Genomic DNA, 57,140 nt, shown 5'->3' with positions numbered 1-57,140 from the left:
GCCGACCGCGCCGATCGGTGGGTCGGACCGCGACTCCTTGAGGAAGAACGCGCCGAGCAGCGCCACCATCCAGACCGTCCCGGCCGCCGTCGCGCGGCGCAACGGCCAGCGGGCGGCGGCGTTGCCGAGAACGACCGGCGCGGTGAGGATGATCGGCCCGTACGGATAACCGGCCGCGGGATAGGCGGCCGGCGCGACCCCGGTGACCGCGAGGCTCCAACCCGGCCGACGGCGCAGCGCCACCCCGGTCACGGCGGCGAGCACCAGCAGGTAGGCCAGCGCGTCCGGGGCGCGGGTGGTCGCCGGCTGGTTGTGGCCGGCCGGGCCGGTGCCACCGAGCCCGACCACAAGCAGCGGCAGGACGATCGCAAGGTCGACCCATCGGCGCCGGTTCACCCACCACCGTAGGACGCGCCGGGACATCCGGCGTCCCGGTGCGCGCGTACGTCGCGTACGCGAATCCGCGTAGGCGAAAGGCCGCCGTGCCGCGGACGCGGCGGAAGCCGCCCGGCGGCAGCCTGGGCACCATGACGACTTCAGTAGTCGAAACGCACGATCTGAGCCGGCGGTACGGCGACCGGGTCGCCGTCGACCGGGTCAACCTGACCGTCCGGCGCGGCGAGGTCTACGGCTTCCTCGGCCCGAACGGCGCCGGCAAGACCACCACCCTGCGGATGCTGCTCGGACTGGTGAAACCGACCGGTGGCCGCGCCACGGTGCTCGGCGGCGAGCCGGGCCGCCCCGAGGTCGCCCGGCGGGTGGGCGCCCTCGTCGAGGGCCCGGGCTTCTTCCCCTACCTCAGCGGACGCGACAACCTGCGGGTGCTGACCCGCTATCGAGGGCTGCCCGACGCGGCCGCCGACGCGGTGCTCGATCGGGTCGATCTTCGGGACCGGGCGCGCGACCGGTTCAGGTCCTATTCGCTCGGCATGAAGCAGCGGCTCGGCGTGGCGGCCGCCCTGCTCGGCGACCCGGACCTGCTGATACTCGACGAGCCGACCAACGGGCTCGACCCGGCGGGGGTGGCCGAGATGCGTACGCTCGTCGCCGCGCTCGCCGCGGCCGGCCAGACCGTGCTGCTTTCCAGCCATCTGCTCGGCGAGGTGCAGGAGATCTGCCATCGGGTCGCCGTGATCAGTGCCGGCCGGCTGGTCACCGAGGCACCGGTGGCGGAACTGCTCGGTGCCGGTGGCGGGCTGCTGGTGCGGGCCGAGCCCATCGACGTGGTGCTCGCGGTCGGCATGCGGATGGCCGGCGACGACGCGGTCACCGTCGCCGACGACCGGGTGCATCTGCGCCTGGATACCGCCCGCGCCCCGGACCTGGTCCGCGAACTGGTGCTGGCGGGCGCCGGCGTGTTGGAGATCCGTCCGGCGGAACGCTCGCTGGAAGAGGCCTTTCTCGAGCTCACGGAGGCAGCATGAGGGCCGACCTGCTGCGCCTGAGCAGGTGGCCGGCCGCCTGGGCCATGCTCGGGGTCTGGCTGCTGCTCAACGGGCTCTTCAGCTTTCTGTTCCCCTACCTGTCCTATCGCAGCGGCGCGAGCGGCTTCTCCACCGAGGGCGTGAGCCGGGCCCAGCTGCTGTCGTCCATGCTGCCGGCTCAGCTCCCGGTCACGCTGGTCAGCGGTACGCCGATGTTCGGCGGCGCGATCCTGCTGATCCTGGGCGCGCTGGCCGCCGGGTCGGGCTACTCCTGGGGCACCTGGAAGACCGTGCTCACCCAGGGCCGCACCCGCCTGCAGGTGGTCCGCGGCCTGTTCCAGGCCCTGGCCGTCGCGGTGGTCGCCTTCGTGGTGCTGACCGTCGTCTTCGATCTCGCGCTGTCCCTGGTCGTGGCGTGGTCGGAGGGCCAGGCGGCGACGCTGCCGGGCGGCCGGGCGCTGCTCGAGGCGTTCGGCGCGACGCTGCTCATCTGTGCGGTGTGGACCTCGGGCGGCGTCTTCATCGGGCTGCTCGCCCGAGGACCCGCCCTGGCCGTCGGCCTCGGGCTGGTCTGGGCGCTGGCGGTGGAGAACCTGCTGCGCGGCGTCGCCGGCCCGCTCGACTGGCTGCGCCCGGTCACCGACCACCTGCCGGGCAGCGCGGCCGGTTCGCTGGCCGCCGCGGTGGGTGCCGCGCCGGCCGGTGGCCCGGACGGCACGCCCGGCGTGGTGACGTCGCTGACCGGCTCGGCCGCCGTGCTCACCGCCGCGCTCTATCTGGTCGCCTTCGTCGCCCTCGCGGCGACCCTGCTACGCCGCCGCGACGTGACCTAGAGGCGCGGTGGGCCGTCGGGCCAGGTGGGGCGGCGCCGGGTTGATCGTCCGCTCGATCTCGATCGCGTGCCACAGGCAGAACATCGCGACCGCCCACACCTTCCGGGAGTGGTCGGCCAAGCCCGCCCGGTGGTCGGCCAGCAGCCGCTGGACGTAGTTGAGGTCGAGCAGATGCCCGGCCCCCGAGTCGGCGAACAGGCCGCCGATCCAGTCGCCAATCGCGCCCTTCAGCCACACCCGGGTCGGGGTGGGGAAACCCAGCTTGGGCCGGTCGCGGATCGACTCGGGAACGATGCCGCGCATCGCCTCGCGCAGGGCCGCCTTGGTCGTACGCTGGTGGGCCGGCAGCTTCATCCCGGTCGGCAGCCCGGCCGCGGCCGCATAGACGGCCGGGTCGAGGAACGGCACCCGCAGCTCCAGCGAGTGGGCCATCGACATGCGGTCGGCCTTGGTGAGGATGTCGCCGGGCAGCCACGTGTGCAGGTCGACGTACTGCATCGACGCCGAGTCGTCGACGTCGGCGGTCTCGGCGTACAGATGGGCCGTGACCGCCGTGTGCGGCTCGGCGGTGAATCGCATGATCTGGGCCTTCTCGGCCGGGGAGAAGATGCGCGCGTTGCCGTAGTAGCGCTCCTCGATCGGCGTCGTGCCGCGTTCGAGGAAACTGCGGCCGCGCATGCCCTCCGGCATGACGTGGGACAGGCCGCGCAGGCCCCGTTTCATGCCGGTCGGCAGCCGGTTGATGCCGGCCAGCGACATCGGCTCGCGATAGATCGTGTAGCCGCCGAACAGCTCGTCCGACCCCTCGCCGGACAGCGCCACCGTGACGTAGCGGGCGGCGGTCTGCGCCACGAAGTAGAGCGGGATCAGCGACGGGTCGCCCATCGGGTCGTCGAGCAGGTGCACGATGCGCGGCAGCTGGAGGATGACGTCGTCCTCGGTGATCGGCGCCGGGACGAGTTCGACACCGAGCTGGTTGGCCGTGTCCTGGGCGATGTCCAGCTCGGAGTAGCCGTCCTCCGCGAACGCGGCGGTGAACACCCGCAGGTTGGGCACCTCCTGGCGGGCGATCGCCACGATCGCGGTCGAGTCGATGCCGCTCGACAGGAACGCGCCGACCGGCACGTCGGCCTGCAGGTGGGCCCGCACGCTGTCGCGCAGCGCCCACCGGATGTGCTCGTGGGCCTCGTCGGCGGGCCGGTGCAGCGGCCGCAGCGACGGGCGGAAGTAGCGCTCCTGCCGCACGCCGCCGCCCGGGGTCCAGGTCAGCCGGTGCCCGGGTGGCAGCCGCTTCACCTGCTGGTGCAGCGTCAGCGGGTCGGGCACGAACTGGAAGCTGAGATAGTGGGCCAGCGCATCGGTGTCGAGCGCGGCCGCCGCGTTGCCGCTGAACGCCTCCAGCGCCTTCCGCTCGCTGGCCAGGAAGATCCCGTCCATGGTCTCGAGCAGATAGAGCGGCTTGATCCCGAACGGGTCGCGGGCGGCGTGCAGGGTGCCGGTCCAGTGGTCGTAGGCGACGAACGCGAACATCCCGCGCAGCCGGGGCAGCGCGGCCGCACCCCAGTGGTGCAGGGCCGCCGCCAGCACCTCGGCGTCGCCGTCGGTCGAGAACACGGCGCCGTGCTCGCGGATCAGCTCGGCCCGCAGCTGCCGGTAGTTGTAGATCTCGCCGTTGCAGACGACGGTCCACCGGCCGGAATCGGCGGGATAGTGCACCGGCTGGGCGCTGCCCGCGCGGTCGATGATGGCGAGCCGCTTGAAGCCGAAGGCGATCCCGCCGGCGTACTCGACGACGGTGTCGTCCGGGCCGCGGTGGTGCATCGTCTCCAGCGCCGACGAGAACGCCGCGATCGTGCCGGGGTCCGGCGCACCGGCCTGGGGGCGGCTGCTGACGAAAACACTGAGACCACACATGCGGCGGAACGTACGACCGGGCTTGTGAGGAACCTGTGCGGAAGTCGTCGAGATCCGGGCGCCCATCGAAATCCGAGCGGTTCTTCACCGGATCCCAACAATGTTTGACCAGCTGAGCCAGAATCGCGACGTGACTGCACGTATTCTCGTGGCCGACGATGATCCCAAGCACGCGCAGCTCATCAAGCTTTATCTCGAGCGTGAGGGGCACCAGGTTCTCACCGTCGGTGACGGTCGGGCCGCTCTGGAGCAGGCCCGCGCGCGCCGGCCCGATCTGATCCTGCTCGACGTGATGATGCCGATCGTCGACGGCCTGGACGTCTGCCGCATCTTGCGCGCCGAGTCGAACGTGGCAATTCTGCTGGTCACGGCCCGTTCCTCGGAGAACGACATGCTGCTCGGGCTCGACATCGGGGCCGACGACTACCTGAGCAAGCCGGTGAGCCCGCGGGAGCTGACTGCACGCGTACGGGCTCTGCTGCGCCGGACCGGCGCATCCGAGGGACCCACCGCGGTGGTGAAGGTCGGCGACCTCGAGGTCGACCCGGGCCGGTTCGAGGCGCGGATCCGCGGCGTCGCGGTCAACCTGACCGCCAAGGAGTTCGGCATCATCGAACTGCTGGCCGGCGAGCCGGGCCGGGTGTTCACCCGCGGCCAGATCATCGACAAGACGTTCGGCTTCGAACACGACGTCTCCGAGCGGACGGTCGACGCGCACGTGGTCAACCTCCGCCGCAAGATCGAGGACAATCCGGCCGAGCCGCGCTACGTGCAGACGGTGTACGGCCGGGGCTACCGGATGGCCGAGCATTGAGTTTCCGCCTGCGGATCTTCGTGCTGGTCATGGTCGTGGCGGTGACCGCGATCGGCGCCACCGCGTGGCTCACCCTCCGGCTCACCCAGCGGGAGTTGACGCAGGCCGCCCGGGCGGCCGCCGACCACCAGAACGACATCGTCGGCGCGGTGCAGGACTACGGCCTGCGGCACGGCTACTGGCCCGGGGTCGACCGGGTGGTGGCCGCGCAGTCCGACCGGACCCGGCTGCACATCCAGTTGCGTTCGGCGGACAGCGAGATAGTGGCCGACTCGGACAACATCGACCACAAGGCCTCCGGTCCGGTGCGAGGCGCGCTCGGCATCGACCCCCGGCCCACCCTCGACCCGTCGATTCTCAAGGCGCCGTTCCGGCCCGGATCCGCGGAGGAGAAACTCCTCCCCGGCAACATGGGCCGGCTGCTGAACGGCCTGTTCGGACCGGCGCCGAAAGACCCCGTCCTGAGTGGACCGGGCGCGCTGATGATCCGGCAGGTCGCCCAATATCGGGCGGCGCTGACCGCGGCCCGCTGCATCGGCCGGCAGACCAACACCGACACCGGGCTGCAGACAACCGCAGCGCCCTACCTGACCCCGGCCCAGATCTCCGGCCATTCGGCCTGCGTCGCGCAGGCGGTCACCTCGGTACGCGACGACCAGGGCTGGTTCTCCTACATCCTGTTCAACTACCGGGCGTGCGTACCGCCCGGTTCCGTCGGCGAGCGGAAACCCGGCTGCCTGCAAGCCGCCTTCACCAACGCGGTGACCAGCATCTCGGCGGTGCCGCTGCAGCTCTTCCTGGGCACCCGCAACGAACTGAACCTCTCCGAACTGGGCCGGCCGGCCGCGTTCGGGGCGGCCGGGCTGATCGTGGTGGCGGTGCTCGGCACGGCCCTGATCGCCCGCCGGTTCAGCCGCCCGGTGCGCCGCCTCACCATGGCGTCGGTGCTGCTGGCGGGCGGCCATTTCAACATCCGGGTGCCGGTGCGCGGGCGCAGCGAACTGGACCGGCTCACCGAGTCGTTCAACAGCATGGCCGAGGCGGTGCAGCGCAGCGAGGAAAGACAGCGCCGGCTCATCGCCGACGTCGCGCACGAGATGCGTACGCCGTTGTCGAACCTCCGCGGCTACCTGGAAGGGCTGTCCGACGGTGTGGTCGAGCCAAGCCGCGAACTGTTCGCCTCGCTGCACGAGGAAACGCTGCTGCAGAACCGCATCCTGGACGACCTGCAGGTGCTCGCGCAGGCCGAGGCGGGCCACCTCAACTACGCCCGGTCGGCCACCGACCTGGCCGACCTGGTCTCGACCGGTGCGACCGCCCACCGCGCGGTCGCCGCCGAGGCCGGCATCGCCCTGACCGTCGACGCACCCCACCCGGTCTGGGTCCAGGCCGACTCCGACCGCATCCGCCAGGTGCTGGGCAACCTGCTCAGCAACGCGATCCGCTACACCGACGAGGGCGGCCACGTGCTGCTCAAGGTGCGGGCGGAGAACGGCGAGGCCGCGCTGACCGTACAGGACACCGGGGTCGGCATCGCCCCGGGCGACCTGCCCCACGTCTTCGACCGCTTCTGGCGCGCCGACCCGGCCCGCCAGCGCGCCACCGGCGGCACCGGCCTGGGCCTGACGATCGCCCACCGCATAGTCACCGACCACGGCGGCCGCATCGACGCGACCAGCCGCCCCCACATCGGCACCGCCTTCATCGTCCGCCTGCCCCTGACCGCTCCCGGGCTGGATCCTGGTATGACATCTGGGACGATCTGATCGAGGACCTTGCCGACCCCGAATTCCTGCGCGCCTACGTGGTGGAATCGGTGCGCATCGCCACGGTCGACCGCATCATGAACCAGCTTGACGACGCCCGCGTCGCGGCCGGCCTCTCCAAGGCGGCTCTGTGCGCACCAATTCGTCGGACGATCTCCGCTGCGCCTGAGCCGCGTCAGACGACGGGCCTTCGTCCCCCAAAGCCCTGGACCGCTTGATAGTCGGCGTCCGAGAAGGCAGTGCGCCACGGCTTGCTGAGCCCGGTGACGACTACCAGCCAAGGTCGGCGGGCACCCGCCGCATCCAGGTCTACAGGCGATGCTGATTCGCCGGTGGCCGAGGTGGCGCCGGTGCCGCGTCGAGGTCGGAGAGCCGGTCGCTTGCTGCCGTGGTCGTGACGAAGGGTCGTGCATGCCGGCTAGTAGCGGAAGGCGGCGACCATCGTGTCGAGGCGGGTGGCGATGTCGGCCAGGTCGCCGGCCGTGCGTTCGGTGGCCTGGGCGGCGTCGCGGGTGGTGGCGGTTACCGCGACGACGTCGGCCAGTTCGCGGCTGATCTGGGAGGTGCCGCCGGCCGCCCGGTTGAGGTCGCCGGTCATGTTGCTGGTGGTGGCACTCTGCTCCTCGACCGCCGAGGCAATGGTGTTCTGGTAGTCGTTGATGCGTTCGATGACGTCGCCGATGCCGGCGATCGCGTCGACCGCGACCCGGGTGTCGGCCTGGATCGCCTCGGTGCGGCGGCTGATCTCCTCGGTCGCCTTGGCGGTTTCCTGGGCCAGGTCCTTGACCTCGCCGGCGACCACCGCGAAGCCCTTGCCGGTCTCGCCGGCGCGCGCCGCCTCGATGGTCGCGTTCAGGGCGAGCAGGTTGGTCTGCTCGGCGATCGCGGTGATCGCCCGGACCACGCTGTCGATCTGGGCGGATGACTCGTCCAGTTTGACCATCAGTTCCTTGGCCTGGGCGGCCGCGCCGACCGCGTTGGCCGCGACCTGTGCCGCCTCGGTGGCGCTGATCGAGATCTCGCGGATCGCCGCGCCCATCTCCTCGGCGCCGCTGGCGACCGCCTGCACGCCGGCGCTGACCTCGCCCGCCGCCGCGTCGATCGAGCCGATGCGGCCGGACGCCTGGTCGGTGTCGCCGGCCAGGCTGCGGCTGGCCTGCTGAAGTTCGGACGAGCCGGTGGACAGGCCGGTGCTGATCTGGGCCACTTCGCGGACCGTCTCGCGCATCCGGGACGCCGCCCGGTGCACCGAGCGGGACATCGCGCCGATCTCGTGGCCGGCGGTGTCCGGGTGCTGCTCGGTCAGGTCGCCGTCGGCCATCTCGGACAGCACCTGTTGCAGGGCGGTCAGCCGCCGGCTGATGGCCTGCGCGGTGGCCAGGGCGAGGGCGCCCGCGATCAGCAGGCCGGCGACCAGCACCACGATGATCGTGGTGCGGGCGCTGCGGGCCGAGCTGCGGGCGCTCGCGGCCGAGGCCGCGGCCCGCTTGAGCGACGTGTTGACCAGGGTGTCGATCTGCTGGACGGCCTCGGCGATGGTCGGGTTGAGGCCGTTGGCGCGCAGGTTCTCCCATTCGGCCATTCGACCGGCCGCCTTCAGCTGCACGGCCTGCACCCGGAGCTGGTTGTACTTCGCCCAGGACGTCTCGAAGGAGCTCAGCGCGGCCAGCTCGGCGGCCGAGACGTGGTAGGTGCGGAACTGTTTGATCTGCACCGGGACCTGGTCGAAGATCACTTTCGCCTGGTCGTTGTACGTCTTGGCGGCGGTCGGGTTGCTCGCCGTGGTGCCCGAGAGGCTGGCCCATCGACCGTGCCAGACCAGTTGCTGGAGGTCTTTGGCGACGTTCAACGGCTGGAGGGACTCGGCGTACATGGCGTCGGTGCGGTCGGCGATGGAACCCGCCCGCACGATGCCGATGACACCGACTACCGCGGCGACGACCAGGGCGATCGCCGCGACGACCAGCAGACTTCCGCGAATGCTCAGGGAACGCACGTCCCGAGCATGGCGCATCCGAATGCTGCTCGGAGGTGTTTCGAAAAGGTGCGGGCGGTACGCGTGGCGGTTCAGTTGATGGGGGCGATCATGCCGCCGTTGACGTACACGGTCTGCGCGGTCACCCAGCGGGTCTCGGGGGCGACCAGGAAACGCATGACCGGCACCACGTCGATCGGGTCACCGATGTCGCCGCTGATCGTCAGGCCGGACAGCCACGCGATGGTCTCCGGGGTTTCCGCGTTGTAGAAGAATTCGGTCTTCTGCGGGCCGGGTGCGATGCAGTTGACGGTCACACCGCGCACCCCGATCTCCTTGGAGAACGCCTTGGTGAAGTGCTCGACCGGTGCTTTGCTGCCCGCGTACGCGGAGTAGGTCGGCGCCGTGAACGCGACCTGCGTGGTCACCATGTTGACGATCCGGCCGTCGTCGGCCATCTTGGTCGCCGCCTCCTTCATCAGGAAGTACGGCACCTTGGCGTTGATCGCCATCGAACGGTCGTACTCGTCCTCGGTGGTGTCGGCCACCGCCTTACGAATGATCAGACCGGCGGTGTTGACCAGGATGTCCCACCGGCCGAACTGTGTGATCACCGCGTCGACCAGCTTGGTGATCTCGCCGTCGGCGGTCAGGTCGCCCTGGTGGGCGAACGCTCGTACGCCGCGCGACTCGAGGTCCTTGACCACCACGGCGGCCTCGTCGGCCCGCCGCGCCGAGTTGTAGTGCACGAGGACGTCGGCACCGTCGTCGGCGAGCGCCTCGGCGAACAGTTTGCCCAGGTTGGCGCTGCCGCCGGTGACGATCGCGACCTTGCCGCTCAGTTTTCCAGTCATCACAAATCCCCTTGGGTGAAGCCGATCGGAGAGACCGAGATGGGTGAACGTTAGGAAAGGTCACCGGCAAACAGCTTCGGTCAAACGACGGGGTCAGCCGGGGATCAGGTCGAACGATTCCCAGCCGCCGATTGCGGCCCGGTTCGCGATCAGGGCCGCGGCACCGGCGTTCTCGGCGCAGACGTACTGCCCGTCGGAAGCGGCCAGGCTGACGCTGCCGTCCGGGTTGTGGACCAGCCGGAAGGTCTGCCGGCTGCCGATCGTGGTGGCGTCCGCGATCAGCGAGGCTCCGGGCGCCGCGGTCACGAAGAGGGAGTTCGCGTGGGCGCGCAACGCGATCGCCCCGCCACCGGCGTCGATCTCGTCGAACTGTTCCCACGGGCCGATCGCGTCGCGGTTGGCGATCAGGGCGGCCGCTCCCGCGTTCTCGGCGGTCACGATCTTGCCGTTCGCGTGCGCTCGTAACGAGATCACGGGCGTACCGGAGCCGGGCGTACCGGAACCAAGGGTGACCGATCCGGTCAGCCTGATGTCTCTCGACGAGGAACCCACGCTGACCGTGTGCGTGCCCCCAGTGGTCGAGAAGTTGCCGCCGGCCCAGGTCTGGAAGCTGCGGGCGTCGAGGCTGAGGCTGACGTGCGTGGTCTGGCCCGGGTTGAGCTGGACCCGGCGGAAACCGCGCAGGCTGCCGGGCGGTTCGCCGGCGCTCGCCGGTTGTCCGACGTAGACCTGGGCGATCTCGGCTCCGGCCCGTGTGCCGGTGTTGGTGACGTCGAAGCCGACCGGCACGCTGCCGTCGGCCGCCGGGGCGCCGACGGTCAGGCCGGCGTAGCCGAAGGTCGTGTACGACAGCCCGAAGCCGAACGGGTACATCGGCGTCTTGTTCTGCGCGTCGTACCACCGGTAGCCGACCTGCAGTCCCTCGCTGTACTGGACGTGACCGTCCTGTCCCGGCCACTGCGCGGTCGTGTGCGCGGGCACGTCGGCAAGCGACTGCGGGAACGTGACCGGCAGCTTCCCCGAGAAGTTGACGTCGCCGTAGAGCAACTGGGCCAGCGCGGTTCCGTACTCCTGGCCCGGGTACCACGACTCGACGATGCCGCGCACGTTCCCGGCCCACGGCATCGTCACCGCGGAGCCGGTGTTCACCACCACGACCGTGTTCGGTTGGGCCGCCGCAACGGAGCTGACCAGCTGGTTCTGCACGCCGGAGAGGTCGATGTCGCTGAGGTCGGCGCCCTCGCCCGCACCCTTGTCCACCACGACCACCGCGAGGTTCGCCGCGCGGGCCGCGTTGACCGCCGGGGTCAGCAGGTCCTGATCGGGCACCTGCCAGCTGAGTGCGACCTGGCTGCCGCCGCCGTCCTGGAAGTAGTCGACCTCGATGCTCACCGGCTGCCCGGCGGTCAGCGGGATCGTGCCGGTGCGGGTCGTGGGCGGCTGGTCGAACCAGTTGTTCACGACGGTCTGCCCGTTGATGATCAGCCGGCTGCCGTCGTCGCTGTTCAGCGCGAACGTGTACGTACCGGTGGTCGGCGGGGTCAGCGTGCCGGTCCACTTCGCCGACCAGTTGGCGGCGGGCACGCCGACGGCCGGCGAACCTCCGCCCCAGAGGAAGTTCACGGTCGGGTCGGTGCGGGTCAGGATCGGGGCGCCGGACATGCCGGTGCCGTTGTAGAACTGGCCGGTCAGGCCGCCACCGAAGTAGCCCGGGTCGATCAGGTCACCGTTCGGGTCGGCCACGCCCTGCGCGTAGGTCACGGTCGCTGCCGTCCCGGCCCGGGCTTTCAGACCCGCGTACGGCGTGACCAGGCGCGACGGGTTCACGTGTGCGCTTCCGCCCCCGGCGGTCATCGCGTTCGGGCCGGCCCCGTCGCCGATCACCGCGATCGAGTGCACCGACGACGAGACCGGCAGCACGTTGCCGGTCTTCTTGAGCAGCACACTGCCCTGCTGCGCGACCTGGGCCGCGATCGCGGTGTGCGCGTCGGTCGTGACGACGCTGGTGATGTCGCCGGTCGGGGGACGGTCGAACAGGCCGGCGGCGAACATCGCGGTGAGGATGCGGCGTACGTGGGTGTTCAGCGTGTCGATCGAGACCTGGCCGTTGGCGACCGCGGTGCTCAGCGCGGTGCCGTAGAAGTCGCTGCCGTTCATCTCCTGGTCGAGCCCGTTGTTCGCACTCGCGATCGTGGAATGGGTTCCGCCCCAGTCGCTGGTGACGAAGCCGGTGAAGCCCAGTTCGCCGCGTAGGATGTCGTCGAGCAGGTGGCCGCTCTCGCAGGCGAACGTGCCGCCGACCGAGGCGTACGAGCACATCACCGAGTAGGCGTGGGCCTGCTGCACGGCCGCCTGGAACGCCGGCAGATAGATCTCGTGCTGGACCCGGTCCGACATCACCACGTCGTCCTGCGGGTTGTTGCGGTTCGTCTCCTGGTTGTAGTCGGCGTAGTGCTTGACCTGGGCCATCGGCCCCTGCGACTGGATGCCGGTGATGTCGGCCGCGCCCATCTGGGCGGCCAGGTAGGGGTCCTCGCCGAGTGACTCGAAGGCCCGGCCCCAACGCGGATCGCGGACGATGTTGACCGTCGGGCCGAGCACGACGGTGGCGCCCTTGCCCCATTCCTCGGCGCCGATCGTCTGGCCGTACCGGCCCATCAGGTCGGTGTCCCAGGTCGCCGCGGCGGCGACCGGGGCCGGCAGCTGGGTGACGCCGCCGGCGCCGTCGGCCACGCCGGCCGGGCCGTCCTGCAGCCGCAGCGAGGGGATGCCGAGGCGGGGGATCGCGTCGGTGCAGGCACCCCACGAGCACTGGGCGCCGCCGTGCATCAGGGTGATCTTCTCGGCGGTGGTCATCTGGGCGAGCAGTGCGTCGGCGCGCTGCCCGGGGGTGTCGGCGGCATGGGCCGGCGCGGCATTCAGGAGCAATGCCGTCACGGCGGCCAGAGACAGCAGGGAACGTCTCACGGGGGACTCCGTCCGGGATGTGTGACATCGAGGAGTGTCACTACCTTCCCCCGGGAGATTGCGTTTTTCCAGAGCTTTGCCGATTTCTTTCAACGAGTGATCGCAACGATCCAGGTCAGCAGCGGGCCGGCGATCAGCGCGGGCAGCATGTTCGCCACCGGGACCGGCCGCACGTTCAGGATGCGCAGGCCGACACCGAGCAGCAGCACGCCGCCGACCGCCGAGATCGTGGCGATCTCGGCGTCCGGCAGGAACGTGCCCAGCGTCGCCCCGACCGCGGTGAACGACCCCTGCACGGCAATCACCGACAGGGCGGCGGCGGCCACGCCCCAGCCCAGCGAGGCGCCGAACGCGATGCAGATGACGCCGTCCATCACGCTCTTGATCACCAACTGGTCGATGCCGCGCCCCAGCCCGTCCGAGAGCGCACCCAGGATCGCCAGCGGGCCGACCGCGACGACCAGCGAGGCGGTGACGAAACCCTCGCTGAACGAACCGGCCTCCTCGTCGCGGGACAGCCGCCGCTGCATCCAGTCGCCGAGGAGTTCGAGGCGGCGCTGAAGGTGCACGGCCGCGCCGACCGCCGAGCCGAGCACCAGCGCGCCCAGCATGATCAGCAGCGGCGCGCGGCTGCCGACCGCGCGGGTCAGCGACGGGTCGACCAGCGAGGCCACGTCCAGGCCGCCGATCACCAGGGTGATCAGGCCGAGCACGTCGGTCACGGTGTCCCGTACGCGGTCCGGCAGCCGATGGCCGGCCATCGTGCCCAGCCCGGCGCCGCCGACGATCGCGGCCGCGTTGATCAGAGTGCCGAGTCCGGGTACCGCCACGGTTCTTCCCCCTGAAAATCAGCTGCGACCGGCCCGAAGATCGTGACATGGTCCCGGTTGAGCTACGAGCAGGGGACACGTCATGGAACCGATCAGCGAGGCCGGGATCCGGCGCTCGTTCCTCAACTGCAGCAAGGGCGAGGCGACCCGGGTCAAGTTTCCGGCCGACTTCGCCGGGACGCCCTGGGCCGACCTCGACTTCTACGGCTGGATCGACCCGGGCGCACCGCTGCGGGCTGCGATCGCCGTGCCCGGCCCCACCGGTCTGCGCTCGCTGCTGCTGCGCCGGGCCGACCGCGGTGGTGCGTCGGGGGGTGCCGCCCGGTCGAGCATGTGCCAGGTCTGCCTGACCAGCCACGCGTCGGGCGGGGTGAGCCTGTTCACGGCGGCCCGCGCCGGGGCGTCCGGCCGCAAGGGCAACTCGCTCGGCGAATACCTCTGCTCCGACCTGGCGTGCTCGCTCTACCTGCGGGGCAAGCGCCAGCCGCGGGCCCGCCTGGTGAAGTTCGAGGAAACGCTCAGCCTCGACGAGAAGATCGAGCGGGCGATGACAAAGCTCGACGGCTTCGTGGCGCGCGTCGCGGAGTAAGACTGTCCCGGCGTAAGAACTGTCGTAGGAGGTGCCGGCGCCCCCGCCGGGCGCCGGCACCGTTCTTCCCTTTACTGCAGCCGGAACGACTGGGCGCCGGTGCCGTTGCAGGCGTACTGCACGAGCTGGACGCCGTCAGCGACGGACGCGCCCGGGGTGTCCAGGCACTTTCCGCTGTTCCGGTTGACGAGGTGGTAGTAGCCGCCGGACTCGGCGACCGCCTGCCACTGCTGATTGTTGCCGCCGCCGTAGGTCCAGGTCTGGATCGGGGCGTTGTCGGCGGTCGAGACGTTCGTGACGTCGAGGGCTTCGGCGCTGTTGCCGCGGTTGTTGATGCGCAGGTAGCCGCCGCTGGTCGGCACGAACTGGTACTGCTGGGCGTTGCTGCTGTTGCAGGCGTACTGCTGGATCACCGTGCCGTCGGTGGTGCCTGCCGCCTTGGCGTCGACGCACTTACCGCTCGTCTTGTTGATCACCGAATACCAGGTGGTCGACGAGATCGGGCCCTGCGTCGGGGGAGTGGTAGTTGTGGTGCCGCCGCCCAGCCAGAGGATGCCCTGGGTCAGCCATTGGTTCTGCTGCGCGCTGGCGAACGTCGACGACAGCCCGGTATTGGTCGTGTAGTTCATGGCGTTGTGGCCGAAGTTGGCGTACAGCATCTTGTAGTTCTTGTTCGTCCACATGACGGGGTAGTAGCCGCTGTGCCACTGCTGGTCGGGATCGTCGCCGACCGGGAACGTGCCCTGGTCCATCGACGCCAGAATGTCGATGTCGGGGTTCTGCCGCAGGTCGTTGCTCCACGAGTACCACTCGCTGACCGACGACTGGATGGTGGCGGGCAGGCCGGCCGTCGACGGGTGGTTACCATCGTCGATCTTCAACGTCTCGGCGGTCGGTCCCCAGGTGTTGGTCTGGAAGTTCCCGGAGCCGAGGAATGTGTTGTAATACCAGCCCCACTCGCTGGCGTTGGTGGTGAACGCGCTGACGTGGAAGCCGATCCACCCGCCGCCGTTGTCCATGTAACGCTGGAATCCGGTGCGGCTGGCCGAGTCGTGCGGCGCGTCGTCGAGGAACATGACGACCTTGTAGGACGACAGGTCGCCGGCGAGCCGGCCCCAGTCGGTGGTGCTCTCGAAGGAGAAGCCGTTCTGGCTGCCGGTCTGGCTGAACCAGGGCAGGGCTTCCTTGACGTAGTTGTTGTGCGCCGGGTCGCCACTGTCGGTGTCGTAGAAGGCCAGCACCTTGAACGGCGTGGTGGCCGCCTGGGCCGGCTGCACCGCGACGCCGACCGCCGCGGCGGCCACCAGCCCAAGGCCGGCCGCGAAGGCGTTGCGCAGGATCTTTCGAGGCATGGGGGCGTCCTCGTCTTGGATCGGAGATGGGGATCGGACGGAATTGGCAACATTGTTAACGGTCGATGCCGCGTTGAACAAGAGCCTTACTCGAAGAAGATGAATTAAGTTCTGATGGAGCGCTCTCCGGGGCGACGCGAAGCTGGCTCACAGATAGGATCTTTCCAGCGATGAGAGAAGGCTGGCCCGAGGTCGATCGATCACGGCTCCTGCGCGGCTTTCCCTGCTGAGATAGGGATTCCCGCCTCGAAGCTAGGCGGGATCGCGTCTCTCCGGAACGACCGACCCTGCCAGACATCGGATGAATCCGTTAACCTGAGGATCCAACCCCATCGATCAGCAGGATCGGCGGCATCCCCATGCGAAGACTCCCCCTGCTCCTCGTCCTCCCCGTGATCGGCGTCGGGGTCGTCCTCCCCGCGACGGCCGCGAACGCCTCCCCCACCGACGCGGCCTTCAACACCGGCACCGGCGCCCTCAACGTCGACTACGCCGGCTATCTGTCCAAACACGACATTGTCTACAACCGCCCGAACACCACGCCCGGCTACGGCCTTACAGTCGGCAACGGCCGCACCGGCGCCATGGTCTGGGATCAGAACGGCATCACCGCCCAGGTCTCCGGCGTCGACCTCGCCGAGCAGTCGACCTACGCCGCCGGCAACATCAACCTCCAGACCACACCCGCGCTCTCCGCCGGTTCCACCGGCTATCAGCAGCGGCTCTCGCTCTACGACGGGTTGCTCTCCACGAGGTACGCCGATGGCCGCACCGTCACGATCCTGGGGCGGCCCGGTTCGGAGACGATGGGCGTGCACGTCGACGACAACCGCACCAACGTCACCGCGGTGAGCTTCGATCTGAGCCTGTGGGACATGTCGACCGTCGCCGACATCGCCGACGTGCCCGACCTGAATACCTGGAAGACGGTGTCGACGTTCGCCGACTCGACCGCGGCCGGGCTCAGCCGCGGGCAGGCCGATCCCAACAACTTCGGTTACACGCTGGCCGCTACCGTCGAGGGCACCGGCTTCACCACCCAGGTCGTCAACGGCACCGACGTGCGGCTGACGATCACGCCGAGTTCGTCGTACACGATCTGGTTCACGGCGGCGAGCCGCCTCAACGCGGCCAACCACGACTCGGTCTCGGCGGCGCGCGCCGCGCTTTCCGCGGTCAAGGCTTCCGGGTACGCGACGACTCTCGCCAACTACCAGAACTTCTGGCACGGCTTCTGGCAGAAGTCGTTCGTGCAGTACGCCGACTCGGCCGGGGACGCCGACTACCTGGAGAACGTCTACTACCTGGCGACGTACATGATTGCCGCCGGTGGTTACGGCAACTACCCGGTCCACTTCATCAACGGCGTCTTCCGGGCGACCGGCGACCAGTCGAAGTGGAGCAACGGTTACTGGTATTGGAATCAGCGCGACGTCTACAACTCGTTCCTGGCGTCCAACCATCCCGACCTGCTGAAGACGTTCAACAACCTCTACAGCCGCAATTCGGCCGCGCTGAAGGCGTTCACCCAGTCCTATCAGGGCATCGACGGGTTGTGGGTGCCGGAGACGATGGGCTGGGACGGCAACGCGCGCGGGACCACCGGCAGCGACTACACCAAAGGCATCATGTCGACCGGCACCGAAGCGGCCTACAACATGTACCTGCAATACCGGTACACCAACGACACCGGTTATCTGAGCAGCACCGCCTATCCGTTCATGCGGGACGTGGTGAAGTTCTACGCCAAGAAACTGTCGTACGACAGCGCGAACAACCGCTACTACATGGCCAACTCGAACGCCCACGAGACGTACTGGAACGTGCCCGATGCCATCACCGACCTGGCGGCCGTCCGGTTGCTGTTCCCGCTGACCATCTCGGCGAGCCAGACCCTCGGGCTCGACGCCGACCAGCGGGCCGGTTGGCAGAACATCGTCGACCACCTCGCGCCCTACCAGGTGTCGAATGGTGCCTACCTGCCGCACGATCCGCCGATCGCGTCGACCCGCAACAACGAGAACGTGGCATCCGAGCTCATCTGGCCCTACGACCGGACCGGCATCGGGGCGCCCGACCAGTCGACCGCGATCAACACGTGGAACGCGCGGCCCTTCCCGTACGGGAACGTGTGGTCGAACGACGCCGTGCAGGCGGCCCGCCTCGGCCTGGGCGACCAGGGGTTCTCAGGTATGAAAACGATGCTGCAGAAGTACCAGAACTATCCGAACGGGCTGACCGCCAACACCAACGGCGTCTTCGAATATCTCGGCGTGCACCTCACCGCGATGAACGAGTCGCTGCTGCAGAGCTACAACGACAAGATCGCCGTGTTCCCGGCCGCGCCGACCGATTCGACGTTCACCGGCAGGTTCACGCTGCTGGCCAAGGACGGCTTCTTGGTGTCGAGCGAGCGCGAGACCGGCGAGACGAAGTACGTCGGGGTCAAGAGCCTGTACGGCAAGCCGGCCACGGTCGTGAACCCGTGGTCGGGTCAGCAGATCCGGGTGCGCCGGGTCTCCGACAACGCGATCCTGGCCACCACGACCGCGGGCACGGTCTCGTTCGCCACCGCGGCCGGCACGGTCTACGTGGTCGAGCGGGTCGCCAAGCCGCTCACGTCGTACGCCTCGACGACCCTCACCGGCACCGCCAACCAGGGCCCGAAGTCGTTGCGCAACACCGCGTCCACGCTCGGCCTGCCCGGCGGCAGCTCGACCGCCGGCACCTTCAACGACACGGCCGCGACCTACGACGCCAACTGGTACCCGACCACCAACCGCGGCTACGGCGACTACAACGACGACACCCACCACACCACGACGAGCGGCGCGGCGGCCCAGTTCACGTTCACCGGCACCGGCATCCAGCTGCTGTCGGAACGCAACGGCGACATGGGCAACGCCGACATCTACCTCGACGGCGCGCTGCAGCAGAACATCAACCTGTACGTCAGCGGCGCCCGCCAGGTGCAGCAGGTGGTCTACTCGAAGTCGGGCCTGACCTCGGGCAGCCACACCATCCGGATAGTCAGCCGCTCCACTTCGGTCGTCATCGTCGACGCCTTGAAGGTGAGCTGACCGACGGGCCTCGCCGCCCGGGATCTAAATGTAGTGACCACGAGGGTTGTTGACGCGGCGGCGTGGCGACTTGAGACGTGAGAAGACCTCCGGCGAGGTGGAAGTTGCGACGCTTTCACCAAGACCGAAGGTCCTCATGGCCCACCGTAATGCCCGTCTGACTCTGCACGGCCGACGCCTGCTGATCCAGCGTGTCGTCACCGACCACCGCCTCCCTCACCAAACCAGCCCTGAGCTCGAAGCACGTGTGTGCGCGCCGCGCACCGAACTCAAACGCGGCCCGCGCCGGTTAGCGTCACTGCTGGACATGCCGGCTTCCACCGTCCACGCCGTGCTGACCCGCCACGGCCTGCACCGCCTCGCCTGGCTCGACCGGCCCACCGGCCAACTGATCCGCCGCTACGAACGCGACCGGCCCGCCGAACTGATCCACGTCGACGTCAAGAAGACCGGCCGGCTACGCGACGGCGGCGGCTGGCGTGTCCATGGCCGCGACAGCCTCGAACACCGCCAAGCCCGATACCGCACCCGGACCGGCTACGCATACGCGCACGCCGCGATCGACGACCACACCCGGCTCGCCTACGCCGAAATCCACCCCGACGAGAAGACCGGTACCTGCGCCGGGCTCCTGCACCGCGCCGCAGAACACTTCGCCCGCCTGGGCATCCCCGCCATCGAACGCGTCATCACCGACAACGCCCTGGCCTACCGCCGAGGCCACGCCTGGCGCGACGCCCTGACCGAACTCGGCGCTCAAGCCCGGTTCACCCGCCACTACCGGCCCCAAACCAACGGCAAAGCCGAACGCTTCAACCCGACCATGGCCGACGAACGGATCTACTCCCGGCCCTTCACCAACGGCCAGGACCGCGCCGACGCCCTCCCCGGCCGACTCCACCAATACAACTACCACCGAACCCACACCGCGCTCGGAGACCAGCCACCCATCAACCGCGTCAACAACGATCCTGGTCGCTACATCTAAAGCCCGAGGTCCCAGGCGGCGAGGAGCCGGTCGATCTGCGTCGTGGCGTCGTCGGGCCAGGTGTAGGCCGGTTTGTGCAGGCGCAGCGAGGTCAGCCCGTGGATGCCGCCCCACAGGTCGGCCGCGGTGACCGCCGACGCCGTCCCGGAGGCCCGGACGAGTTCCCCGATCTGGGCCAGCAGCACGTCGGCGCCGTCGGTGTGCACGTGGTCGGCGCCGAGCTGGTCGGCGCTCTCGAAGCGGAGCTGGTAGAGACCCGGGTTGGCCAGGCCCCACTCGAGATAGGCGCAGGCCAGGAGCCGCAGCCGCGCCCGCGGCGCCCGGCCGGGTTCGTCGACGTTGCTCATGGCCGCGACGAAGGACGAGTCGACGGCGAGCAGAACGGCCCGGTTGAGGGCGCTCTGCGACTCGAAGTGCCGATAGACCGCGGTCGCCGAGACGTCGCACGCCCGCGCGACCGCCCGCAGCGAGGGGATCGCGAGCGACAACCGCGACGACGCGAGCCCGATCGCCGCCGCGAGCAACTCGTCGTAGAGATGATCGCGTCGCATGACGCTGACCTTAACTCGATCTAGAGCGCCCGGCGCAGCCACTCCTCGACGCCCGCCACATGCACGGTCGCCCACGAGCGGGCCAGGTCGGGCTGCCCTGCGGCGATCGCGTCGACGATCGCCTGGTGCTGTTCGCGGGTGCGCTCGGCCGCACCCTGCTGGGTGAGGCCGCGCCAGATGCGTGCCCGGGTGGTCGGGCCGGAGATGCCGTCGAGCAGCGACGACAGCACCGGGTTGCCGGCGCCGGCGGCGATCCGGCGGTGAAACTCGAGGTCGTTGGCGACCAGCGCCTCGATCGACGGCTCGGATCCGAGTTCGTCGAGGACGGACTGGAGCTTCTCGACGTCGTCGGCGCTCATCCGCTGGGCGGCCAGCGCGGTCGCCGCCGGCTCGAGCAGCCGCCGCACCTCCAAAAAGTGCATGACCGCGTCGTCGGTGTGGAAGTCGACGACGAAGCCGAGCAGGTCGAGCAGCAGATGCGGTTCGAGGCTGGTCACGTACGTGCCGTCGCCCTGCCGCACGTCGAGCACCCGGATCATCGACAGTGCCTTGACCGCCTCGCGCAGCGAGTTGCGCGACAGCCCGAGCCGCTCGGCGAGGTCGGCCTCTTTGGGCAGCCGGTCGCCGGGCCGCAACGCCCCCGAGACGATCATCTCCTTGATCTTGCTGATCGCCTCGTCCGCCAGCGCCATCCGACCCTCCGTTCTACGCGCATTTGCGTATGGAACCGTCCCGCAGACATTCCTACCGTGTGGGCATGACGATACGAGCGGTGGTCTTCGACATCGGAGGCGTCCTCGCCGAATGTGAGCCGATGGACTTCGCGCAGCGGGCCGAGGCCGAGCACCGGCTGCGCCCGGGTTCGCTCGGCGCCGGTCTGGAGGACGTGTGGGACGCGGGCCGGATCGGTGGCGTCACCGAGGCCGACGTGACGGCGGCGCTGCTCGAGCGGTGCGGGCTGACCGCGGCCCAGGCCGACGCGGTGCTGGCCGAGATGTGGCGGCAATACCTGGGTGTCGCCAACACGCGGCTGATCGAGTGGGCCCGGGGACTGCGCCCGGCCTACCGCACCGGCATCCTCAGTAACAGCTTCGTCGGCGCGCGCGAGCGGGAGCAGGAGCTTTTCGGCTTCGAGGAGCTGGTCGACGACCTCGTCTATTCGCACGAGGTGGGCGTGAGCAAGCCCGATCCGGCGATCTGGGAGGTGACCGCTCGCCGGATGTCGGTCGAGCCGGCCGAGATCGCGTTCCTCGACGACCTGCCCCGCAACGTCGACGCGGCCCGTGAGCTGGGTGTCTCGGCCGTGCTGTTCGAGAGCACCGCCCAGGCGATCGCCGATCTCGAGGCGCTGCTGGAGCGGGCGCGGCCCGCCGGGTGAAGTCGGCCCGCCCGGCACGTCAAAATAGGGATAGAGTGGTGCGCGATGGTCTTAGCCTTCAACATTCGAGGGAACGCGGCCATCCCTCCGCCGGAGGATCCCATGGACCAGCCCCGCATCACTGACCATGCGTCGGACTATTTGCGCGTCGACTCCCAGCCGACGGGCGACGAGCGGCGCGTGCGGCTCGTCGCGCAGGGCGAACTCGACAGTCAGACCTCAGCGTTGCTGATCGCGGCGGTCAGCGATCTCGCGACCCGGCATTTGCCCGACCGGCCCCGGCCCGACAGCATTGTGCTCGACCTGGCCAAGCTGACCTTCATCGACGCGGCCGGGGTCCGCTGCCTGCTGCAGTGCGAGACGGCCGCGGGCCACAACGGCGTACGCCTGGAGCCGGGTGATGCCCACCCGGCCGTCGTGCGCATCCTCGACATCGTCGGTCTGGCCCGGCATTTCGGCTTCGCATCGTCCGGCCACGAGGCCAACCGGCTGGACGCCGACGAGGTGGACGAACTGTTGACCTGGTCGCTGCGCGCTCGCCGGCAGGCCCACGACATCTGCTTACGCGCGTGGCAGGCCCGGCAGCGAAGTACGCTGCTGCGCGACATCATTCCAGCACGCCCGACTCGGTGAGGCGCACAGCGATCTGGCCCGCCCTGGCCGGTCGCCTACTGACCGTCGTCGATCGCCTTCACCACCTCGTCGGTGGCGGCCCAGGTGTCAGTGGTCCGCCGGCCCCTGCACCTCGCTGATGCCCGCCCAGTGCGCGCCGGGCACCGTCTGCGCCGCCGCCCGGGTGATGCCCTGCAGGGGTGTCCTCGAGGTCCGTCTCGTTCTGCAGTGAGCGGGCGATTCGCTCAGCGTCCGGACGAGTTCGTTCCCCGAGCCTCCGCCGTCGTAGCTCCGTGACGGCTGCCGGCCGCCGGCGGGTCATCAACCCTCCGCACTTGACAACTCCTTCACGCCGCCAGTCTGCCCGGAAATCCCGATCCGCAAAACAGATCGGGCCCGCGGTCAACCGACCGCGGGCCCGACCCGGGCGAAAAGGAACTCAGTGCATGACCACCGGCACGGCTTCGGCCTGGTCGTCGTCGAGCAGGCGCGACTCCTCCTGCTTGCGCGGGAGGAAGAGCGCCGCGGCCACCGTCACCAGAACGAGTGCGAACGCCACCCAGTAGGTGTGTGCGAACGCGTGCGCGGCGTTGGCCAGGCCCACCTTGATGCCGGCGTCGCCGCCGATCTGCTGGGCGATCCGCGGGTCGTGCCGGGCCAGGATCGCCGCCGGTCCGAGCTTGGCGTCCTTCAGGCCGTTGGTCAGGATCACCGACATCACCGCCACGCCGATCGAGCTCGCGATCTGCTGGGTGATGTTGAGCAACGTCGACCCTCGGGCCACCTCGGCCGACCGCAACGTCTTCAGCGCCGAGGTCATGATCGGCATCATCGTGCCGCCCATGCCGAGACCCATGACGAACAGGATGCCGATCAGCACCGAGTACGACGTGGTGGACGTGATCTGGGTGAGCGCCGCCATGCCGGCCGCGATGAAGACGAGTCCGAACGGCACGATCCGGCCGACCGGGAACTTGTCGGTCAGCGCACCGGCGATCGGCATGGTCAGCATCGCGCCGATGCCCTGCGGGGCGACCAGCAGGCCGGCCTTGAGCACCGACTCGCCACGGATCTGCTGGAAGTACGTCGGCACCAGCAGCAGACCGCCGAAGAACGCGATCGCGAACAGGAACATCGTGATGATGCTGATCGCGAGGTTGCGGTTGCGGAACAACCGCAGGTCGAGCAGCGGATGCTTCGGCTTGAACGAGTAGAAGACGAACGAGACGACCAGCACCAGGCCGACGATGCCGGGAATCAGCACCTTGGGCGCGTCCAACCGGCCCTCGGCCGGGATCGAGGAGACGCCGTAGAGGAACAGTGCCAGGCCGGGCGACATCATCAGCATGCCGACGAAGTCGAACGACTCGGACGGGTGCGGCGAGTCCTTGGGCAGGGCGAAGTACGAGTAGATCAGCGCGATCGCACCGATCGGCACGTTGATCAGGAAGATCCAGTGCCAGCTCGCGGCGTCGATCAGCCAGCCGCCGAGGATCGGGCCGCCGATCGGGCCGAGCAGCATCGGCACGCCGAGGATCGCCATCAGCCGGCCCATCCGCTTGGGACCGGCCGCCCTCGTCATGATCGTCATGCCGAGTGGCATCAGCATGCCGCCGCCGAGACCCTGCAGGACCCGGAAGCTGATCAGCATGTTGATGCTGGAGGCCATCGCGCAGAGCGCGGAGCCGAGCGTGAACAGCGCGATCGCCGCCATGTAGAGCCGCTTGGTGCCGAACCGGTCGGCCGCCCAACCGGTCAGCGGGATGACCGTGGCCAGCGCCAGCGTGTACGCCGTGACGGTCCACGCCACGGTCGAGTACGCCAGTGGGTGTCCGGCCGAGCCGAACGTGGTCTCGAACGTCGGCAATGCGACGTTGACGACAGTAATGTCGAGAATCGACATGATAGCGCCGAGAACGACCACCCCGGCGACTTTGAGAATATCGCCGGTAATGCGGTCGTCGTCGCCGGCGACAGTGGCAACGTCAGTCATGAGTTCATTCCTCTTTTCTGATCCACCGGTGCCCCCACCGGGATCAGCGGCCGGCCCATCCTGGCGTGCCGTCCGTCATCGATATGTGGATGGTGCCTCATTGCGATGCCTGAAGTCAGTCCCGTACGGAGTGACGGCGCACACGGCGGACAGACCATACAACCTGATCATGGACGCGGGCGACGCCTTTTTACTAATAGTCCAGGTCACCTATGAGGAACCTGAGAAAGGCGCCCCCCGCTGAAAGGAGAGGAGACCCGCCTTCGGTCAGAAAATCACCAGTGACCACGTCGTCGCGTCCGTCCACATCGCCCGACGCCATCCGGTTACCGACGGGCCGGCCAGGTGAACTCCCGCACCGGGCCGGAGACGAACGGTGTGCTGCCGGGTGGGCGCCGGAAGTCCGTGGTCGCCCGCACCGTGACCAGGTTGGCCAGGCGCTGCTGCCGTTCGGCGTAGACCGAAGGGTTCCCCGGGTACAGCTTGGCCAGGAATTCCCGCGCCTGCGCGCCGGTGGCCCGGCCTTCCTCCAGGGCCCGGTAGAGCATCAGCTCCGAGAAGTCGTTGCCGGTCATCCCGTCGTACGCGCCGGTCTCGTCGACCAGGTAGCAGGAGGTGAATTCCCAGGTGACCGCGCAGGAGGCGAGAATCCACGGCAGGTGCGCGGCGGCCTTCGCGCTGGTGGCCTCGCCGTCCCAGGCCAGCATGGCGCCGACCGGCACCGGGCGGCCGTCGTAGTCGTCGAGGGCCAGCCAGCTCTCGTCGTGGGGCTCCTGCCGGCGCATGGCCACGTTGGCGTCGTAGAAGATGCGGGGGAGCAGTTCGTCCCAGCGGGGGGCCGGCAGATCGAAGAACCACGTCTTGTGGTGCGTGTCGGGGGACCGGCCGAACGGTCCGACCAGCCGGTAGCTCAGGTCGACCCGGTAACGGTCCGGCATCGCCCACCTCCCGCAGCGGCCGGCCTCAGCCTAACGGGGTCAGCCGGCGCTTTCGAGGCCGCTTTCGGCGCAGACGCCGGCCATGTCGGCTGCGGCGGCGCTGACCGCGGCGACCGCGTCCGGCTCCTGGGCGGTGCCCTTCGATGTCGTCGCCTTGGCGTAGGCGGCCGAGAGGCGTCGGGCGGCGTCGGCCACCGGGGCGTCGGCGGTCGACGAGGCCTTGACGATGCGGTCGACCACGCCCGGTTCCATAAGAGTGGCCTGTGTGATCGCGGTGGTCAGGTCGGCGCAGGTGCGGGTGCCGGGCAGGGCTCCCGAGGCCTCGGCGGTCGGGACGTCGGCCGGGGCGGGCGGTGCGGCCATCGCCGAGGTCGTTGCCGGTGGGGCGGCCGGGGGAGCCGGCGGTGCGGGCGTCGAGTGTCCGCAGGCGGCCAGGAACAGGGCGGCCGCGACGGGCGCGAACCGGTGGCGGTTTTGCGGCATTTGGACAGGTTACGGCGGGTTGGCTCACCACGTACGGAAAGGGGCCCGGTCGGAAACCGACCGGGCCCCACCGACGTGGTCTTTAGAGGTAGCTGCCCTTCTTGTATTCCGAGTAGCTCTCGTTCCAGTCGGTCCAGCCGTTGCCGTTCTTCAGCTTCTGCTCGGTGCCGCTGACCGTGACCACGTCGCCGACCAGGGTGCGGCCGAAGAGCCAGGCGCCCATCTTTTCCGAGACGTTGACGCAGCCGTGTGAGACGTTGACGTGGCCCTGCTTGCCCTCCGACCACGGCGCGGCGTGGATGAACGAGCCGCTCCACGTGATGCGCTGCGCGAAGTCGATCGGGGTCTTGTAGCCGTTGACCGGGTCGGTGTCGGTCGTGTCGAAGATCGTGTGGCGCTGCTTGTCGATCACGAGCATCGTGCCGCTCCACGACGGGGTGCTCGGCTTGCCCAGGCTCACCGGCAGCTTCTTGATGACCTTGCCGTTCTCGGTGACCGTCATCTGCTTGGTCCGGTTGGAGACCGTCATGATGAACGACCGGCCGACCTTGATGTCGACGGTCATGTCGGTCCTGCCGTAGTAGCCGTTGCCGAGCGGGACGCCGGCCAGCGACACCCGGTAGAAGACCTTGGAATTGGCCTTCCAGTAGACCTTGGGCCGGAAGTGGACCTCAGTCGAGCTGATCCAGTGCCAGGTGCCCTCCTGGACCGGCGACGCGGTGACCACCATGCGGCGCTCGACGTCGTCGCGGTACGCGGTCGGGATCGCCCGGTTGAACTTGACGATCAGCGGCATGCCCACGCCGACCGTCATGCCGTCGCCGAGGAAGCTCGTCGCCCGGATGACCTTGGTGGGCGCCTTCATCGTGGTGAAGGCGCTGCTGCTGGTGCCGCCCTTGCCGTCGGTCGCCGTGCCGTTGACGGTCACCGTGTATTTCGTGCCGTACGACAGCGCCTTGGCCGGGGTGAACGTCTTGGCGTCCTTGTCGACGGTGCCCTTGACCTCGTTGCCCTTGGCGTCGGTGACCTTGACGGTCGTGTTCTCCGGGTCTTCCGACGAGTATTTGATCGGCGTGACCGCCAGGACGCCGGTGGCGTCGGCCTTCGGCTCGACCACCGCGACCGTGCTCTGCTTCGGCGGGGGAGCCGCCTCGTTCTTCGAACCGGAGGGCTGCTGGGAGGCGCCGCCACCCTGCCAGGACGGCGACTTGTCACCGTGGCCACAACCGGAGGCGAGCAGCACCGCGCCCGCGATCACCGCGACCCCGGCCATCCGCCACGGTCGTCGAACCACAATGCTTTTCATCGTCCCCTCACGGCCTTTTCGGATCGGCCCGCCAATCATGCTTGATGCCTGTCTCCGCACCAATCCCGGATTCGTGCCGGGGTCCGTCTATCCGATTTGGGGTGTTTAGGTATCGCCCGGAGTGGTTACGGCTTATGCCAGGTTGGCCGGCACCGGCAGCGCGCTGCCCTTGACGAAATCGGCCCAGCTCACATTCCACGGTGTCCAGCCGTCGCCGTACTGCAGCTTGTCGCCCGTGCCCTTGACCACCACCGGGTCACCGATGAGCGTCTTGTCGAACAGCCACTTCGCGTTGGACGGAGACACATTGACGCACCCGTGCGACACGTTGGTGTGCCCCTGCGCGCCGGTCGACCACGGCGCGGAGTGAATGTATTGCCCGCTCCAGGTCAGCCGCTGCGCGAACTCGATCTGCGTGCGGTAGCCCGCCGCGCCGTCGGTGTCGGTGGTGTCGAAAACGGTCGACGCCAGCTTGTCCATCACGACCATAGTGCCGCTCGCCGACGGGGTGCTCGGCTTGCCCAGGCTCACCGGCATCGTGCGCACCACCTTGCCGTCCTGCACCACCGACATCTTCTTGCTCGCGTTGTCGACCTTCATCTCCAGGTCGCGCCCGATCTTGGCGCTGGCCGAGCGGTCGCGGTCGCCGTAACGCCCCGAGCCGGTCGGCAGGCCGCCCAGCGCGGCCCGGACCGTGAGCTTGGTGCCCGAATGCCAGAACTTCGGCGCGCGGTAATAGGCCTGGGTGCCGTTCGAGGTCCACGCCCACACGCCCGGCTGCGCCGGCGAGGTCGTGACGAACAGCCGCTTCTGCACGGCCGCGCGGTCGGCCTTCCGGATGCCCGGGCTGAACTCGACGACGACCGGCATGGCCACCCCGTAGGTGTGGTCATCGAAAAGGTAGAGCCCGGTGCCGGTCCTGTGCGCCGGGGCGCCCATGGTGGTGAACGAGGTGGTCACGGTCTTCGCATCGCCCGCCGCGCCGGTGGCGACGACCGTCACCGCGTACTTCTCATGGGTTTTCAGAGGCTTGGAGGGCACCCAGCTGGAACCGTCGTCGCGCAGCGAACCGGCGACGGCCTTGCCGTCGCCGCCCTTGACCGTCACCGAGCTGACCTTGCCGCCAGTAAGCTTGAGGCCGACCTCGGCACTCACCGGCACGTCCTTCTTGCCGGCGGCCGGGGTGATGCTCAGCGAGACCGGAACGGCCGGGGCGGTCGTGGCGTTCTCCACCCGGTCACTCGGCGCCGACGCCGGAGCGGCCGCCCCGCTCTTCTTGCTGTCGCACGCCGACAGCGCCAGCGGCGCGATCACCGCCATCGCAACGACCGCCACCAGCGAGCGACGCATGCAGACCACCCTTAGCCCGTTCTTAAGTTTGCCGGGGACATCCTGCCCCATGGATGCAAGGTCGGGAGTCGGCCAGGCGGCTGAATCCCTCTCCTGATCTTGGCGGGGGGTGGATTTCTTGGATGACCGAGGCCCGTGCTAACGTTTCCGTCGTTGCCAGCGAGCGCCGCTAGCTCAATTGGCAGAGCAGCGGACTCTTAATCCGCGGGTTGTAGGTTCAAGTCCTACGCGGCGCACCAGGTTTCACCAGGGCGTATAGCTTCCGAGCTATGCGCCCTTGATCTTTGTGAGACGTCGGCGGGCGGCCTCACCTCCCGCCCCTGCGGCGACTCGATTGCCTGTGCCGGCGGTCAGCACGATGCTGCTGCACGTTCTTAAGGGCGATGCCCGCGCAGTGGGCGAGGCACGTTGACATTGATGGATTGCCGGATGTCAGCTATGGGAGCAGTTGATTTGCGAACCGGACAGGTGCCGACCTGGAACACCTTGAGCATCGCCGAGCAGACATTGATTCGTGCCGCTGTGTCTGGGGCGCGGCTGGCCGGCACGATACAGACGTACGGGGCCGCGATGCGCTGGGCCGGCATGCCGGGCGTGCCGCCGCGCAGCTACACCGACGACGAGCAGTGCCGCTTGGTCCCTCAACTCGCGGACGTCGCGATGACGCTGGCGACCGGCGGACTGCTCTCTATCGTCCGTCGGCGGCATCTCCGCGGCGAAGGCGAAGTCCTGCTGTCGGGCGAACCGCTGCGGCACGTCCTCGCCGAGCCCGCCAACTGGATCTGGAACCCTTCCTCGGCGAATGATTACACCTTCCGCGCAGCGCAGCAGTTGCGCGACCGCTGGTCCGCCGACGTGTACCCCGTGGTCGATACGGCCGATTTTCCCGCGTGGGAGCAGCTGAGCAGAGAGCAACGTGAGGTGCTGGTATGTGCTGCGGAGTCCAGCGGCATGCTGACCGGAGCGTTCGGTATTTGGACCGACCCGCCATCCGAGCTTCAGGGCGCCGATCGGCAGGCGTGGATCGAGGAGCAGCTGGGCCCGTTGCTGTTCTTCGTCCGTGCCGGCCTGATCGAGGTACGCCACTTTCCCGACGACAGCAGTGACGCATATTCGGTCGTTCCCGTCGATGCACTCGGCCAGACGCTTGCCGATCCCGCCGTCCGCGAGAGCGAGGACTGGGGCGTAGGAGTGGGGTGCGTGTTCACTTACGACGGGCTGGCCGTCTGGCGCAACGCGTGGAGCGGCGGCTGGAACAGCCGCCTGCGCCTCGACTGAACGGGGGCGTGGCGCTAAGTGGCGATCGGTTCGCGGCAGATCGGTGAAGGTACCGATTACGGCGAGTTCGGAGGCTTGGCCTTCTGCGGGTAGATCGTCTCGTGGCGGGCCAGCATGGCGACGAACTCGCCGATCTTCCGCTCGCGGGTCTGCGCCCGTTTGACGGCATTGACGCGGTAGATGAGGGCGAACCGGTTGGTCTTGGTGAGTACGTCGAACATGGCCTGGGCGGCCGGAACGGCGGCGATGGCGGCGAGGAGGTCGGCCGGTACCTCGGCTTCCGACGGCGGGGCGTAGGCCCTGGCCCACCGTCCGTCCGCTTTCGCGGCGTCTGCTGCAGCACGGCCTGGGGGCAGCATTCGTCCTTCTGCTTCCAGCCGGGACACGTGGGCGATGTTGCGTTGCGACCAGGAGCTGCGGGCTCTGCGAGGGGTGAACCGGATCCAGGAGGTTTCCTGATCACATTTCCGGGTCTGCCCGTCGATCCAGCCGAAGCACAGGGCCTCGTCGACGGCATGCTGCCAGGTCAGCGTGGTGACTGTGCCGCCTTTCTTGGTCAATGCCAGCCAGACGCCGGGTGACGTAGCGTGGTTGGCCGACAACCACGCGCGTAGCGCCTCGGCGTCCGCCACGATCAACTCATCCAGCTCGGCGCTCGCCATGACGGCAGGCTAACCGACGCGACGTGGCGGCTGATCGTCGCCGCATGAACCGAGGTGGCCGCCACCAGTACCGCATAGGTTCAAGCTATTCGATCGATTGCGTTCCGATAAATATATCTGCAGTCACCCGAAAGGGTTTTCATAATGGGCTGCGCGTCGCCAAGGCGCGACCAAAAACGACGGCAATGTCTGCTTTGTCATCGACCAATAGGGTTAGCGGCTGAGGTCCGTCGAGGTACTCGATCGGGAAGGCAGAGCCGGTTCACTGTTAGTGTTTGGGCGCATCGCGAGACGCAGCGTCCTGGCAGTCGGTTCAGAAAGGCTTTCGCCTATTGTTTCGGAGTTTGCCGTACGCCAACGGGCTTGGCCCGCTGCGCTCGGGGCCGGCTGGCATGATCTTTCCTTTCGTCGCTTACCGAATGGGTTTTCCGTCGGCGACATCGGGCGAACGGCCGTCAGTGACGCGTTGCCTGCTTCTGAAAGGGTGAGATGAAAGCACGTCCGCATGCTTGTACAGTCGGCCGGTCGCGCTGGACCGGATACGCCAAGGCGCGGACGTGAACCTGCCGATGCTGTATGAAGCCGCCGTTCCCTTCGCGTCACGTCTGCCAGCCGCAGTGGCGGGCCACGCCGACCGCGGGATTCGGCTTCGTTTCCGGCGCCGCTGGCTGCTGCTGGCCGTGACCCTCATCGCCGCGCTCGCCGAATGCGTATCGGTACCGGGCGCGCTTCTCGGCGCTGCCGGCCTGTGGTTACTGTTCGGTGCGCCGATTGTCCTGATGTACGGCATCGCCAACGCCGTCGTTTCCACTCGTAACGGCAGGGCGATTCTCGCCGTCGGCGGCGCTGTCCTGGGTGACATCCTCGCCGCACTGCTGACGAATACGTTGTTGCCGTGGGCGGGGATCGGAGCTCCGCTCGAGCGGATCCCCCTCGCTTGGGCATCAGTGTTCCTGATCCTGGCCTTGACTGCGGCGGCGCCCGCCCCCGGACGGCTCCGGTGGCGCCTCGCCGTTCCTGTTCAGGGCCTCGGACCGGTGCTCTGGCTCGGCTCGGTGTGCGTCATTCTTTCGATCGCCGGGCCGATCCGGCTGAACAACGGGCTCAGCGGCAAGGTGGCCATGGCGGCGCTGGTTGCCCTGGCGCTCCTTCTCGTTGTGCTTTTCGTTCGGCGCGGGCAGCACAGCACGACTGTCACGTGCGTCGGACTGTTCTTCGTCGCGGTCTCTTTGCTGCTGCTCACCTCGCTGCGCGGCTGGTATATCACCGGCCACGACGTTCAGCGTGAGTATGAGGTCTTCCAGCTCGCCTATCAGCCCGGCCGTTGGCAGATCGCGGCGTTCCGCGACGCCTACAACGCTTGTATGAGCATCACTGTGCTGCCGGTATCGATCGTCCGGCTCACCGGCATCTCGGGCCTGTACGTCTTCAAGGTGGTCATCCCGTTGTTGTTCGCCGTAGCTCCGGTCGGTCTCTACCGGGCGGTCCGGCACGGCGCCCCGCAGACCATCGCGCTGCTCTCGGCCATCTACTTCGTCGCTTTTCCTGCCTACTTCACCGACATGGCGTTCCTCGCCCGGCAGGAAATCGCGTTCTTGCTGCTGGCGTGCGTACTTCTGGTGCTGGCTGACAGTGGCCGCCCGCTACGTGCCCGGCAGACCGCGGCGACCGTATTGCTGGTCGGCATTGTGCTGTCGCATTACTCCACTACATACGTATTGCTGGGGGTCATCGGCACGGCGTACGCCCTCGGCGTGGGCTGGCGTCTGGCGGCGCGTCGTCGAGGCGGCTTCGGCAAGGCTTTCCAACGACCGGTGCTGCTGACGTGGTGGATGATCGCGATTGCGGCGATTGCCGCAGTGCTGTGGACGGGACCCGCCACACACACGGGCGGACAGGCTGAAGCGACGACCAAGGCAGCCGTGCTCGAGCTTCTCGGCAAGAGGTCGGACAGCGGATCGTCGGACACCTCGTACAGCATCTTCGGCGGTAAGCAGGTCACCGAGGCTCAGCGGCTGAAGAACTATGCGACCCAGACCATCCAACAGACCGCGCAGGCGCGCGCCGACAGTGACTACCTGCCTCTCAGCGAGGTCGACAAGTATCCGGTCACGTCGGTCGACCAGGCCGACCTGCCGCTGACCCCATTCGGCCGCCTGCTGGAAAGGGCCGGCGTGAACGTCACCGGTATCAACAGCCTCGTCCGGCTGTCGTTTGCCCGGCTGCTTCAGGTGTTGCTCCTCATCGGTCTCGTGCTGGCGGTGGTGGCTCGTAAGCCGGTGTTCCGTGCAACCTCGGACCAAATTCTGTTGAGTGTCGGCGCGGTGGTGCTGATCGGCGTTCTCACGGTGTTGCCGCAACTGTCCGTCGACTACGGCGTACTTCGCGCCTTCCAGCAGGGCCTGTTCTTCTTCGCGCCATTCATCGCAGCGGCCTCCGTCTCGATATTTCGGTGGACCGGTCGCCGGGCGACGACGTTCGCCTTCGCCATCTCGGTGGGATTGTTCCTCGACCTGTCCGGGTTCGTGCCGACACTGCTCGGCGGGTATCCGGCGCAGCTGCATTTGGCCAATGAGGGTCAGTACTTCGATATTTACTATCTGCATCCGGAGGAACGGTCCGGCATCGCATGGCTCAGACAGCAGGCTCCGGAGGCGGATCGCGAGTCGGTCCAGTCGGAGATTCAGACCGACCGGTACACGTTCGGCCGCGTCCAGACTCTGCTGACTGGCCGGACCTACAACGACATCTATCCCACGCTGATCGGTGCGAAAACCTACGTATTCCTCGGCTTCACCACCGTGCAAAAGGGCGAGGCGACACTGTCCTACCGCGGCGACCTGGTCACGTACCGCTACCCGCTTGGGCTGCTCGACGTTACGAAGGACAAGGTCTACGCCAGTGAGGGCGCGGAGGTGTACCGATGACGGTGAGCGACGTGTGACCGATTATGTCGAGCGTTACATCGGCCGAGCCGCGGTGCCTCCGAGGCCCAGCGGTCCCTTGCAAACGGTAATGCGGCTACTCGGCCTGGACGGGTCCGGGCCGGACAAGCTCGTACGCAACTCGGCCTTCCTCATCCTCGCATCGGGCATCACGGCGCTCCTGGGGTTCCTGTTCTGGGTCGTCGTCGCGAGGCTTTTCTCGCCGGCCGCGGTGGGCATCGCCACCTCGCTGGTGTCGGCCACGTCGCTGATCGGCTATCTGAGCCTGCTCGGGCTCAACAGCGTGCTGCTCCGCTTCCCGAACTCACCGCTGCGGAACACCGAGGTCACTCAGTCCATCCTTCTGACCGCGGTGACCGCGTGCGTCGTCTCGGTGATGTACCTTGCCGCCATCCCGCTGATCAGCGGCGAGCTGACGTTCATCCGGGGAAAGCCGCTCTTCTGCATCGGCTTCAGCGTTTTCAGCGTCTTCGGCGCCGTCAACATGCTCACCGACGCGGTCTTCGTCGCGCGGCGCATCCCGCATTACAACGCGATCGTGGACGGCCTCATTCAAGGGATCACGAAGCTGGTCCTGCCCGTCGTGCTGGCGGGATTCGGCGCTGCAGGCATTCTCGCGTCAGTGGGCTGGGGATACATCGTGGCCGCCGTGGCGTCGGTGATCCTTCTCTACCGGGTCAGTGACTTCCGCTTGACCCTCCGTCCGATGCGCACCCCACTGCTCGGCCGGGTCGGGTTCTCGTTCGCCAGCTACGTGTCGAGCGTCCTCAATCTCGGTCCGGTCATGTTGCTGCCGATACTCACCCTGCATCTACTCGGCGCCGAGGCCAACGCGTACTACTACTTGGCGTTCCAGATCGCGAACCTTCTGAACGCCGCGTCCTACGCGATCGGCGAATCCCTGATGGCCGAGGCTTCGACGGACGAGTCGCGTCTCGGCCCGTTGCTGCGCCGGTCCGGCCTGATGCTGTCGGCGATTCTGGTGCCGGCGGTAACCGTTGTGGCCGGAGCGAGTGGCCTGCTGCTGCGGGCCTTCGGGCAGGCGTATGCGACCGAGGCGCGGAACCTACTCATCCTGCTGTCGTTGAGCGCATTCGCCGTGGGCCTCAACACCTGGGCGAGTGTTGCGCTCAAGTTCCTGCGGCGGATGGGCCACCTGATCGCCAGCAACGCGATCTACCTGGTGATCACTATCGGCCTGGTCGAGGCATTCGGGCGTCATGGAGTGCTCGCCATCGGCTGGGCGTGGTTCATCGGCAATACGGCCTCCGGCGTCTATGCCGCGGTCGTCCTGTTCGTATCGAGAGTTCGTCGGCCCGCCGGACGCCATAGGTGTACGACGAAAGGCTCGTCGTATCTGGTAACTCGATCTCCCTCCCCAGTCGGCCAATCGGCTGCCTGACCTTTCCCAGGAGCATCCTTGAAGGTTGTTGTCATCAACGCGTACGTCCGGGAGAACGCCGGCGACGCGGCCCTCCTGTCGGTCTGCCTGCGTCACGTGCGCGAAGCCTTCCCCGACGCCGACGTGAGCATCGCGGGCATGGAGGCACCCGAGCGGCATGCCGACTTCGACGGGTGCCGGAACATCGGGTCAGTTCTGCGCTACGTCGCCGACGGAACAGCGAGCAGGCCGACGCGGATTCTCCGGCGAATCGCCGTCGGCCTGGCCGCAAGCATCTACGCCACCGCGCCGGCCGCGGTCGGAACCCTGGCCAAGCGTTTCCTGCCGGCCGAGGCGCAACGCGAGATTCAGGCCTTGTCGGAGGCCGATCTCGTTGTGTCGATGGGCGGCGGATACCTCAATGCACGGCCCGGCCTCGACGGATACCAGAACGTCTTCTTCATCCTCCTGCCCGCTCTGATCGCCCAGAAGCACAAGGTTCCCGTCGTGTTCGCGCCGCAGTCCTACGGACCGTTCCCGGCCGCCGTGCAGCGACGCTTCGTCGCCAGAACGCTGCGCCGCGCCGCGCTTGTGCTTTCCCGCGAAGACGTCAGCGTCGACATCCTCACCGCATGTGGCCTGCCGGCGGATCGCGTGATCCGCGCCGTCGATTCCGGCTTCGCGTTCGATCCGGCGACATCGCTGGACTGGCGGGAACGGCTCGGCATCGACCGCACCACGCGACTGGTCGGCATGACCGCCCGGCAATGGCTACCGCCGCAAGAACAGGAGCGGTACGAGCGCGCGCTGGCCGCCATCATCGACTACCTGCACGCGCGGCAGATGCAAGTAGTGCTCATTCCTCAGGTGACCACGGACTACCTGGGTGATGACGACCGGATCGTCAGCCGGCGGATCCACGCCCGCTGCACGAACAAGCCGCTACTCGTCGACGAGGTCGTCGACTATCGCGACCTCAAGCGCTTGTACGGCGAGTGCGACTTCCTACTCGGCACCCGGTTCCATTCGGTCATCTTCGCGCTCACCAGCCGTGTGCCCTGCATTGCCATCGAGTACGAGCACAAGACGCGCGGCATCATGCGAGACCTCGGGCTCGAGGACTGGGTGCTGCCCATGGAGGACGTGACCTATGAGCGGTTGCGCGCATTGATCGAGCGCCTGGACGAGCATCGGGACCGGTACCTGGATCAGCTGCACAGCGTGCTGCCCGCATACGTCGGGCGGGCCGAGTCATTCCCGGAACTGCTCCGCGTCCTGTACCGCTCCGACGTATCGGCCACGGTCAGCGACGGCGACCGCGCCGTGCTATCCGCCTGACGCCGCTGCCGCATTCCCGGCGGCTGTATGCCCTTCGGCGAGTGGCGGGGCCGCGCACGCCGCGGTCCCGCCTGGGCGGGATCAGAGACCCATGCTCGTACGAGGCTGTTCAGGCCATGACGCTCGTGACGGGTCAGGCGACATGCCGGCTTCTTGCCACGGATTCGTGGCCACGGGGGTGAGCGGTGCTCATCTATGCTTCCTTCCCGTGAACGGATCCCCGCGGCCGCCGGTACCGGACGACCCCTATCCGGCCTGGGCGCCTCCGCCGAACGCCGCCCCCGCCCCGGCTCCGCGCCGCTCGATCGGCGGGTTCTTCACCGCCTACTTCGCGGCCGGGCTGGCGCTGCTGGTGATCGGCTTCGTCACCGCGGTCGTTCTGGTGCTGCGCCCGGCGTTCGATCATCACGCGGCAGCCCCCGTCACCTCATCGAGGTCGGCCCACTCGAGAACGGCCGCGACGACGCCTGAAGAATCGGCGAGCGCCGGTCCGAACGGCGCCGCCCTCGGTCCGCAGCAGCTCACCATGGGCCGTCCGCTGGCCGTGACCGGCGAGAACGGCGAGAGGTTCGAGGTCACGGTCATCGCCGGCAAGTACCGGAAGACGGGCTGCAACCCGTACGCGGTCAAGCCCAAGAAGGGCGGATACCTGCCCACGACCGTACGGGTCAAGGTGCTCGACGGCGTGCCCGATGTGTCGGAGTTCGACTTCCGGTTCCAGCGCCCGGACGGCGAGTGGCTGGACTCGGTGGGTGGCAGTGGCTGCGAGACCACCGGCGTGACCGGGCTGTTCCGGCGGCTGACGGCGGGTCGCACCTACGTCACCACGGTGGTCTTCGACGTGCCCAAGCAGCCGCTCAAGGGCGACATCGTGTTCGTCTGGCCCCTGCAGGACGTGATCGGCTCCTGGAAAGTCGGCTAGTCCAGTACGCGGACGTTCCTTTTGGGCGTCTTCTCGACTGGTGTGAATCATGATTCGCCGGCTTGACCAGCCATGACGCCGGTCCCTGCAAAGGATCTGCGTGCCCCCGCATACGCGCTGCAACCGGCCCGTAGCGCTCGGGAACCAAACGGACGTAAAGGCCCGTACCTCGCAATTTTCGGGGTGATCGATTACGGGATTTCCGGGTTTTCCGAATTTTGCCCGAAGGAAATACTTCATCGACGTACGGCTCTGTCAAGCGACAGCGCTGCATCGATCGGCGTATCAGTCTCGGCTGGTACTCGACTTCCGCCCTGACCAGCCGCAACGCCTTCCTGCGAACGTTCGGCCATCCGTTGCTGCGTCGTGCCGCCAGTTGCGTAACAATGCCTCACGCGATAACGATCAAGCAGGCCGTATCGGTCGGCGAAACCCGAGATCGCGGGAGGGAATTCTTCGATGGCGACGATCCATCACTTCGACCACGGCTGGATCACTCCGACGGTGAGCTACGTGCTGTCGGTACTCGGTTCGATGCTCGGGCTGACGTGTGCCGTACGGCTGCGCGCCGCGCAAGGGCGCGGCGAGCGGATCTGGTGGCTGGTCCTCGCCTCCATCGCCCTCGGTGGCACCGCCATCTGGAGCATGCACTTCGTCGCGATGATGGGCTTCAGCGTCGTCGGCACCCCGATCCGGTACGACGTGGGCCTCACCTTCGCCAGCGCGATCATCCCGATCGCCGCGGTCGCGGTGGGCGTGGCGATCGTCGCGTTCGGCAACAGGTATCAGAACGTGCGGCTCATCGTCGGCGGTGTGCTGTCGGGGCTGGGCATCGTCGCCATGCACTACCTGGGCATGGCCGCGATGCGGTTGAACGGCGACATCTCGTACTCGATGACCCGGGTCGGTCTCTCGATCGGCATCGCGGTGGTCGCGGCCACGGTCGCCCTCTGGTTGAGCATCACCGTGCAGAAGCCGCTGGTCATCTTCCTGTCGGCGCTGGTCATGGGCGTGGCCGTGAACGGGATGCACTTCACCGGCATGTCCGCCATGTCGGTCATGGAGCACTCGCCGCAGGGCAACCTCGCCGGCGCGACGGCCAGCAGCATGCTGGTGCCGATCGGCCTGGCCGTGGTGTTCGCCCTGATCGGCCTGGTCTACGCCCTGATGGCGGCACCCAACGAGGAGGACCGGGCGGCCGCTGCCTATCTGGCCGCGCGCCGGGAGGGCTCGGCCGCCGCCGTCCCGCAGCAGCGGACCGGCGAGTTTCCCACGGTCCAGCCGTCCGGGCCGGGTGCCGCCGAGCGTAGTGGCCCCACGCTCGGCGGCGCCTGGACCTACCGCGACCGCTCGTCCCGCTGACAAATTGACCGAAAGCCGCGAAAGAGACGCCCGATCGGCGTGCGGTCCGGTACCCCGGCCTGAGGGCGATTACCCGCGCAAAACGCACCATTGACCGGTAGCAGGCAAGCCGGATATATGGGGGCGACGACATGGGCGTAGGCATTCTGGGCACCGGTTCCTACCTGCCGTCCGAGGTGGTGACGAACGCCGACCTTGCCGAGCGCGTCCCCGGAGCCGACCCGGACTGGATCTCGCGCAAGACGATGATCCAGGCCCGGCGGTTCGCGGCACCCGATCAGGCCGCCTCCGACCTGGCCGCGGTCGCCGCCCGGGCCGCGCTGCGAGACGCCGGCGTGCACCCGGCCGACCTCGACTTCCTGATCGTGTCGACCTCGACCCCGGACATGCCGCAGCCACCGACCTCGACCCTGGTGCAGCGCGCGATCGGGGCCGAGCGGGCCGCCTGCTTCGACGTCAACGTCGTCTGCGCCGGGTTCGTCTTCGCGCTGGCCATGGCCGAGGGCCTGATCGCGGTCAACCCCGAGGCACGCATCCTGGTGGTGGCCAGCGACGTCTACTCGCGCATCCTCGACTTCACCGACCGGCGTACGGCCGTGCTCTTCGGCGACGGTGCCGGTGCCGTCGTGGTCGGTGCGGTGCCGGACGGGTACGGGATCATCGACCGCGAGCTGGTGAGCCGGGGCGACGCCGCCGACCTCATCCAGGTGCCCGCGGGCGGCAGCCGGATGCCGGCCTCGCCATACACCGTCACTCACGGGCAGCACTACTTCCACATGAACGGCCGTGGCGTGCGCGACTTCGTCAACGCGGGGGTGCCGCCGGCGCTGAACATGCTTCTCAAGCGGGCCGGCGCGGTGCCCGAGGACGTGCAGCATTTCATTCCCCACCAGGCCAACGGCGTGATGCTGCAGGAACTGGTCGGCGAGGCGCACCTCGAGAACGCCGTCACCCACCTGACACTCGACCGCTACGGCAACGTGGGCAGCGCCTCGGTGCCGGTGACGCTCGATGAGGCGGCCCGCTCCGGCGCGCTGCACGACGGCGACCTGGTGCTGCTGGCCGGGTTCGGCGGCGGCATGTCGGTCGGGGCGGCACTCCTGCGATGGGGCCCTACTTCGGCTGGATCAGCCACTCCCAGGCTCGCTTGAGCGTTGCGGCGATCGAGGAGCTGTCGTCGGCCGAAGGCACGGGAAGCTGCGCGGCCGGCACGTTGATGATCACGCCGTGCTCGAACAGCCCGTCGATGTGGTCGGCGGCGGCGAAGCGGTGCCCGGCCGCGGTCTTGACGATCAGGCCGTGGAAGACGTCGTCCTCGTCGTCGGCGAGGACGTGCTCGACCTCGCCGGCCCGGTCACCCGAACTGTCGAAGACCGGAGTGCCGTTTTTGGTCACCAGGTAGGAGACGGGCTCGCCGAGGTCCTGTGCGTCGGTCATGCCCCCGGTCTTACCCCCGAACGCCTGGGTTACGCCGGGGACGGGCCGTCCGAGGGCAGCGTGGCGACCTCACGGTAGAAGCGGTCGATCTGCCGCACGGTCGCCTCGAAGTCGTCGAGGCCGAACGGCTTGGTCACGTACGCGTTGGCGCGGTGCTGATAGCTCGACGCGATGTCGGGGGCGGCCCCGGACGTAGTCAGGATCACCACCGGGATGGCCTTGAGCCGGTCGTCGGTCTTGATCGCGGCCAGCGTCTCACGCCCGTCCATGCGCGGCATGTTGAGGTCGAGCAGGATCAGATCGGGCCGCTGCGCGTCGGCGAACTTGCCCTCGCGGCGCAGATAGTCGAGCGCTTCCCGGCCGTCGGCCACGCGCTCGACGGTGGCCTGCGCATCGGCGCTCTCCAGAGCCTCCGAGATCATCAGGGCGTCCGCGTCGTCGTCGTCGACGACCAGGATCTGCAGGTTGCTGCGCACGGTCGTCCCCTTTTGTTTGCAGTGCCGCAAGCATAGGGGTAGGTCTCAGCCGGCCGCCATCTGCATCCCCGCCGCGAGTGCCTCCCGCTGCTCGGTGAACCACTCGGCGACCTGCGCCGGAGTGAGATCGAAACCGGTCGCCCGGGCTCCGGACCAGTTGACGCCGACCAGCATCTCGTCGCGTTCGAGGCTGGGCAGCCAACCGGCGAGCCAGTCGTCCAGCTCGATCACCACGATCTCGAACCCGAGGAATGCCGCGGCCTGGTCGGCCACCCGCCGGGCCCGGGTCGGCTTCGACCAGAACGGCACCGCCCGGCGGCCTTCCGGATCGGCCGGTGCCGGGTAGCCCTCCCCGTCGCGGATCGCGAAGACCCGCCCCTCGACCAGAACTTCGCGGCGAAACGCCGCCTTGTGGGCCCCGCTGAGCGACATCGATTCCCCCTCTTTCCGTACGCGTCATCCTGCCCTACTTGTCGGCTAATGAGTGGTTTGACACGCCTCTGAGCTGCGAAAACGCGCCCGCTGGGGAGGGCGAGTTCAACATCATCTTTTCGGTCAGGGCTGGCTAAACATTTTGTACAAGAAAGAATAAGTAAGTACGAAACGCTGGGTTTAGCACCAACAACTCGGAGTAGCTCCAATAGTGTCCGTTTTGTCGGTCGCGCAAGCGGCCGGCACCGTCTGGCACTGGAGGAATTCGGAATGAACAAGAGTCGGCGAATCGGCGCGATCGTCGCGATGGCGACCACAGCGGTCGGCGTCGCGTCCATGGTCGCGAGCGCGCCCGCCTCGGCCGCCTCGCGCGGCCCGGAGCCGGTCTCGAATTGGCTCCGCCCGGTACGCGCCTTCACCACCAACCAGGTCGACATCTACTGGCGCACCGACCGGCCGGTCTGCGACGTCCAGGTGCGGGTCGCGGCCCGCGGGGTGGACGTCGGCTACCCCGGCCACCGGCGTTACGCCTCCTTCAACCGCGGCAACTCGCTGCGCCCGGGCCGCACCGACTACACGTCGGTGCAGATCAACCCGGACTTCGACCGGCCCGGGGCGGCCCTCCTGCGGGCCGTCATCACGTACGACACCTGCGGCTTCCACGCCCGCAGCCAGTCGAAGACGTTCACGCTGACGCTCCCGGTGCTGCGCAACGACCGGCCGGGACACGACTGGCCGGGCGGTCCGGGCAACGGTCCCGGCGGCAACGGTCCGGGCGGCAACGACCACGGCCAGCCGGGTGACAACCACGGGGCTCCGGGCGGCAACGACCACGGCCAACCGGGTGACAACCACGGGGCTCCGGGCGGCAACGACCACGGCCAACCCGGCGATAACCACGGCCAGCCCGGCGGGCCCGGTGGCAACGACCACGGCCAGCCGGGTGACAACCACGGCGGCCCGGGGCACCACCACCTGCCCCCGACCGGCGCCCCCGCCCCGACCACGTCGGCGCCGGCCCCGGCGAACAACAACCCGGCTCCGGCCACCACCACCCCGGCTCCGGCCACGACGACCTCGAGCGCTCCCAACCCGGGCACCTCGGCCAACGGCACCGGCGACGGCAGCCACCACAACGGGCCCGGCACCGGCGACAACGGCGGCACCGGCCACGGCCACGGGAACGGCACGGGGGGCACCGGCACCGGGGGCAACGGCAACCGGGGCTGACCGAACCACGATCAGACTCGTGGACGGTCGACGGCTCACGGCGTACGGGAAAGAAGCGTGAGGGCGCCGCAAAGCGCGCCCGAATCCCGAAAACCAGCACATTCCCGGCAGGCACCCCTAGGCTCTAGGACAGGGGGACTTGCCATGAAAATGAGCCGCCGACTCGCCGTTCTCGGAGCAACCCTGGCCTCGGCGATGAGCCTGGCCTCGCTGAGCGCCCCGGCACCCGCCTCGGCCGCCCCGCCCGGCCGCGACGGCCCGCAGCCGCTCACCGCGGTGCTGCAGCCGGTCAACCCGCACGACCCGCAATGGGTCACCATCCGCTGGACCACCGACCGCCCGGTCTGTCACGTGCGGGTCCGGGTGCACGGCGGACGGAGCATCGACGTGGCCTATCCGAGCGACCGCCGCTACACCTCCTTCTCACGGGGGGAGGGGCTGCGGCCGGGACGGATCGACTACACCTCGTTCCGGGTCACCGCGCACGAGGACGGGCCCGACCGGGCGTTCCTGGCGGCAACGGTCGACTACGACCGCTGCCGGTGGGACTCGCCCACCATGAACGACGCCATCGGTTTCTGGCTGCCGGTGCGCGCCTGATTTTGGCTACCCAGCCGCTGCTACGGCCGGAGAGATACCACCGTCACGCGGCTGATCACATAGAGAAATGAGAAGCGCCCGGCCGGCTGGGGGCAGTTCCGGCCGGGCGCGGCTCGTACTACCGGCGCGCCATGATGAGCGCCGCCGGATCGGTGCAGACCAGTTCGAGTGCCCGGGCCACCAGGCCGGCGTCGAAGGTCGAGGCGTGGAACGTCGCCTCGAGGTGCAGCACCCCGTTCATCTCGCTGGTCGTCAGCGTGATGCCCTCCGGCCCGGTGAGCGTCGGCACGCTCTGGTTGACCCGCCACGCCGGGTCGGCCGTCCAGTCCAGGTCGCCCAGCATGTCGTGCCGGCCCTGGTTGCTGAACGTCAGCCGCGGGCGCGGGCGCACCGTGATCTGCGAGGGCAACGTGTCCGGCATCCCGGGGGCACCCAGGAGCCCGATCTTGCCGGTTCGCAGCATCATCATCGTCAGGATGCGACCGGTGCCCAGCTCCGCCTTCAGCGTCGTGTGGATCGACATCGGGTCGGTCAGGCGGTCCGGCGAGAGGTACGGCCCGAAGCAGAAGTTGCTGTCGATGACCGTGCCCTTGGCCAGGTAGCGCCGCGCGTCGGCGAGGAACGTGCCGCCGGAGAGGTCCGGGTCGAGGCCGAGCTCGCTCAGGGCGGCCGTGAACGCCGCGAAGGTGATCGCCGAGGTGGTGACTCCGGGGGCGTATTCGTCGCGCCAGGCCCGCATCTGCTTGAGCACCTTGGCCGACCGGGCCGTACGAACCGTCAGCGCCGGTTCCCAGGGCCGGATCGCGGTCTCCTCGTGGGCCGGCGGCCGCGCGAAGCTGATGCCCGTCTTCCAGCGCCCCGGCTTGGTGCCGAACTGCGCGAACCACGCCTTGAACAACGCGAACCGCGGGCGGGCGAGCGGCGGGAGGATGGCCGGCCGGTATTCCGCGGCCGCCGAGACCAGTTCGTGCAGCAGGTCGTTGACCGGGCCGGCGTCGCCGTACGCGTGCGACACCTTCATGGCGACATATCCGCCGCCGACCAGGATCCGCACCGGGTGGTCCCCGCGCGGCTCGGCCTGCAACTGCCGCGTCATCGCGTCGAAGTCGGCCGGTCCGTCGCCCAGGTCGGTGACCGCCTGCTCGATGTACGCGCCGATCTCCGAGGCGTAGAGGTGCTGCCAGCGGCCGCTCGACCGGTCGAGCCGGGACACCGCGCGGTGCTTCGGATCTGCCTGGTAGAGGCCGAGCAGGGCCAGCCGGATCCGGGGCGCGTTGACACCGGTCAGCGGGCCGATCGTGCGGATGTACTCCAGCGGCAGCCAGGCCCGCTCGTGCACGGTGAGGCGTGTGGTCGACATGACTTTGATTCCCGGGTCAAGGCCGGCGGGCCGAGCGAAGACCACCCGCAGGACGGTCGGTGCCACGATCACCGTCTCGATCCCCATCACGATCGCGACCGCGGCGACGAGGTCGGTGAGGCTTCCCCGGCTGCCGCCGTACCAGGCCGCCAGCAGTTCGGCGGCGCCGGCGAAGACCGAGAAGATCCCGGCGCCGCGGACCCGGTTCTGCACCCGCGAGACGGCCAGGAAGAAGTGGTGGAAGACGAACGGCACGTACGTCAGGGCCAGGATGCGCAGCGCGGTGGTGGCCGACGCGGCGTACTGGTGGCCGAAGACCGACATGATCGGCCCGGCCAGGGCGACCACCAGCAGCGAGACCGGCAGGCCGCCGCCCAGGCAGAGCGCCAGCCCGACCCGCACCTTCGAGCGCAGCGCGGCGCGGTCGCCGCTGGTCACGGCGAACAGGGTGAGCGCCACGTTGCCGGGCACCATGGCCAGGAACGACAGCACCATGAACGCGGTGTAGAAGGACGCGTTGGCCTCGGCCGACAGCACCGCGGTGACGACCAGCGGCAGGGCGGCCCGGGGCAGATAGGTCGCGAGGTTGAGCAGGTTGTGGTCGAAGGCGGTGCGGCCGCGCCCGTGCAGCAGTGAGAGCCGCGGCTGCAGCGAGTCGATCATCCCGCGGCGGCGCAGCGCGCGGCCGAGGATCGCGGTCGACAGCACGATGCCGGCCACCCAGGTCAGCAGCAGGCCGCCGCCGTTCAGGGTGAACGGCAGCAGGGCAGCCGCGCCGAGCAGCACCAGCTTGATGACTGAGAACCAGGCGTTGCGCATCAGCTGCAGCGGGCCTTGGAGGAGCCCGACCAGGGCCTCGTCGAGCACCAGGGTGATCGCGTTGAGCGCGATGCCGACGACCAGCAGGATCGTGGCCGGGGTGCTGGTTCGCAGCCCGGGAACGAACCAGTGGGCCAGGGTGACGTAGAGAACGCCGCCGATCGTGGCGGCCGCGCCCGCGACGAGCAGGCAGGTCGAGATCAGGTCCCATTTGTGGCTCTTCAGCGACGGCAGGTCGCTGATCAGCATGGTGCCCATGCCGAACATGCCGATCGTGCCGATCAGCGTCATCGCCGAGACCGCGGCCGAGGCCTGGCCGACGGCCGCGGCGGGCGCGACGCGGGCCGCCAGCCACCAGTAGGCGAAGCCGAACAGCGAGGTGATCAGAGTGGTCGCCATCAGCGAGCCGGCGTTGAGGAAAAGGTCGACGTGCCCGCGTAGGCGTGTCGCGGCGGGCGCGCGGTGGGTTCTTGCCTCGGTGGCGGTCACCCGACAACCGTAATTACTCGGCGTATATCAGCGGTAGGGCGGAGCGGCCGGAAGATCGGTCACCTGTCAGCGCTGGCACCTGGCCGAATGGCTGAGGAATGGGGCAATTGGGGCTGGTGCTGACAGTTACTTTGAGTCACAACCAACCGACCCGACGGAAACGCCAGTAGAGAACCCCGCAGATCGCGGCCATCGCACCGATGACGACCGAGAAGCCGTACGGCGACTGCATCCCCGGGATCTTCTCGAAGTTCATGCCGTAGAGACCCGCGATGACCGTCGGCACCGCGGCGATGGCGGCCCACGAAGCGATCATCCGCATGTCGTTGTTCTGGTCGACCGACACCTGGGCCAGGCGGGCCTGCAGGATCGAGTCGAGCAGGTTGTCGAACCCGGCGACCCGGTCGACCGCCCGGCCCAGCCGGCTCCGCACGTCGGCGAAGTAGGGGCGCAGGGCGGCCGGCGGCTCGGCCACCTCGACCAGCCGGGCGAGCGGTTCCTGCAGCGGCAGCACCGCCCGCCGGAACTCCACCATCTCGCGCTTGAGCTGATAGAAGTGGGCGATGCCGGCGTTGCGCTGGGCGGCGAAGGTCTCCTCCTCGAGGCGTTCCAGGTCGCGCTCGACCAGGTCGGCCACCTCGAGGTACTCGTCGACCATGCGGTTCGCCACGGCGTGCGCCACCGCCCACGGGCCCTGGCGGAGGGTGGCCGGGCGCTTCTCCAGGTCGCGGCGTACGGGCCAGAGCGCGCCGGCCGCGCCGTGCCGCACCGAGATCACGAACCACGGGCCGATCAGCAGGGTGACGTCGCCGGTGTCGACCACCTCCGACGTCGCGGTAAGCCGGTCGTGCTCGACGTAGCGGGCCGTGCGCAGCACCAGGCGGGTGACGTCGCCGATGGTGTCGACCAGCGGGCGGTTCCCGGGCTCGACCGTCTGCTCGACCACCAGCTCGTGCAGCCCGAAGATCTCGCCGACCGTCCGCATGGTGGCCCGGTCGGGCTCGTGGAGCCCGAGCCAGACGAATGCGCCCCGCAGCCGGCGGGCCTGCCGGGCCGCGTCGGTGAAGTGGCCCCGCTCGGGGCGGCGGGCGCCGGCTGCGTAGACGCCGCAGTCGACGATCGCGTCGGGATTGGCGTGGCGCTGGGCGGGCAGGCCCGGCCGGTCGCGTGGGGCGATGCCCTCGATGAGGCGGCCGAGCGCCCGCGGGATGAGTTCCGACCCGAACATGGCATGACCGTAGCGGTCGGAGGCGACAGCGGACACAAACTGACCGCAATCTCGGGCACTCTTGTGTCATGGCCAACACGAGTGCCCGCATGCTGCGCCTGTTGTCGCTGCTGCAGACCCATCGCTACTGGCCCGGCCCGGAGCTGGCCGGCCGGCTCGAGGTCAGCGACCGCACCCTCCGGCGCGACGTCGACCGGCTGCGCGAGCTGGGCTACCCGGTCGACGCCAGCCGGGGTGTCGCCGGCGGCTACCAGCTGCAGGCCGGGGCGGCCGTGCCTCCGCTGCTGCTCGACGACGACGAGGCGGTGGCGATCGCGGTCGGCCTGCGGACGGCGGCGGCCGGTGCGGTGGCGGGTTTCGAGGAGACTTCCGTACGCGCCCTGGCCAAGGTCATCCAGCTGCTACCGCCCCGTCTCCGGCGCCGCATCGACGCGCTGCGGGTGGCCACCGCGCCCGGCGTCCTCGGCGGCGGCCCGACCCTGGATCCGGACGCGCTCACCACGATCGCGCTGGCCTGCCGGGGCGAGGAGCGGCTGCGTTTCGAGTACACCGCGCGGGAGTCCGAGACGACCGCCCGGCACGTCGAGCCGCACCGCCTGGTCTCGCTCGGCCGCCGCTGGTATCTCGTAGCGTGGGATCTCGACCGCGGCGACTGGCGCAGTTTCCGGGTCGACCGGCTGAACGAGCCGGCGTTGACCGGCGCACGGTTCCGGCCCCGCGAACTGCCGGGCGGCGACCCGGTGGCCTGGCTGCGCTCCCGGATGGCGGCGATACCGACCCGGCACGAGGTGGCTCTCCTGCTCGAGGCGCCGGTTTCGCGGGTCGAGGCGGTCGTCGGCCATTGGGGGACTGTCGAGCCGCTGGAGGACGGCCGTTGCCGGCTGCGGATGAGCGTCGACGACCTGGGTTGGCCGGTCATGGTGCTCGGCGTGGTCGGCGCGCCGTTCGTGGTCGAGTCGCCTCTTTTGCTGCGGGAGCGGGTGCGCGCGACCGGCGAGCTGCTGCTGAGCAGCCTTGATTGAGCAGTGTTGAGTTGAGCGAGCGCGGATCGGCGCCCCCGTGGCGCCGATCCGCAGAGATGAAACTAGTCAGTGGGTGCGACAACTTTCTGCTTTTTTCAGCGAAGGCTTATATAAGAATCAACTTGTCTACATCGGATCCGGTAAACCGGATGCCGGTCGCTGCCCGAGTCCCGGATACTGGGCGCCGTGACCGACATCCCGCGCAGCGTCGATGAACTGCTCGCGCTGACCGGCCCGGTGAAATACCTCTTCTTCTGGGGCCACCGGCCGCAGCCCGACGGCAGCGTGGGCGCCGGCTGCCTGAGCCAGTGGTGGCCGGCCGAGTTCACGGTGGACGGGCTCCGGTTCCGCTCCGCCGAGCACTACATGATGTGGCGCAAGGCGACCCTGTTCGGCGACGCCGCGATGGCCGCCCGCATCCTCGACGCCGGGCATCCCCGCGACGCCAAGATGCTGGGCCGCGGCGTGGCCGGCTACGACGATCGCAAGTGGGCCGCCGAGCGCTTCGCGATCGTGGTCGCCGGCAGCCTGGCCAAGTTCGGGCAGCACGACGACCTGCGGGCGTGGCTGGCCGGCACCGGCGACCGCGTGCTGGTCGAGGCCAGCCCGACCGACCGGGTGTGGGGCATCGGCCTGGCCGCCTCCGACGAGCGGGCCCCCGACCCGGTCCGCTGGCGCGGGCTCAACCTGCTCGGCTTCGCGCTGATGCAGGCGCGGGAGCAGCTCAGGACGCGTTGACGTCCATCGTCACGGTGACCATCGTTCCCCGGAGGATGTACTGCGTGATCAGCGTGTGATAGCCCTTGGCGAGCGGCACCGTGATGCCGGTCAGCGCGCACGTGCGCTCGGGCTCCGTGCGAAGGCCCGGGGTGGCGGCCGCGTCGACCGGGCCCAGCCAGCGCAGCGCGACCGGCCGACCGTCCAAGCCGGCCGATCCGTCGACCCCGACCTCCTCGGCGTAGTCGTAGGAGCACATCGGCAGCGTCACGCCGGACATCGAGGCGGCCACCACCAGCAGCGACGAGCCGGCGGGCACGTTGCACCCCCAGTTGGCCGAGGCCGGCCCCGAGGGCGCGGCGACGAACCAGAGGCCGGATTCCTTGTCGTGCCAGCAGTGCGCCCCGCGGCGCGGGGTGACGCTCCACGTCGACCACTGCTCGAGCAGGGGCGCCTCGACGATCGGCGGTACCGGCGCGGCCGACGACGTCGCTGAGGGTCGTGCGGCCACTCCGCAAGCACCGAGGATCAGCGGAATCAGCAGAACGAGAAGGGCGCGTCGGAGCACTTGCGAGACACTACCGCGCCCCCGCGGTGATCGACGAAATGGGCAGAATGGCGGCATGACGACCCTTGGCGCCATCGCCCTTCCGAACAACCCGCCGGAAACCCTGCGCGAGATCGCGACGACCGCCGACCGGGCCGGTCTCGACGAACTCTGGCTATGGGAGGACTGCTTCCTCAACGGCGGCGTCGCCGCAGCCTCGGCCGCCCTCGCCTGGACCACCGACCTGCGCGTCGGCCTCGGCATCATGCCGGTGCCGTTCCGCAACGTCGCGCTCTGCGCGATGGAGATCGCCACGATGGCCCGGATGTCGGGCGGCCGGGCGATGCCCGGCATCGGCCACGGCGTGCAGAGCTGGATGGCGCAGGTGGGTGTCAAGGCCGGATCGCCGCTCACGCTGCTGCAGGAGTACGCGTCGTCGCTGCGTTCCCTGCTGCACGGCGAGACCGTCACGGTCGACGGCCGTTACGTCCACCTCGACGCCGTACGGCTCGACCATCCGTCGGCGCCCGCACCCGGCCTGCTCGTCGCCGCGACCGGTCCCCGGACCCTGGCGCTGGCCGGGCAGGTGGGCGACGGCACGGTGCTGTCCGGCGGCACGTCCCCGGCCGACGTCGCCTCCGCCCGTGAACTGATCGCCCAGGGCGACGATCACGACATCATCGTTTTCGTGCCGGTCGCGTCAGGCCCGCACGCCGCCGCCCGGCTGCGGGCCGCGGCCGAGCACTGGGGCCAGTCGTACATCGGGGTGGGCGGCGGGCCGGCCGACATCGCCGAGGGGGTCCGCGAGTTCGCCGCGGCCGGCGCGACCCGGGTCATCCTCAACCCGCTGCCCGACGAGCCGTCGGCGGCGGAGTTCGTCCGGTTCGCGGCCGACCGGGTCGCGCCGCTGGTCAAGTCGTGAGCGGCCGCAGCCGTACGAAGTCGTGGTGGAGTTCCGACCCGACCCGGAACCGCTTCTCGCCGACCACCTCGAAGCCCTGCTTCGCATAGAACTTCCCGGCCCGCACGTTGCGTTGGTTGACGCCCAGCCAGCACGACTTCGCCCCGGTGCGGGCGGCCTCGTCGAGGGTCGCCGCCATCAGCGCGGCCGCAGCCCCCGACCCGTGCCGGTCCTCGGCCAGATAAAACTTGCTGAGCTCGATGCTGGTCGTGGCGTCCACCAGCGCGGCGACGTCGGGGTCGGCGATCGGGCCGCTGACCAGCATCGAATAGCCCACCGGCTCGTCGTCGTGAACCACGATCAGCAGGATGCGGGCCGGGTCGGCCAGATAGTCCGCGAAGCGCTCCCGCGACAGGTGGAGCGCGATGAACGCGTCGATGTCGGCCTGGAGCGTCCCGGGCGGGCAGGCGAGCCCGAAAGTACGCGCGGCCAGGTCGTGGAGAAGATTTGCGTCGTGTGATCCGGCGCGACGAGTCGTGATCGACATGGAAAGACAGTTTAAGGTTTCCAGCGTGCGCGCTCCCATGAGACGACTCGGTGACGTCATTCCCCTTCCGGCGTCCGTACGGCCCGACGAGGCCGCGACCTTCACTGTCACCGCCGATACGGCGGTGCATGCCGACCCGGCAGCCAGCGGTGTGGCTGAGCTGCTGGCCGGGCTGCTGCGTGAGGCATCGGGCCACCCGATCCCGCTCAGCGCGAACGGCTCGATCAAGCTGCTCCTCGATGGCGGGACCGGCGCCGACGACGGGAAAAATCCCGAGGGCTACGCGCTGGTGATCGAGGCGGACGGCGTCACGCTGCGCGCCCCGAGCGCCCAGGGCCTGTTCAACGGGGTGCAGACGATCCGGCAGCTGATCCCGCTCGGCACCGGCGGCGACGTACCGCTGCCCGGCGGCCGCATCGAGGACGAGCCCCGCTTCGCCTACCGCGGCACGATGCTCGACCTGGCCCGGCACTTCTTCACGCCGGAGCAGGTCCGGGACTACATCGACGCGATCGTCCAGTTCAAGATCAACCACCTGCACCTGCACCTGACCGACGATCAGGGCTGGCGGCTCGTGATCGACTCGTGGCCCCGGCTCACCGAGGTCAGCGGCGGCGAGGGCACCGGCGTCGACGGCGCCGGGCCGGGATTCCTGACCGCGAACGACTACACCGACCTGGTGGCGTACGCGGCCGAGCGCTTCGTCACGATCGTCCCCGAGATCGACATGCCTGGGCACGTCAACGCGGCCCAGGTGGCCTACCCCGAACTGACCGCCGACGGGCAGGCGCCGGAGCCCCGCACCGACACCAAGGTCGGCTACAGCTCACTGGTCGCGAGCAGCGAGAAGACGTACGAGTTCGTGGAAGACGTGCTGCGTGAGCTCGCCGCCCTGACCCCCGGGCCCTACCTGCACATCGGCGGCGACGAGGCGTTCGCGACCCCGCCCGAGGACTACCGCACCTTCATGACCCGGGTGCTGCCGCTGGTCGGCAAGTACGGCAAGCGGGCCATCGGCTGGCACGAGATGGCCACGGTCGACCTGCCCCCGACCGCGATCCCGCAGTACTGGCGCATCGAGCCGTCGAACGAGGAGGTCGCCCGCGCGGCCGCGGCCGGCCACCAGGTGATCATGTCGCCGGCCGACCGCACCTACCTCGACATGAAATATGAGAAGTACGACGAGTCGAGCCCCCTCGGCCTCGACTGGGCCGGCCTGGTCGGCATCCAGCGGTCGTACGACTGGGACCCGGCCGAGCGGCTGCCCGGCGTGGGGGAGGAGTCGGTGCTCGGCGTCGAGTCGGCGCTCTGGTCGGAGACCCTGCGCAGCCTCGACGACGTCTGCTTCATGACGTTCCCCCGGCTGGCGGCCATCGCCGAGGTCGCGTGGACGCCCCGGGCGGCCCGCGACTGGGAGCCGTTCAGCCGGCGGCTGGGTGCCTTCGGGCCGCGCTGGTCGGCCCAGGGCATCACCTTCTACCAGGACCCGGAGATCGACTGGGAGTCCTGACCGGCACCGGCACCACGATCCGGATGCCGTCGCGCGGACGGGCCGGGATGCGACTCAGGTCGATCCCGGTCCGCTGCGGCGGCAGGTAGTAGTCGAGCGCGGCCAGCCTCTGCGCCAGCGTCGCCAGGAGGGCGATGGTGATCTGCTCGCCGGGACAACGGTGGCCGGTGCGCGGGTCGCCGCCACCCTGCGGGATCAGCTCGAACTCGCCGATCGGGCGGCCCAGGAAGCGCTCCGGTCGGAACGCGTACGGCTCCGGCCAGATCCGCTCGTCGTGGTGCTGGCCGTAGACGTCGAGCAGCACCAGCGCGCCGGCCGGGATGTCCACGCCCTGGAAACGCAGGTCACGGGTGGCCCGGCCGCCGAGGAACGGGGCGAACGGGTAGAAGCGGCGCACCTCGTGGGCGAAGGCGCGGGCGTACTCGTCCCGGTGCAGTTCGCCCCGCAGGTGCGGCCACTGGTCCAGAGCGTGTGCCGCGAAGGCGACGAGCCAGGTCACGGCCGTCGCCGGTCGGATGATGTTGAGAACCTCGACGGCCGCGGTGCGCGAATCCAGCAGGCGCCCGTCCTCGCTGTAGTGCGCGATCGACGTCAGCGGACTGCGGGTGCTCTGCTCGCGGCGTACGTTCTCGATGATGCCGGCAAGCCACCTCTCCCGGCGCCGGCGCGCCGCGAGGGCCCGCGCATGGCGCGGCCCGAGCGTCGCAAAACCATCGACCATGGCGATGAGGTCCGCCGGCAGGGCCTCCGGGTCGCTCTGCGTTTCCGGTACGCCGGTCCAGCGGGTCACCGCGGTCGCGATGATCCCGGCCGTCTCGTCGAACAGCGAGATCTCGGGGCCGCCCCGCCACCGGCGCGCGGCCACCTCGAACTCCTCCTCGGCCAGTTCGGCCAGCCGGTCGATGCCGTCACCGGTCAGCAGGTCGACGAACATCGCCTTGCGATGCCGGTGAGCGGGACCGTCGAGGGTGTGCACCGCCCCCCGGCCGAACAGCGTGGCGACGACCGGATGCGGCAGCGCGGTGTGCCGTTCCAAGTTGCCGTCGCCGTAGAAGAACCGCGCCGCCTCGGGACCGCCGATCGCCACCGCCCGCTGACCCATCACCCGGATCGCCACCGGCCGCCCATTTGTCCGGCGACGCAGATCGGGTAACCACGCGTACCCCTTCAGGGCGATCAGAAGAGTCTGGTCGATAGACGCCATGGCGGTCCGTATCCCCCTCGGTAACGGCGTGAAACCGGCTTCAAAAACTTCCTTAAATCTCCCCTCCGGCGGACCTCCCGTCTCCGGTTTCGTCGGACCGCCACCCTAGGCTTGCTCCCGATCCGGTCGAACTTCTTCTAGTGGGGAGCGTGGGGTGCGCGAGGGCAATCGGGCGACGAGGTCGGCCGCCCTGGTCGCCGGCTTCTGGTTGATCGCCTGGGCCCAGGTGGTGGCGGCACTGGCAATCGTGCTGCTGGTCCTGGCCCTTCTGCCGGCCGCGGTCGCGGTGCGGATCGGCGCGCCGCTGTGCATCGCCACCGCCGGGTTGCTCTGGTTCGCCACATCACGCGCTCTTCGCGTACGCCAGGTGACCCCGGCCGGCGTCCCGGTGAGCCGCACCGACGCGCCCGGCCTGTGGTCGTTGATCGACGCCGCCGCGTCCACCGCCCAGGCCGCCCCGCCGGACGGCGTGACCGTGATCGCCGACGCCGGCGTCTGGGTCGGCGAACGCTCCCGCCTGATCGGCCTGCGCGGCGGCCCCCGCCAGCTCTACCTCGGTCTCCCGCTGCTCCAGGCGTGGGACACCGCCCGCCTCGGCGCCGTGATCACCCACGAGCTGGCACACGGCTCGACGGTCCTCGGCCGCTTCGCCCCGGTCGCCTACCGCGGCCGCCTCGCCGTGGCCCGCATCGTCCGGCGCATCCCCCGGCGCAGCCCGGCCGGCCCGCTGCTCCGGGCGTACGCGTCGTTCTACCGCCGCCTCGACTCCTGTTTCGCCTGGGCGCAAGAACTCGCGGCCGACCGCGCCGCCGCCTCGTTCGCCGGCCCTCAAGCGGCTCTCGCGGTGCTCCGCGACGCCCCCGCCCTCGAAGAGATGCAGCAGCTGTTCCACGCCGAATACCTGAGCTCCGGCTGGCAGGCGGGCTTCGTACCGGAAGACGTCTTCGGCGGCCTCCTCCGCGTGCTGGCCGCCCGCCCCGACGAGATGGCCCGCCTGCGAGCCCTCCCACCCGAACCGGTACCCGACGGCGACCCGCACCCGCCGCTCGCCGATCGCATCACCGCCCTCTCCGCCCTGATCCCCGCGCCCGCCGACCCCGCAGCCCCTGACGCCGCGTCCGCTGCTTCCTCCGCTTCCTCCGCTCCTTCCGCTTCCTCCGCTCCTTCCGCTTCCGCTGGTTCCTCCGCTTCCGCTGGTTCCTCCGCTTCCGCTGGTTCCTCCGCTTCCGCTGGTTCCTCCGCTTCCGCTGGTTCCTCCGCGCCCGGTGCCGACACCGAGCCGGCGACCGCCGGCCCGGCCGGCGGGCCCGGGCTCGGCGCGGGAGGGCCCGCCCTCCAGGCCGTCGTGCCGCCCGATGACCCGGCCGCCGGGCTGATCCCCGACCTGCCCGGCCTGGGCCGGGCACTGCAGGCGGTGGCGTTCCCGGCGACCGGCCGCACCACGGTCGACTGGGACGAGTTCTTCAGCATCACCCGCAACGCCGAGATGGAACGCGAGGCCGACGCCGCCCTGCGCGCGATCGGCCACGCCGTCGGCACCCCGGTGCCCGGCCTCGCCGAGGTGCTCGACCTGGTCGCCGACGGCCGCCTCCCCAAAGCCGCCGAAGTCGTCTTCGCCGGCCTGCCACCGGCCGAGGCCGGCGAGCGCATCACCGACCTGATCACCCTGCTGCTGGCCCTGGCCGCCCTCCGCAGCGGCGCCGCCCGCTGGCGCCACAGCTGGAGCGGCACCGCCGAGTTGGTCGCCATCGACGGCGCGTACCTCGACCTGGCCGAACCGGCCGCCCTGGCCGCCGACCCGGCCACCGTCGACCTGGCCCGGGCCCGCCTCACCGAACTCGGTATCGACCTCGCGGCGGCCGCCCTGCCCGACCCGGCCCGCCCACCGGCCCGCGTGCCGGTCCACGGCGGCGTGGTCAACGTCCTGGCCGACGGCGCACGCACCGACCTGCTCATCCTCGAGACGGGCCTGCTGCTGCTCCCGTCCCTGCCGCGCTCCCGCAACGGCGACGCCCGCCGCCGCCTGGCCCGCCTGGCCGCCGCCGGCATCAACCCCGACGGCACCCTGGCCGCGACCCCGCGGGCCTCGGACGTCCACGCCGGGTCGGATGCCGACTCCCCGCCGCCCGAGGCCGACCTGGCACCGGACCCCCTCTCCGACCTCGCGGCCGAGCCCGGCCGCTCCGAGGCGGATGCGAGGCTGATCCCGTACGCCGACGTCACCCGCGCCGCGGTCATGCAGGGCCGTCGCCGGCAGTGGGAACTCACGCTGGCCGACGGCTCGGTCCTGACCGTCCGCACCACCCTCGACTCGGACGAACTGCAGGGCGGCTGGGAGGCCCTCGACGAGGCCGTCGCGTTCCTGACCCGCACCCGCGCCCCGGGCTCTTCACGCGAGGAGCCCGAGGCTGCCCCGCGCGACCCCCGCCTCGAGTTCGCCGCCGCCACCCCCACGTCGGGCGGCCCGGTCCCCTGAGTGGCCAGTTCAGATCTTGCGGAAACCGGCGTGAACGACGCGCGGTTGCTGAGCCGTACCTGAAAGCGACGCGACAACACGGTCGCATCCGCGACGTTCCAGCGACCAAACCGTCACCTTCGGTCACAATAATCTCAGAGGCCATTCGCTTACCGTTTCCCGGTTTGGGTACCTGATCGTCGGGGCGGGACGCGATCATCGCCTTGGAGCAGGGGAGGCGCGCTGATGGATCGGGGACCGCTAGCGCTCTTCGGGGCAATCGTGGCCGTGGGCCTCGGCCCCGCGTTGTGGCTGGGCGCGCAGTTCGGCCAGTTCGACGTGGCGCCGCCGGGCCGGCCCGTGCCGGTCGACCGCACCCACGACACCACCCAGCTGATGGGCGGCACCGCCGCCGGCGACACCGAGACCGGCGAAGACACCACCCCGGTAGGCGCCACCCCACGCACCCACGTACGCCCGGCGAGGACCACCCACTCCGCCAAGCCGTCAACCAGCCCGACCGCCACCACCCCACCCACGTCACCCGCCCCCGACTCCCCGAGCCCGTCCACGTCCCCGAGCGCCTCCACCGACCCGTCCGACAACAGCACAAGTCCCGACCCCGGCGACGACTCGCAGCCCCCGTCACCACCCCCTAGCAGCCCCACCGGGAACGACACGGACGGCGGCGACGACACGGGTGCAGGCAACGGCGCAGTCGCAGGCGTAGGCAACGGCACTGGTGCAGGCAACGGCGCAGATGTGGGCACGGCTTAGGCGGCAGCGAGGGCTCAGCAACAGCGTGGTCTCAGGTGGCAGGGGGCCTCAGGCGGCAGCTAAGTCTCAGGCGGCAGCGAAGGCTCAGGCAACGTCGAGGGCTCAGGCCCTGAGCAGCTGGGGCGCTGAGCAGCTGGGGCGCTGAGCAGCTGGGGCGCTGACCAACGGGGCGCTGATCGGCAGGGGCGCTGAGCGCTCGGCAGCTCAGCCTTCGGGAGTCAGCGCGACGACCGGGATCCGCCGCCCCGCCGCCTTCTGCTCGTGCTCGGCGAAGAACGGGAACTTCTCCTTGATGATCGACCACTCGCGGTCGTAGTCGGCCCCCGTCAGCGGCGCCGCCGCCGCCGAGAACCGGGATCCTGGCAGCTCCACCGTCACCTCGGGGGTGGCGGTCAGATTGAGGTACCAGGCCGGGTGCTGGGCCGCCCCCGCGTTGGAGGCGATCACCAGCAATCGATCGTCCGAGGCCGCCCGCACGTACATCATCGGGCTTGTCCGTTCCGCGCCCGACCTGCGCCCGCGGGTGGTGAGCAGCAGCAACGGTCGATTCCCCATCGAGGCGCCACCGTCGGCCCGGAACTCCGCGATCAATTGGCGGTTATACGCCAGCTGGTCATCCGGCATCGTCATGAAATATCCTCTCTCGTCGGGTAGGTCGGAGTAGAGTGCGGCCAGCCCGCGAGCCGTCCGCGCGAACAATGCCCGGAGTTCCGGCGGCGCCAAAACCTCCGCCGCATCGCCGAGCTTCAATAGTTCGATATGCCCGTGCCGCACCGACTCGATCGGCACGGTAGTCACCAGCCAGCCGGACGAGTCCGGTGGCGACGCCGCCGCCCGCGCCTGCCGGGACATCTCGGGCGGAAACACGAATGCCATCCGTTCGAGTGCCGCCGCCGTCATCCGTACCGTCGCCGACAGCCGATACACGCTCTGTTCGTAACGGGACGTCCATTCCCGCCAGAATGCGGCGAGGTCGAACCCGTCCGGCCGCACCACCGGCGTGGACAGCAGCGACGCCGACAAAATGTTCGTCACCCGGTAGGTGGTGGTGCGCGTCCCCGACCCGGCCACCAGGTACCACCGGCCCGCCTTCAACACGACCCCGAGCGGATCGAGCGTGCGGGTCACCTCGCGCGGCGCCTTCCACCGCCGATAGCGAATCTCCATCTGCCGCCCGCTCCACACCGCATCGGCAACTGCCGAAAGATAGGGCGTGGGCTCGTCGGCCCGGAACCATCCGGGTGCGTCGAGGTAGAAGCGTTCGCGTACGCGATCGGCGCGTTCCGCCAGCTCACCCGGCAGCGACGCGCGCAGCTTGAGCTGCGCGGCGGCGAGCACCGAGCCGAGCCCCAATTCGGCTGCCGGGCCGGGCATCGCGGCCAGATAGAGCGAACCCGCCTCATCCGACGTCATTCCGGTCAGGCGGGTGCGATAGCCGTCGAGCAATTGATATCCGCCGGTCGGGCCGCGATCGGCATAGATCGGCACGCCGGCCGCCCCCAGC

Annotated in this window: 48 protein-coding genes and 1 tRNA gene (2 of these 49 cut by a window edge); 26 read left to right on the top strand and 23 right to left on the bottom strand. The window is 69.3% G+C overall.

Annotated elements, in window-relative coordinates; translation table 11 throughout:
• The 3 genes from ACIA5C_RS18270 to ACIA5C_RS18260 all read left to right on the top strand — a co-directional run.
• On the top strand, positions 1–169 hold the 3' portion of the coding sequence (locus ACIA5C_RS18270) for a hypothetical protein (protein WP_396055959.1). It extends 59 nt beyond the left edge of the window; 169 of the gene's 228 nt are visible here — the last part of the coding sequence; the start codon falls outside the window, past its left edge; its stop codon occupies positions 167–169.
• Between the two features lie 358 nt (positions 170–527).
• On the top strand, positions 528–1,424 hold the full coding sequence (locus tag ACIA5C_RS18265; RefSeq protein WP_396055957.1) for an ABC transporter ATP-binding protein: 897 nt from the start codon (positions 528–530) through the stop codon (positions 1,422–1,424).
• Positions 1,421–2,257, top strand: a complete 837-nt coding sequence (locus tag ACIA5C_RS18260; RefSeq protein WP_396055955.1) for an ABC transporter permease — start codon at positions 1,421–1,423, stop codon at positions 2,255–2,257. Before ACIA5C_RS18265 ends, ACIA5C_RS18260 begins: the two co-directional genes overlap by 4 nt.
• Here the strand turns inward: ACIA5C_RS18260 and asnB are convergent.
• Positions 2,234–4,171: an asparagine synthase (glutamine-hydrolyzing) gene (gene asnB / locus ACIA5C_RS18255; protein ID WP_396055953.1), complete on the bottom strand. Its 1,938-nt coding sequence runs from the start codon at positions 4,169–4,171 to the stop codon at positions 2,234–2,236. The genes ACIA5C_RS18260 and asnB overlap by 24 nt on opposite strands.
• Before the next feature lie 100 nt (positions 4,172–4,271).
• Between asnB and ACIA5C_RS18250 the strand changes: the two genes are divergently transcribed.
• On the top strand, positions 4,272–4,985 hold the full coding sequence (locus ACIA5C_RS18250) for a response regulator transcription factor (RefSeq protein WP_396055951.1): 714 nt from the start codon (positions 4,272–4,274) through the stop codon (positions 4,983–4,985).
• Positions 4,982–6,751 (top strand): sensor histidine kinase, encoded by a 1,770-nt coding sequence (locus ACIA5C_RS18245; protein ID WP_396055949.1) that lies wholly within the window; start codon positions 4,982–4,984, stop codon positions 6,749–6,751. Before ACIA5C_RS18250 ends, ACIA5C_RS18245 begins: the two co-directional genes overlap by 4 nt.
• A gap of 418 nt (positions 6,752–7,169) precedes the next feature.
• On the opposite strand, the gene ACIA5C_RS18240 is transcribed toward ACIA5C_RS18245, so the two are convergent.
• The 4 genes from ACIA5C_RS18240 to ACIA5C_RS18225 all read right to left on the bottom strand — a co-directional run bounded on the left by ACIA5C_RS18240 (position 7,170) and on the right by ACIA5C_RS18225 (position 13,377).
• Positions 7,170–8,747 (bottom strand): methyl-accepting chemotaxis protein, encoded by a 1,578-nt coding sequence (locus tag ACIA5C_RS18240; protein ID WP_396055947.1) that lies wholly within the window; start codon positions 8,745–8,747, stop codon positions 7,170–7,172.
• 71 nt (positions 8,748–8,818) lie between these two features.
• Positions 8,819–9,580 (bottom strand): SDR family oxidoreductase, encoded by a 762-nt coding sequence (locus ACIA5C_RS18235; protein ID WP_396055945.1) that lies wholly within the window; start codon positions 9,578–9,580, stop codon positions 8,819–8,821.
• Between the two features lie 93 nt (positions 9,581–9,673).
• A complete protein-coding gene (locus tag ACIA5C_RS18230; RefSeq protein WP_396055943.1) occupies positions 9,674–12,547 on the bottom strand; it encodes a glycoside hydrolase family 3 C-terminal domain-containing protein in 2,874 nt (957 codons plus the stop codon).
• Positions 12,548–12,636: 89 nt separating this feature from the next.
• Positions 12,637–13,377, bottom strand: coding sequence for a DUF554 domain-containing protein (locus ACIA5C_RS18225; RefSeq protein WP_396055940.1), 741 nt, complete (start codon positions 13,375–13,377; stop codon positions 12,637–12,639).
• An 82-nt stretch (positions 13,378–13,459) separates the two neighbouring features.
• Between ACIA5C_RS18225 and ACIA5C_RS18220 the strand changes: the two genes are divergently transcribed.
• Positions 13,460–13,966 (top strand): FBP domain-containing protein, encoded by a 507-nt coding sequence (locus ACIA5C_RS18220; protein WP_396055938.1) that lies wholly within the window; start codon positions 13,460–13,462, stop codon positions 13,964–13,966.
• A 71-nt stretch (positions 13,967–14,037) separates the two neighbouring features.
• On the opposite strand, the gene ACIA5C_RS18215 is transcribed toward ACIA5C_RS18220, so the two are convergent.
• The gene (locus tag ACIA5C_RS18215) at positions 14,038–15,318 is read right to left on the bottom strand and encodes a ThuA domain-containing protein (RefSeq protein WP_396055936.1); all 1,281 of its coding nucleotides are present in this window, start codon (positions 15,316–15,318) and stop codon (positions 14,038–14,040) included.
• 359 nt (positions 15,319–15,677) lie between these two features.
• Here ACIA5C_RS18215 and ACIA5C_RS18210 point away from each other — a divergent pair, with 359 nt between their 5' ends.
• A complete protein-coding gene (locus tag ACIA5C_RS18210) occupies positions 15,678–18,398 on the top strand; it encodes a glycosyl hydrolase family 95 catalytic domain-containing protein (protein WP_396055932.1) in 2,721 nt (906 codons plus the stop codon).
• A gap of 136 nt (positions 18,399–18,534) precedes the next feature.
• On the top strand, positions 18,535–19,386 hold the full coding sequence (locus ACIA5C_RS18205; protein WP_396056654.1) for an IS481 family transposase: 852 nt from the start codon (positions 18,535–18,537) through the stop codon (positions 19,384–19,386).
• On the opposite strand, the gene ACIA5C_RS18200 is transcribed toward ACIA5C_RS18205, so the two are convergent.
• Complete coding sequence (locus tag ACIA5C_RS18200; protein ID WP_396055930.1) at positions 19,383–19,937, bottom strand: TetR/AcrR family transcriptional regulator; 555 nt, start codon at positions 19,935–19,937, stop codon at positions 19,383–19,385. The genes ACIA5C_RS18205 and ACIA5C_RS18200 overlap by 4 nt on opposite strands.
• Positions 19,938–19,957: 20 nt before the next feature.
• Positions 19,958–20,629 carry a FadR/GntR family transcriptional regulator gene (locus ACIA5C_RS18195; RefSeq protein ID WP_396055928.1) on the bottom strand — a complete coding sequence of 224 codons (672 nt, stop codon included), beginning with the start codon at positions 20,627–20,629 and terminating at the stop codon, positions 19,958–19,960.
• A 65-nt stretch (positions 20,630–20,694) separates the two neighbouring features.
• On the opposite strand from ACIA5C_RS18195, the gene ACIA5C_RS18190 reads away from it, so the two are divergent.
• Together ACIA5C_RS18190 and ACIA5C_RS18185 are read left to right on the top strand one after the other, a co-directional pair.
• Complete coding sequence (locus ACIA5C_RS18190; protein WP_396055926.1) at positions 20,695–21,315, top strand: HAD family hydrolase; 621 nt, start codon at positions 20,695–20,697, stop codon at positions 21,313–21,315.
• A 102-nt stretch (positions 21,316–21,417) separates the two neighbouring features.
• Positions 21,418–21,948, top strand: coding sequence for an STAS domain-containing protein (locus ACIA5C_RS18185; RefSeq protein WP_396055924.1), 531 nt, complete (start codon positions 21,418–21,420; stop codon positions 21,946–21,948).
• Positions 21,949–22,366: 418 nt separating this feature from the next.
• Here ACIA5C_RS18185 and ACIA5C_RS18180 read toward each other — a convergent pair whose 3' ends face one another.
• The 5 genes from ACIA5C_RS18180 to ACIA5C_RS18160 form a co-directional block, all read right to left on the bottom strand.
• Positions 22,367–23,920 (bottom strand): DHA2 family efflux MFS transporter permease subunit, encoded by a 1,554-nt coding sequence (locus tag ACIA5C_RS18180; RefSeq protein ID WP_396055922.1) that lies wholly within the window; start codon positions 23,918–23,920, stop codon positions 22,367–22,369.
• Between the two features lie 326 nt (positions 23,921–24,246).
• The gene (locus ACIA5C_RS18175) at positions 24,247–24,858 is read right to left on the bottom strand and encodes a hypothetical protein (RefSeq protein ID WP_396055920.1); all 612 of its coding nucleotides are present in this window, start codon (positions 24,856–24,858) and stop codon (positions 24,247–24,249) included.
• Positions 24,859–24,897: 39 nt separating this feature from the next.
• Positions 24,898–25,341: a hypothetical protein gene (locus tag ACIA5C_RS18170; protein WP_396055918.1), complete on the bottom strand. Its 444-nt coding sequence runs from the start codon at positions 25,339–25,341 to the stop codon at positions 24,898–24,900.
• Positions 25,342–25,423: 82 nt separating this feature from the next.
• Positions 25,424–26,647, bottom strand: a complete 1,224-nt coding sequence (locus ACIA5C_RS18165) for an Ig-like domain-containing protein (protein WP_396055916.1) — start codon at positions 26,645–26,647, stop codon at positions 25,424–25,426.
• 132 nt (positions 26,648–26,779) lie between these two features.
• Positions 26,780–27,997, bottom strand: a complete 1,218-nt coding sequence (locus ACIA5C_RS18160; RefSeq protein WP_396055914.1) for an Ig-like domain-containing protein — start codon at positions 27,995–27,997, stop codon at positions 26,780–26,782.
• 163 nt (positions 27,998–28,160) lie between these two features.
• On the opposite strand from ACIA5C_RS18160, the gene ACIA5C_RS18155 reads away from it, so the two are divergent.
• Together ACIA5C_RS18155 and ACIA5C_RS18150 are read left to right on the top strand one after the other, a co-directional pair.
• Positions 28,161–28,236, top strand: a tRNA-Lys gene (locus ACIA5C_RS18155).
• A gap of 199 nt (positions 28,237–28,435) precedes the next feature.
• Positions 28,436–29,275 (top strand): hypothetical protein, encoded by an 840-nt coding sequence (locus ACIA5C_RS18150; protein ID WP_396055912.1) that lies wholly within the window; start codon positions 28,436–28,438, stop codon positions 29,273–29,275.
• Positions 29,276–29,331: 56 nt separating this feature from the next.
• On the opposite strand, the gene ACIA5C_RS18145 is transcribed toward ACIA5C_RS18150, so the two are convergent.
• Positions 29,332–29,937, bottom strand: coding sequence for a YdeI family protein (locus ACIA5C_RS18145; protein ID WP_396055910.1), 606 nt, complete (start codon positions 29,935–29,937; stop codon positions 29,332–29,334).
• 557 nt (positions 29,938–30,494) lie between these two features.
• Between ACIA5C_RS18145 and ACIA5C_RS18140 the strand changes: the two genes are divergently transcribed.
• From ACIA5C_RS18140 to ACIA5C_RS18115, 6 genes are all read left to right on the top strand, one after another.
• Complete coding sequence (locus ACIA5C_RS18140) at positions 30,495–32,864, top strand: hypothetical protein (protein ID WP_396055908.1); 2,370 nt, start codon at positions 30,495–30,497, stop codon at positions 32,862–32,864.
• A gap of 88 nt (positions 32,865–32,952) precedes the next feature.
• On the top strand, positions 32,953–34,284 hold the full coding sequence (locus tag ACIA5C_RS18135; protein ID WP_396056652.1) for a lipopolysaccharide biosynthesis protein: 1,332 nt from the start codon (positions 32,953–32,955) through the stop codon (positions 34,282–34,284).
• An 18-nt stretch (positions 34,285–34,302) separates the two neighbouring features.
• Entirely contained in the window at positions 34,303–35,601 is a 1,299-nt protein-coding gene (locus tag ACIA5C_RS18130; protein WP_396055906.1) for a polysaccharide pyruvyl transferase family protein, read from the top strand.
• A gap of 208 nt (positions 35,602–35,809) precedes the next feature.
• Positions 35,810–36,523, top strand: coding sequence for a hypothetical protein (locus tag ACIA5C_RS18125; protein WP_396055904.1), 714 nt, complete (start codon positions 35,810–35,812; stop codon positions 36,521–36,523).
• Positions 36,524–36,982: 459 nt separating this feature from the next.
• Positions 36,983–37,885 carry an MHYT domain-containing protein gene (locus tag ACIA5C_RS18120; protein WP_396055902.1) on the top strand — a complete coding sequence of 301 codons (903 nt, stop codon included), beginning with the start codon at positions 36,983–36,985 and terminating at the stop codon, positions 37,883–37,885.
• A 131-nt stretch (positions 37,886–38,016) separates the two neighbouring features.
• The gene (locus ACIA5C_RS18115; RefSeq protein WP_396055900.1) at positions 38,017–39,036 is read left to right on the top strand and encodes a 3-oxoacyl-ACP synthase III family protein; all 1,020 of its coding nucleotides are present in this window, start codon (positions 38,017–38,019) and stop codon (positions 39,034–39,036) included.
• Here the strand turns inward: ACIA5C_RS18115 and ACIA5C_RS18110 are convergent.
• Genes ACIA5C_RS18110 through ACIA5C_RS18100 form a run of 3 tightly spaced genes read right to left on the bottom strand, consistent with a single transcriptional unit; the run spans position 38,999 to position 40,230 of the window.
• The gene (locus tag ACIA5C_RS18110) at positions 38,999–39,322 is read right to left on the bottom strand and encodes a PRC-barrel domain-containing protein (RefSeq protein WP_396055898.1); all 324 of its coding nucleotides are present in this window, start codon (positions 39,320–39,322) and stop codon (positions 38,999–39,001) included. The two genes, ACIA5C_RS18115 and ACIA5C_RS18110, sit on opposite strands and share 38 nt — an antisense overlap.
• Before the next feature lie 29 nt (positions 39,323–39,351).
• The gene (locus ACIA5C_RS18105) at positions 39,352–39,798 is read right to left on the bottom strand and encodes a response regulator (protein WP_396055896.1); all 447 of its coding nucleotides are present in this window, start codon (positions 39,796–39,798) and stop codon (positions 39,352–39,354) included.
• A 45-nt stretch (positions 39,799–39,843) separates the two neighbouring features.
• The gene (locus ACIA5C_RS18100) at positions 39,844–40,230 is read right to left on the bottom strand and encodes a DUF2750 domain-containing protein (RefSeq protein WP_396055894.1); all 387 of its coding nucleotides are present in this window, start codon (positions 40,228–40,230) and stop codon (positions 39,844–39,846) included.
• 270 nt (positions 40,231–40,500) lie between these two features.
• Between ACIA5C_RS18100 and ACIA5C_RS18095 the strand changes: the two genes are divergently transcribed.
• Positions 40,501–41,460: a hypothetical protein gene (locus tag ACIA5C_RS18095; protein ID WP_396055892.1), complete on the top strand. Its 960-nt coding sequence runs from the start codon at positions 40,501–40,503 to the stop codon at positions 41,458–41,460.
• Between the two features lie 150 nt (positions 41,461–41,610).
• Positions 41,611–42,060, top strand: a complete 450-nt coding sequence (locus ACIA5C_RS18090) for a hypothetical protein (protein WP_396055890.1) — start codon at positions 41,611–41,613, stop codon at positions 42,058–42,060.
• Positions 42,061–42,178: 118 nt separating this feature from the next.
• Here ACIA5C_RS18090 and ACIA5C_RS18085 read toward each other — a convergent pair whose 3' ends face one another.
• Both ACIA5C_RS18085 and ACIA5C_RS18080 read right to left on the bottom strand, forming a co-directional pair.
• Positions 42,179–44,728 carry a lipopolysaccharide biosynthesis protein gene (locus tag ACIA5C_RS18085; protein ID WP_396055888.1) on the bottom strand — a complete coding sequence of 850 codons (2,550 nt, stop codon included), beginning with the start codon at positions 44,726–44,728 and terminating at the stop codon, positions 42,179–42,181.
• A gap of 136 nt (positions 44,729–44,864) precedes the next feature.
• Positions 44,865–45,956: a magnesium and cobalt transport protein CorA gene (locus ACIA5C_RS18080; protein WP_396055886.1), complete on the bottom strand. Its 1,092-nt coding sequence runs from the start codon at positions 45,954–45,956 to the stop codon at positions 44,865–44,867.
• A 68-nt stretch (positions 45,957–46,024) separates the two neighbouring features.
• Between ACIA5C_RS18080 and ACIA5C_RS18075 the strand changes: the two genes are divergently transcribed.
• Entirely contained in the window at positions 46,025–46,978 is a 954-nt protein-coding gene (locus ACIA5C_RS18075) for a helix-turn-helix transcriptional regulator (protein ID WP_396055884.1), read from the top strand.
• A 186-nt stretch (positions 46,979–47,164) separates the two neighbouring features.
• Entirely contained in the window at positions 47,165–47,716 is a 552-nt protein-coding gene (locus ACIA5C_RS18070; protein WP_396055882.1) for an NADAR family protein, read from the top strand.
• On the opposite strand, the gene ACIA5C_RS18065 is transcribed toward ACIA5C_RS18070, so the two are convergent.
• Positions 47,703–48,263, bottom strand: a complete 561-nt coding sequence (locus ACIA5C_RS18065) for a hypothetical protein (protein WP_396055880.1) — start codon at positions 48,261–48,263, stop codon at positions 47,703–47,705. The genes ACIA5C_RS18070 and ACIA5C_RS18065 overlap by 14 nt on opposite strands.
• 55 nt (positions 48,264–48,318) lie before the next feature.
• Here ACIA5C_RS18065 and ACIA5C_RS18060 point away from each other — a divergent pair, with 55 nt between their 5' ends.
• Positions 48,319–49,164 carry an LLM class flavin-dependent oxidoreductase gene (locus ACIA5C_RS18060; protein WP_396055878.1) on the top strand — a complete coding sequence of 282 codons (846 nt, stop codon included), beginning with the start codon at positions 48,319–48,321 and terminating at the stop codon, positions 49,162–49,164.
• On the opposite strand, the gene ACIA5C_RS18055 is transcribed toward ACIA5C_RS18060, so the two are convergent.
• Positions 49,154–49,690: a GNAT family N-acetyltransferase gene (locus ACIA5C_RS18055; RefSeq protein WP_396055876.1), complete on the bottom strand. Its 537-nt coding sequence runs from the start codon at positions 49,688–49,690 to the stop codon at positions 49,154–49,156. The two genes, ACIA5C_RS18060 and ACIA5C_RS18055, sit on opposite strands and share 11 nt — an antisense overlap.
• A gap of 25 nt (positions 49,691–49,715) precedes the next feature.
• Between ACIA5C_RS18055 and ACIA5C_RS18050 the strand changes: the two genes are divergently transcribed.
• On the top strand, positions 49,716–51,200 hold the full coding sequence (locus tag ACIA5C_RS18050) for a beta-N-acetylhexosaminidase (RefSeq protein WP_396055874.1): 1,485 nt from the start codon (positions 49,716–49,718) through the stop codon (positions 51,198–51,200).
• Here the strand turns inward: ACIA5C_RS18050 and ACIA5C_RS18045 are convergent.
• Positions 51,160–52,404, bottom strand: a complete 1,245-nt coding sequence (locus ACIA5C_RS18045) for a cytochrome P450 (RefSeq protein WP_396055872.1) — start codon at positions 52,402–52,404, stop codon at positions 51,160–51,162. The two genes, ACIA5C_RS18050 and ACIA5C_RS18045, sit on opposite strands and share 41 nt — an antisense overlap.
• Positions 52,405–52,558: 154 nt before the next feature.
• On the opposite strand from ACIA5C_RS18045, the gene ACIA5C_RS18040 reads away from it, so the two are divergent.
• Together ACIA5C_RS18040 and ACIA5C_RS18035 are read left to right on the top strand one after the other, a co-directional pair.
• Complete coding sequence (locus ACIA5C_RS18040) at positions 52,559–54,880, top strand: peptidase (RefSeq protein ID WP_396055870.1); 2,322 nt, start codon at positions 52,559–52,561, stop codon at positions 54,878–54,880.
• Positions 54,881–55,105: 225 nt separating this feature from the next.
• Positions 55,106–55,636 (top strand): hypothetical protein, encoded by a 531-nt coding sequence (locus tag ACIA5C_RS18035; RefSeq protein WP_396055868.1) that lies wholly within the window; start codon positions 55,106–55,108, stop codon positions 55,634–55,636.
• Positions 55,637–55,840: 204 nt separating this feature from the next.
• On the opposite strand, the gene ACIA5C_RS18030 is transcribed toward ACIA5C_RS18035, so the two are convergent.
• A protein-coding gene (locus ACIA5C_RS18030) for a nitroreductase/quinone reductase family protein (protein ID WP_396055866.1) crosses the window boundary here: on the bottom strand, positions 55,841–57,140 show its 3' portion. Its footprint extends 89 nt past the window's final position; 1,300 of the gene's 1,389 nt are visible here — the last part of the coding sequence; the start codon falls outside the window, past its right edge — the gene reads right to left on this strand; it ends in the stop codon at positions 55,841–55,843.

The organism is Actinoplanes sp. NPDC051343 (assembly GCF_044455125.1).
Lineage (GTDB): Bacteria > Actinomycetota > Actinomycetes > Mycobacteriales > Micromonosporaceae > Actinoplanes.
This window is presented reverse-complemented; position numbering and strand designations above follow the sequence as displayed.

What these genes read in the sequence shown, in the direction of transcription:
- ACIA5C_RS18265 (WP_396055957.1), top strand. Translation starts at nt 528, where the DNA reads ATGACGACTTCAGTAGTCGAAACGCACGATCTGAGCCGGCGGTACGGC.
- ACIA5C_RS18260 (WP_396055955.1), top strand. Translation starts at nt 1,421, where the DNA reads ATGAGGGCCGACCTGCTGCGCCTGAGCAGGTGGCCGGCCGCCTGGGCC.
- asnB (WP_396055953.1), bottom strand. Translation starts at nt 4,171, where the DNA reads ATGTGTGGTCTCAGTGTTTTCGTCAGCAGCCGCCCCCAGGCCGGTGCG.
- ACIA5C_RS18250 (WP_396055951.1), top strand. Translation starts at nt 4,272, where the DNA reads ATGTTTGACCAGCTGAGCCAGAATCGCGACGTGACTGCACGTATTCTC.
- ACIA5C_RS18235 (WP_396055945.1), bottom strand. Translation starts at nt 9,580, where the DNA reads ATGACTGGAAAACTGAGCGGCAAGGTCGCGATCGTCACCGGCGGCAGC.
- ACIA5C_RS18220 (WP_396055938.1), top strand. Translation starts at nt 13,460, where the DNA reads ATGGAACCGATCAGCGAGGCCGGGATCCGGCGCTCGTTCCTCAACTGC.
- ACIA5C_RS18215 (WP_396055936.1), bottom strand. Translation starts at nt 15,318, where the DNA reads ATGCCTCGAAAGATCCTGCGCAACGCCTTCGCGGCCGGCCTTGGGCTG.
- ACIA5C_RS18210 (WP_396055932.1), top strand. Translation starts at nt 15,678, where the DNA reads ATGCGAAGACTCCCCCTGCTCCTCGTCCTCCCCGTGATCGGCGTCGGG.
- ACIA5C_RS18205 (WP_396056654.1), top strand. Translation starts at nt 18,535, where the DNA reads ATGGCCCACCGTAATGCCCGTCTGACTCTGCACGGCCGACGCCTGCTG.
- ACIA5C_RS18200 (WP_396055930.1), bottom strand. Translation starts at nt 19,937, where the DNA reads ATGCGACGCGATCATCTCTACGACGAGTTGCTCGCGGCGGCGATCGGG.
- ACIA5C_RS18195 (WP_396055928.1), bottom strand. Translation starts at nt 20,629, where the DNA reads ATGGCGCTGGCGGACGAGGCGATCAGCAAGATCAAGGAGATGATCGTC.
- ACIA5C_RS18190 (WP_396055926.1), top strand. Translation starts at nt 20,695, where the DNA reads ATGACGATACGAGCGGTGGTCTTCGACATCGGAGGCGTCCTCGCCGAA.
- ACIA5C_RS18185 (WP_396055924.1), top strand. Translation starts at nt 21,418, where the DNA reads ATGGACCAGCCCCGCATCACTGACCATGCGTCGGACTATTTGCGCGTC.
- ACIA5C_RS18180 (WP_396055922.1), bottom strand. Translation starts at nt 23,920, where the DNA reads ATGACTGACGTTGCCACTGTCGCCGGCGACGACGACCGCATTACCGGC.
- ACIA5C_RS18175 (WP_396055920.1), bottom strand. Translation starts at nt 24,858, where the DNA reads ATGCCGGACCGTTACCGGGTCGACCTGAGCTACCGGCTGGTCGGACCG.
- ACIA5C_RS18170 (WP_396055918.1), bottom strand. Translation starts at nt 25,341, where the DNA reads ATGCCGCAAAACCGCCACCGGTTCGCGCCCGTCGCGGCCGCCCTGTTC.
- ACIA5C_RS18165 (WP_396055916.1), bottom strand. Translation starts at nt 26,647, where the DNA reads ATGAAAAGCATTGTGGTTCGACGACCGTGGCGGATGGCCGGGGTCGCG.
- ACIA5C_RS18160 (WP_396055914.1), bottom strand. Translation starts at nt 27,997, where the DNA reads ATGCGTCGCTCGCTGGTGGCGGTCGTTGCGATGGCGGTGATCGCGCCG.
- ACIA5C_RS18150 (WP_396055912.1), top strand. Translation starts at nt 28,436, where the DNA reads ATGGGAGCAGTTGATTTGCGAACCGGACAGGTGCCGACCTGGAACACC.
- ACIA5C_RS18145 (WP_396055910.1), bottom strand. Translation starts at nt 29,937, where the DNA reads ATGGCGAGCGCCGAGCTGGATGAGTTGATCGTGGCGGACGCCGAGGCG.
- ACIA5C_RS18135 (WP_396056652.1), top strand. Translation starts at nt 32,953, where the DNA reads ATGCGGCTACTCGGCCTGGACGGGTCCGGGCCGGACAAGCTCGTACGC.
- ACIA5C_RS18120 (WP_396055902.1), top strand. Translation starts at nt 36,983, where the DNA reads ATGGCGACGATCCATCACTTCGACCACGGCTGGATCACTCCGACGGTG.
- ACIA5C_RS18115 (WP_396055900.1), top strand. Translation starts at nt 38,017, where the DNA reads ATGGGCGTAGGCATTCTGGGCACCGGTTCCTACCTGCCGTCCGAGGTG.
- ACIA5C_RS18110 (WP_396055898.1), bottom strand. Translation starts at nt 39,322, where the DNA reads ATGACCGACGCACAGGACCTCGGCGAGCCCGTCTCCTACCTGGTGACC.
- ACIA5C_RS18100 (WP_396055894.1), bottom strand. Translation starts at nt 40,230, where the DNA reads ATGTCGCTCAGCGGGGCCCACAAGGCGGCGTTTCGCCGCGAAGTTCTG.
- ACIA5C_RS18095 (WP_396055892.1), top strand. Translation starts at nt 40,501, where the DNA reads ATGAACAAGAGTCGGCGAATCGGCGCGATCGTCGCGATGGCGACCACA.
- ACIA5C_RS18090 (WP_396055890.1), top strand. Translation starts at nt 41,611, where the DNA reads ATGAGCCGCCGACTCGCCGTTCTCGGAGCAACCCTGGCCTCGGCGATG.
- ACIA5C_RS18080 (WP_396055886.1), bottom strand. Translation starts at nt 45,956, where the DNA reads ATGTTCGGGTCGGAACTCATCCCGCGGGCGCTCGGCCGCCTCATCGAG.
- ACIA5C_RS18075 (WP_396055884.1), top strand. Translation starts at nt 46,025, where the DNA reads ATGGCCAACACGAGTGCCCGCATGCTGCGCCTGTTGTCGCTGCTGCAG.
- ACIA5C_RS18060 (WP_396055878.1), top strand. Translation starts at nt 48,319, where the DNA reads ATGACGACCCTTGGCGCCATCGCCCTTCCGAACAACCCGCCGGAAACC.
- ACIA5C_RS18055 (WP_396055876.1), bottom strand. Translation starts at nt 49,690, where the DNA reads ATGTCGATCACGACTCGTCGCGCCGGATCACACGACGCAAATCTTCTC.
- ACIA5C_RS18045 (WP_396055872.1), bottom strand. Translation starts at nt 52,404, where the DNA reads ATGGCGTCTATCGACCAGACTCTTCTGATCGCCCTGAAGGGGTACGCG.
- ACIA5C_RS18035 (WP_396055868.1), top strand. Translation starts at nt 55,106, where the DNA reads ATGGATCGGGGACCGCTAGCGCTCTTCGGGGCAATCGTGGCCGTGGGC.